This is a genomic window from Herminiimonas sp., from assembly GCF_030655415.1.
Genome location: NZ_JAURVN010000015.1, coordinates 171190 through 227446, shown reverse-complemented (window position 1 = coordinate 227446; position 56257 = coordinate 171190). Strand labels below are relative to the sequence as shown.

Below are 56257 nucleotides of genomic sequence, written 5' to 3'. Positions count from 1 at the left end.
TTTGTCTGCCTGCTCACGCGTGACATCGCCTATCAATGCGACCACTGCACGGTTCGCCACGTAATGCGCAGTATGGAAAGCCAGCAAATCGTCACGCGTAATTGCCGTCACCGATTCCACTGTCAGTTGCTGTCCGTACGGATGAGCGCCATACAACAAGCGCGAAAATGCTTTGTCGGCAATCGCTTCCGGCTGCGTCAAACTTTCTTTGATCGAAGCAATCGTGCGCGCCTTATCGCGCGTCAAAAATTCTTGCGGAAAGCTGGGCTCAGCCAGTAAACGTCCCACCAATGGCACCGCAACTTCACGTTCCGACACCAGCGTTCGCAAGGTCACACCAGAACGATCGTCGTCAAGTCTGGCGCCACGGATAGCTGCCGTATCAGCAAACGCATCGGAGATTTGCGCCTCGCTCAGCGCTAACTCATTCGACGTTTGTGCTGCACGAATGCCGCGTGCCAGCATCGCATTCGTCAACGCGGCAACGCCTGATTTTCCAGTTGGGTCACGACGCGCACCGGCATCGAAATCAACACTCAGATCGAGAATCGGAATCGTGTGATTTTCGACAAACAACACGCGCGCGCCATTCGGTAAGGTCCACGATTGAATCTGTAATGCAGCGTGAGAAATACTGCATGCGGCACATAAGGCCAAGCCTGTAATTATTTTAAACATGGGACTCCAGAAATACTTGTTTAGTTTTGAACGCAGCTAAAAGCGATACCACCGCTATCAACGTAGCGGACCGCTTGCTGCTGGCGCGACAGGTTTTTTATCCGCCATCGGCAAAGGCACCAAGGTCGCCACCGTCAACGCCTCATCGCCAAAATACTTCTGCGCCACTGCCTGCACTTGTTGCGGCGTCACCGCACGCAAGCGCTCAATAATTAAATCGATATCCTTGTACGACAGACCCGACATTTCCATCGCGCCAATTTCCATCGCCTGACCAAATACTGAATCGCGTTTGTAAACCTGGCCTGCAATCAACTGCGTTTTCACCCGCTTCAATTCAGCTTCCGATACGCCATCGGTGGCGATACGTGTCACTTCAGCACGCAATTGTTTTTCCAGTTGTTCAGTTGTATTGCCAGCCGCCGGCGAGCCATCCAGCAAAAACATCACTGGCCCACGGGCGATACCAGAATACGAAGCGCCAACTTCATTCGCAACACGATCTGTACGAACCAGCTTGGCGGTCAGACGTGCATTGTCGTAACCATCCAGCACGGCTGCCAACACATCGAGCGCGAAGGCGTCGTCATCTTTTTTGACATCCTTCAAAGCAGGCACTTTGAATGCCAATACGACATAGGGATTTTCTGCTGGAGCTTTAACGGTCACGCGTTTGATACCGAATTGCGGCGGCTCGTTTTGCGGACGGGTACGCGTCAAGGTTCTGCCCGCATAGTTGCCAAAGTATTTTTCTGCGAGTTTAAAAACCTGTTTCGCATCGACATCGCCGGACACAACCATCGTCGCGTTGTTCGGCACATACCAAGCGTCATGCCAGGCTTTTACATCGGCGACGGTCATGTTTTCCAAATCATCCATCCAGCCTATGACCGGATTGCGATATGGATGCGCGGCGTAGGCAGTCGCGGTCAATGCTTCCTGCACCATTGCGATAGGCTGGTCGTCGGTACGCAGGCGGCGCTCTTCCATCACGACGCGGATTTCTTTGGCGAATTCATTTTTGTCGAATTGCAGATTGACCATGCGGTCGGCTTCCAGCGCCATCACGGCCTCGAGCTTGGATTTCTCGATTTGCTGGAAATAAGCGGTGTAATCCTTGCTGGTAAATGCGTTTTCACGGCCGCCTAGTTCGGCAACACGCTTGCTGAATTCCCCTACTTTCAGCTTCTTGGTGCCTTTAAACATCATGTGTTCCAGCGCATGTGCGACGCCCGTCGTACCGTTGCGCTCATCCACTGCGCCGACGCGATACCAGATCATGTGCGCCACTGTTGGTGCACGATGATCTTCGTTGACGATAATCTTCATGCCGTTTTTCAAAGTGAATTCTTCAGTCTGTGCGGCATGCGCAAATGACGTCGCCAAAATAATTGATCCTGCCAACAGCATTGTTTTCATTGTTCTAATACGCAATTTGATAGCCTTCGCTCTGATAGAATACGTCGATTGTATCCGCTTGCCTGCAACACACCGGCAAGCGCCTGTGACCGCTGTTCTGACCCCATTCCCGATGTTTAGTTTCTTCAAGAAAAAACCGCAAGAACCTGCACCGCTGGCGAACGCGCCTGTAACGCCGGCGCCAATTCCCGAACCAGCTGTGTCTGCCGCAGTTGTAACGCCAACGGAAATCGTTGCCGCCGTTACGCCGGTAGAGCAAAAGCAATCATGGGTAGAGCGACTGAAAGTCGGGCTTTCCAAAACATCATCCCATTTGACGACATTATTTGTCGGCGCAAAAATCGGCGATGAATTATATGAAGAGCTGGAATCCGCATTATTGATGTCCGATGCGGGCGTCGATGCCACGCAATTCCTGCTCGATGAATTGAAGCGCAAGGTCAAGAATGAAAAACTGACCGAAGCCACACAAGTCAAAACGGCCTTACGCAGCTTGCTACTCGACATGCTGACGCCGCTGCAAAAGCCGTTGGTGCTAGGGCAACATCAACCTTTGGTCATCATGATCACCGGCGTCAATGGCGCGGGCAAAACCACGACTATCGGCAAGCTCGCTAAACATCTGCAGGCGCACGGCCAATCTGTTTTGCTGGCAGCGGGCGATACCTTCCGTGCTGCCGCACGCGAGCAATTGACGGTATGGGGCGAGCGTAATAACGTGGCAGTAATCGCGCAAGAGTCTGGAGATCCGGCCGCAGTCGCTTTCGATGCGGTTCATTCTGCGCAAGCACGCGGCACGAATGTCGTGATGGTCGACACCGCCGGACGCCTGCCTACGCAATTGCATTTGATGGAAGAATTAAAGAAAATCAAACGCGTCACAGCCAAAGGCATGGCGTCCGCGCCGCATGAGATTTTGCTGGTGATAGACGGCAACACCGGACAAAACGCGCTGACGCAAGTCAAAGCCTTTGACGATGCATTGGGCCTCACCGGCTTGGTCGTCACCAAGCTCGACGGCACGGCCAAAGGTGGCGTACTTGCAGCGATTGCACGCGCACGACCGATACCGGTTTACTTTATCGGCGTCGGCGAACAAATCGAAGATCTGCAGCCATTCAATGCGCAGGAATTTGTAGAAGCTCTCTTGGGATAAAGCGACATCGATGATTGAATTTCGCCAGGTTTCAAAAAAATATACGCAAAACGTCACCGCGCTGTCCGACATCACACTGTCGGTCAACAAAGGCGAACTGGTCTTTCTGGCCGGCCCTTCCGGCGCTGGCAAATCCACGCTATTGAAAATGATAGCCGCGATGGAAAGACCAACTGAAGGTACCGTCATCGTCAGCGGCCATGATATCGGTCGCATCAAAAATTCCGGCCTGCCTTATCTGCGTCGCAATCTCGGTTTGATTTTTCAGCAACAACGCTTGCTGTCGGATCGTAATGTACTGGCGAATGTGATGTTGCCGTTAGTCGTCTGCGGTGCGTCACGCTCCGATGCAGAACGCCGCGCACGCGCTGCGCTGGATAAAGTCGGCCTGCTCGACAAAGCCAGCTCCGCACCGCAAACCTTATCCGGCGGCGAACAACAACGCGTGTCGATTGCACGCGCCATCGTTAATCGTCCTCAAATTATTCTGGCAGATGAGCCGACCGCAAATCTGGATCGCGAGAGCGCCAACAAGGTACTGGACGCGTTAAAAGCTTTTAACGCAGTCGGCGTTACTTGCCTGATTTCTACCCACGACGAACAATTTCTCGATACGGCAACGCGCGTGATTTATCTCGATCGCGGCAAGATTATCGAAAGCTGGCGCAGAACGACTCCGCAGGTGATGGCATGAATAGCTGGTTCAGACAACATCGTTTCGCGCTAGGCGATGCGTTTCGCCACTTGTTCAAAACACCGGGCAATTTTTTACTCAACGTATTGGTCGTGTCGATTGCATTAGCATTGCCATTTGCTGGTTTGACACTGATTGAAAACGTCAGACCCGTATCCGAACAGTTAGCGGTTGAACCGGAAATCAGCATCTTCATGCAGATGGATGCATCGCGTGAACGCGCTACGGCGCTCGCACCGGAAATCAAACGCATCGCGCAAGAAGCCAAACATCCGGTCAAGCTGGAATTCATTCCGCGCGAAAAAGCGCTCAGCACGCTGAAAGATAAAACCGGACTGGAAGACGCCATCAGCACGCTAGGCGCGAATCCTTTGCCAGATGCCTACGTCGTCAAAATGACGGGCTTCCAGAACGATGACGACGCCAAGAAGATCAAGCAAATTACTGAAAAACTGCAGGCCTTGAATGGCGTTGAATACGTGCAAATTGATTCGGCATGGGTGGAGCGTTTGGCAGCGCTGCTGCAAGTGATGCGCTTGGTGTTGCTATTCCTCGCTGCGACTTTGGGCGTGGTGGTGGTTGCCGTCGTGTTCAACACGATCCGTTTGCAAGTCATGACGCAGCGCGAAGAAATCGAAGTCTCGCGTCTGGTCGGCGCCACCGACTCTTTCATCTGCAGGCCGTTTTATTACACAGGCGCCCTGCTCGGTCTGATCGCTGGCGGCGTTGCGTTGATCGCGGTTGCGATTGCCTTGAATCCGCTCAACGCAGCTATCGCAGACTTTGCGCGGCTGTATGCGTCCGAATTCCGATTGGTTCCGCTTGATGTCAGCGCAACCTTGATCATGTTGGCGGCCAGTGCTTTCCTCGGTTTGCTGGGAGCACTGTTATCGGTGCAGCGGCATTTGGCGCGACTGGCTTAAAAATACAAATAGCGCTTATCTTCATGAGCGCTATTTCAAATATGCCAAATTATTAATGTAAGCGCACACTAGCCTTTCAGGCGTCTGATGCGGCGACTTCCACGCAATAAAGTACTTTCCGCTCGGAAGTAAAAAGCACTTAAAAATCCTGCGAAAAAACATCCCTCACACGCAACTTCATAGCAGAAGTTCGCTCTAATTCTAGTAAGCCAAGATTTATTGTGATCAAAAATGCAATAGCATTTTAGCTATCGGTCTAGTATAAAACGCTCATTAGCAGTCATTCGTAGAGAGTGCTAATATAGCCGTTCTAAACGATTTCGCAGCAGCAAGGCGAGTCGATTCTGAATAAAAGTGAGCAAGGAGAAAGTATGAAAGCAGCATCTGCATCAACCGCAATGATTCCAGCCAGCAATATCATGGCACTGGGGTTTTCTGGCGCGCTGGGCAATATTGACGCTTACATCTCGGCGGTCAATCGCCTGCCTATGCTGACGCATGAAGAAGAAATGTCACTGGCTCGTCGTCTGCGCGACGATAACGATTTGGGCGCTGCGCAAAAGCTGGTGCTTTCGCATCTGCGTCTGGTTGTCTCAATTGCCCGCGGCTACTTGGGTTATGGCTTGCCACATGCGGATTTGATTCAAGAAGGCAATATCGGTTTGATGAAAGCCGTGAAACGTTTTGATCCCGATCAAGGCGTGCGTCTTGTTTCGTATTCGATGCATTGGATCAAGGCAGAAATGCATGAGTACATCCTGAAAAACTGGCGCTTGGTAAAAGTTGCGACGACCAAAGCACAACGCAAGTTGTTCTTTAATCTGCGCAGCCATAAAACCGGCCTCGATTCGATGACGCCTGATCAAGTAGATGCTTTGGCAAAAACGCTGAACGTCAAACGCGAAGAAGTCATCGAGATGGAAATGCGTTTATCCGGTCGCGACATTGCGCTGGAAGCGCCAACTGATGATGAAGACGACAAATTTGCACCTATCGCTTATTTGTCTTCGGATATGCAAGAGCCGACCAAAGTTTTGGAAGCACAGAACTACGACAAACTGCAAACCGAAGGTTTGTCGACAGCGTTGGGCAAACTGGATCCGCGTTCACGTCGCATCGTGGAAGCGCGCTGGTTGGCCAACGATGATGGCTCAGGCGCAACCTTGCATGAACTGGCTGATGAGTTCGGTGTTTCTGCAGAACGCATACGTCAGATCGAAGCAGTTGCATTGAAAAAAATGAAAGGTTCGCTGGCTGCTTACGCATAATCAAATATGTGTAGTTAAGCAAGCTGCAGTGAACAAAAAAGGCGCTCAATTGAGCGCCTTTTTTTATGTCGGATTTACTGAACTGATCAAGCAGGTTCGGCCAACAGAATCTTCAAGTCGTGCACGATAGGTTCTACACCTTGACCGTGGCGTATGAATAAACGTATGCGCCCTTGCGGATCAAATACATAGCTGCCAGCCGTGTGATCGACGGTATAACTACCCGGCGTTTTGCCCGGCACTTTTTGATAAAAAACTTTGAATTCCTTGGCGGTCTTTTCAGTCTCTGCCAAATCACCACGCAAACCCAGGAAGCGAGGATCAAATGCGGGCACGTATTGCGACAACAGAGTTGCCGTATCGCGCTCAGGATCAACCGTGATAAACAATACCTGCACCTTGTCAGCATCCGGACCCAAAGCCTTCATCACGTTTGCCATTTCCAACATCGTCGTCGGGCAAACATCAGGACATTGCGTAAAGCCGAAGAACACCACTACAGCCTTGCCTTTGAAATCGGCCAAGGTACGTGGCTTGCCATTATGGTCATGCAGGGAAAAATCCTTGCCATATGCCAGCCCGGTCACGTCCGTATTATTGAAAGCCACAGGCGCAGCCTTCTCGCCACATGCGCTTAACGCAAACAAAGCAGTACAGATCAACAGCAAGGAACGTAGACGCATCTTTTTAAAACCTTAAATAGTGGTCGACCAATAATGCGGCGAACAGCAGCGACAAATAAATGATCGAATACGTAAACATCTTGCGCGCGATCATGTCGGTGTAATGCCGATAAACCTGCCACGCATACCAGACAAAAATTGCATCGAGCACAGCCGCTGAAGCCAGATAAATCAAGCCGCTCATACCAACTGCAAACGGCAACATAGTAGTCGCCACCAAGGCGATCGTGTACAACCAGATATGGAATTGCGTGAACGCCGTACCGTGTGTAATCGGCAGCATAGGCAAACCGGATTTTGCATATTCATCGCGACGATACAAAGCCAGCGCCCAGAAATGCGGCGGCGTCCAGATGAAAATAATCAGGACCAAAATCCACGCTTGCATAGGTAAATCATTCGCGACCGCAGCCCAACCAAGTGCTGGTGGCATCGCACCGGACAAACCGCCGATGACGATATTTTGCGGCGTCGCTGGTTTCAGGATGATGGTGTAAATCACGGCGTAACCAACGAAGGTTGCGAAGGTCAGCCACATCGTCAACGGATTGACGAAGTTATAAAGTATCCACATCCCCGCGCCGCCAAGCACGCCCGAAAAAATCAGCGTCTGCGGCACAGTGATTTCGCCGCGCGCCATCGGACGACGCGCAGTACGCGCCATGCGTGAATCGATCTCACGTTCGACCAGACAGTTAATCGCGAAAGCAGCACCGGCCAACAGCCAGATGCCGACAGTTGCAGCAACGACGATCTTCCAGCTTGGCAGTTCAGGTGTTGCCAAAAACATGCCGATCACGGCGCAAAAAACTGCAAGCTGCGTCACACGCGGCTTGGTCAGTGCCCAGTATTGGGCGATGCGATTGGGAGAGGCGGTCAGGGTTGTCATGCGTTATCTTTTGATGCGGCGGGTGAACAGATCAATACAAATACATCTGCAAAAACTATTTGATCTGACTCACGATTTCCCGGGCTGACCCGAGATTCTAGTCTTGTAGTTTAACATGACCAGCAGCAGCACAAGCAGCGCGGCACAACCGTTGTGCGCTACTGCAAGTGCGAGCGGCCATTTCAATGACACGGTGGCAATACCAATCGTGATTTGCAAAGCCAGCGCGCCCAGCAAAGCACGCGCAATCGGCCGCATGCCTTCAAGCTTGAGCGCTTGATAACCCAGCCACGCAAGATAAGCGGCCAGCACAAATGCAAAAACTCTGTGCGTCCAATGGATCGCTGTCAGCGCATCGAACGGCAAATACTCACCGTCGGCAGTCATCCCCAGACTGCGCCACAAGGTAAAGCCATTATCGAAATCCATCTGCGGGATCAATGCGCCATGACACAGAGGGAAATCAGTACAAGCCAGCGCTGCATAGTTGGTACTAACCCAGCCGCCCAACGCAATTTGTACGGTCAGCAATAGCAAACCTATCAATGCAGGAAGTCGCAATGCTGATGCTTGCTCTGCGACGTACGCATGATCTTTTTGGTAAGCGCCCACCCAGGTCAACATGCCGAGTAAAAGCATGCCTAGCAATAAATGGATGGTCACGATGATGGGTTGCAACTTCATCGTGACAGTCCACGCGCCAAACGCACCTTGTATGCAGACGAAGACAAACAGCAGCATCGGGTAGCGCGGCGAGAAGCGTTGGTTAGTACGGCCGCTCTGTAACCAGAAGCGCCATGCAATCACCATAATCGCGATGATCAATACACCGATGCCCATCGCAAGATAGCGATGAATCATTTCCACCCATGCCTTCATCACGGTCACCGGACCATCGGGCATCAAGGCTTCAGCGGCGCGTATATGTTCCATCGCCTGCAAAGGATTGGCATGGCCGTAACAACCTGGCCAATCAGGGCAACCAAGGCCGGAATCGGTTAGCCGCGTGAATGCGCCGAACATGATCACGTCAAAGGTGAGGAACACCGTCACCCATACCAGCTTGCGATACTTGTCTGGATCTTTCGACGACCAGACAATCACACATGCCAGCATCGCGACAAAAAGTCCTTTGCTGGCTAGCTGGAACAGAGTATTGGAATCAACCAATTGAAGAAGCTTTCAAAAGTTTGGTGACGTCTTTTTTAATCTTGTTCGGGTCTGCATCTTTAGGGAAGCGCATCATCAAATTGCCCAGAGGATCGATCATGAAAATATGATCAGATATCGTCGTGCCCTCTTCCACTGGCAACCATCCACGCACGACATCTGCCTTTGCACGCAGCATGTTTGTGCCGTCAAATTCACGGATCAAAATCGTGTCTAGCGGCTTGTTATCGGTGATCAACCAGACGCGCTCTATGCGTTCCATCTCCTTGCCTTGCGCCAGACGTAGCTGGCGTATGTCATGCAGTTTTTTCTCACAGACGGCAGGACATTCTCCGCCGTCAACCTGCAGCATGATCCACTTGCCTTTATAAGCATCCAGTGCGATTGGTTTGCCATCCAGCGTCGTGGTTCCCAGCGCAGGAATCGGATGATCACGCGGATCGATAAACGCGCCGTAATTAGTACGGCTTTGCGGCTTGATCACGTAGTACGTCAGATACGACAAAATAATCGGCGATGCACACACCAGAATCACGGCGAGTAATTTCCAGCGTCCCTTGTTTTTACTTTTTTCCACGGCGAATTCCTGTCACAACAAAAAAGATAAAAGCCATTGCCGCCAATGCGTACCACTGGAAGGCGTAACCGCGATGTTTTTCCACCCCGGTAGATGGCAAGGGCCAGTCGCGCACCAAGCCATCGTGGGTATCGGATAGCTGTTCAAGAAAAATCGGCTGCATCGTCAATTTACTCGATGCTGCAAAGCTGGGGATATCCAGATTTTGCACAATCGCATGCGGCTGTGGCGCATCAACCGCGCCTAATTGCATGACTTGACCGATAGACTGCCGCGCCACACCTTCAATTTCAATCGTGCCATCAGGTGTGACAACGGCTGGTACTTTAATCCGATCAGATGGATTGCGCGGAATCCAGCCACGCGCGACCAACACATATTGATTGGTCGCAACAATCTTGAACGGCATCAACAGATAAAAACCGGCAACACCATTATGCGGACGATTGTCCAGATACACAGGCCAGTCGCGCAAGAACTCGCCTTTGGCAAGCACCCGTCTAAACTCAAGATCCTCGGCATTAGGCAAGCTTGCATCCAGTCGAATCGCCGGTGCAGACTGGCGTGCCTGCAGCTTCTCTGCCAGTTCAATCTTCTCGACCGCACGATGAGTCTGCCATTGCGCCAGCGACAATCCTATTGCCACTGCAATCGCTGCAGCGATAAATGGAATGAGCCTAAATCGAAAGGTGATTCGCATTACAATACCAATTCACTCTAAGCATTCTGCGTTGCGTACCCATGCCATACGGTAGACAGACACAATCATGAAAATCTTCGTCGCCATCGCTTTTATCCTGATCCTCGGCAGCCTTGGCTCCGCACTGTTTTTCCTGATGAAGGATAAAGGCAAAAGCGACCGTACGGTCAAGGCACTCGCGATGCGCGTCGGCTTCTCGATCACACTATTTCTTTTAGTCCTGTTGGCGTATCGCCTCGGTTATATACAACCAACCGGCATACGCTGAAATCAAGATTTGCATCTAGTACAACATCCGACTTGCTCGTAAAAAAGCCGCACCGAAGTGCGGCTTTTTTATGTCTTGCTGATTACTGATTACAACCAGTAAACAACAACGTACAAACCAAGCCAGACCACGTCAACAAAGTGCCAGTACCAGGCTGCGCCTTCAAACGCGAAATGATTTTCCGCTGTGAAATGGCCCTTCAGCACACGATACAAAACCACACTCAACATGATCGCGCCCAAGGTCACATGGAAACCATGGAAGCCGGTCAGCAAAAAGAAGGTAGAACCATAGACACCAGATGTCAACTTCAGGTTCAGCTCGCTGTATGCGTGCATGTATTCATAAACCTGGAAGCCCATGAAAATCGCGCCCAACAAAATTGTCGCCGCCAGCCAGATCGCTGTTTGGGTACGATGATTTGCACGAATCGCATGATGCGAAATTGTCAGCGTGACGCCAGACAGCAAAAGCAACGCGGTGTTGATGGTCGGGATCCAGAACGGGCCCATCGTCGTGAATGATTCAACGGTGCCAGCAGGACCAACATTGCCCCAATGCGCTGCAAAATCAGGCCACAAGATTTTGTGATCCAGATCGCCAAGCCAAGGCATAGAGATGCTGCGCGCATAAAACAAGGCGCCGAAGAACGCTGCAAAGAACATGACTTCAGAGAAGATGAACCAGCTCATGCTCCAGCGGAAAGAGGCATCAACACGCTGGTTGTACATGCCACCTTCAGATTCGCCTATCGCATCGCCAAACCACTTGTACAGTACGACGAGAAAGCCGAGCAGGCCTGCGAAAGTCGCATACGGCCCCCAGGCTGCATCATTAACCCAACCCGACGCGCCAAGCATCATCGTCAGCAGGGAAATACCCGCGGCCACCGGCCAGCTGGACGGACCCGGCACGAAATAATAAGGCGCATTTGCGTATGTTGCACTCATCTCAATCTCCCAATACAAAATTCAAATAGTTACGGTGCAAGGGCAACTTCAAGCCATGAGCACCGCAATTCAATTCCATTTAAACCTGGCGACATGATCGCCGTCGTATTCCGTATTTATTATTCTTATCCTGCTACTGCCGGTTTTAACTCAACCGTTTTTTCAGGCTTGGCTATCTCGAAGAAGGTATAAGACAAAGTAATCGTCTTTACATCCTTGGGCAAAGCCGGATCCAGATAAAACACCACAGGCATTTGCTTGGCTTGATTTGCTTCCAGCGTCTGCTGCTGGAAACAGAAACATTCCACTTTCTTGAAATGCGCTGCAGCTTGTTGCGGCGCATAGCTTGGAATTGCCTGTGCTTCTACACTACGCTTTTGCGTATTCACCACCTCATAAAGCACTTGGGTCATTTCACCCGGATGCACTTGCATGCTGCTGACGGTTGGTCGAAACCGAAACGGGCCCTGCGCATTCGCATCAAACTCAACCGTAATCGTCCTGCTCTTGTCGATTTGCGAATTATCGATAGGCTTTACCTTCATCTCTTGCGAGGTCAGGATATTGACGCCAGTCAATTCACAAATTTGTTTGTAAAGCGGCACCAGCAGATAACCAAAACCAAACATCATTACGGCAATCACGATAAGTTTGCCGAACATCCGGGCATTCAATCTGCCTGTTGGTTCTGTCTGGTTATCCATCTCGCCCTAACTAAACCAAATACGTTTGACAACCACGCTCAGCATGAAAGCTATTGCGACCGCTGCTAGTAGCAATCCTGTACGCAGATTACGCTTTTTTTGATCCGTCATATGAAGGCAGCCTCATTCAACATGAGGCCGCCGCTCCATTTACTTAACAGTCGGTGGTGTTTCAAATGTATGGAAAGGCGCTGGACTAGGCACTGTCCATTCGAGGCCTTCTGCACCTTCCCAAGGTTTGTCAGCAGCAGGTACACCACCACGTATCGATGGAATGACCACCGCAAACAGGAAGTACAACTGCATCAAGCCAAAGCCCAAACCACCGATCGATGCGATAACATTAAAGTCAGTGAACTGCGCTGGATAATCTGCGTAACGACGCGGCATGCCGGCCAGTCCCAGGAAGTGCATAGGGAAGAAAGTCACATTGAACAGAATCAGCGAACCCCAGAAGTGAATCTTGCCGCGGGTTTCGTTGTACATAAAACCTGTCCACTTTGGTCCCCAGTAATAGAAGCCAGCGAACAGCGCGAACAAGGAACCTGCCACCAACACATAGTGGAAGTGAGCAACCACGTAATAGGTATCTTGCAACTGAATATCGATAGGCGTTACCGCCAGAATCAGACCGGTAAAACCACCAATCGTGAACACGAAGATGAAACCAATCGCGAACAACATCGGTGTTTCGAAAGTCATCGAGCCGCGCCACATGGTCGCGATCCAGTTGAAAATCTTTACGCCGGTCGGGACTGCAATCAACATCGTCGCGTACATGAAGAACAACTGCGCAGTCACCGGCATACCGGTGGTGAACATGTGATGCGCCCACACCATGAACGACAGAATCGCGATCGAAGCCGTTGCATACACCATCGATGCATAACCGAACAACTGCTTGCGTGCGAAGGTTGGGATGATGTGCGACACGATACCGAAGGCCGGCAAAATCATGATGTACACCTCTGGATGTCCGAAGAACCAGAAGATGTGTTGGTACATGACAGGATCGCCGCCACCAGCCGCGTTAAAGAATGATGTACCGAAATGACGGTCGGTCAGTGTCATCGTGATCGCGCCAGCCAATACCGGCATCACAGCGATCAGCAGGTAAGCAGTAATCAACCAGGTCCAGCAAAACATCGGCAACTTCATCAATGTCATGCCAGGCGCGCGCATGTTCAAGATGGTGACAATGATGTTGATCGAACCCATGATCGACGAAGCACCCATGATATGCAGCGCGAAAATCGCCATATCCATGCCTGGTCCCATTTGGGTCGACAGTGGCGCATACAAAGTCCAGCCAGCAGCAGTTGCGCCACCAGGAACCAGGAACGAAACCGCCAACAGAATCGCAGCAGGTGGCAACAACCAGAACGAGAAGTTGTTCATCCGCGCAAACGCCATGTCGGATGCGCCGATTTGCAGCGGCACCATCCAGTTGGCGAAACCAACGAAGGCCGGCATGATCGCGCCGAACACCATCATGATGCCGTGCATTGTGGTCAACTGATTGAAGAACTCAGGTTGCATCAATTGCAAACCAGGCTGGAACAGTTCGGCGCGAATCAACATCGCCAAGAAACCGCCAGACAGCAGCATGGTGAAAGAGAACCACAGATACAGCGTACCGATATCTTTATGGTTGGTTGCATAGACCCAGCGGCGCCAGCCTTCTGGCACGCCGTGATGATCGTCGTGCGAATGATCGTGGGCTGCGTCGTGTGAGTGATCGACTGCGGTTGTACTCATCTCAATCTCCTGATTCGATTACTTGCGCGCAGCCAGCACTTCAGCTGGTTGAACAATATTTTCCGCAGCCTTGTTGGACCAGTGATTGCGGGTATAGGTAATTACCGCGGCAATTTCGGTGTCCGACAGAACAGGCTTCCATGCAGGCATAGCGCCCTTGCCTTCCAGCAAGATATGAATGTTTGCAGGTTTTGGACCAGTGACGATAGGCGAACCGTCCAATGCAGGGAAGCTGCCTGGTACGCCCTTGCCGTTTGCTTGATGGCAAGCGATACAGTTTGATGTATAGACTTTTTCGCCGCGTTGCACGAGTTCATCCACAGTCCAGGTCTTGTTAGGATCGTCTGCATTCGCAGCCATTTCCTTTTTCTTGCCGTCAACCCAGGCTTTGTAATCTTCTTCGCTAACCACGTTCACGACGATAGGCATGAAGGCGTGGTCCTTGCCGCACAACTCGGCGCACTGACCGCGGTAGGTGCCGATTTTTTCAGCCTTGAACCATGTATCGCGCACAAAACCAGGAATCGCATCCTGCTTGACGCCGAATGCAGGAACCATCCATGCGTGAATCACGTCATTGGCGGTCAAAACGATACGGATTTTTTTGTTGACTGGGACGACAACTGGATTGTCGACTTCGATCAGGTAGTTTTGGTTTTTAGCGATGGAGGAATCGACGATCTGTTCACGCGGCGTTGCCAGGTTCGACAGAAAGTTGATGCCTTGGCCTTCGCCATTCAGGTAGTCGTAACCCCATTTCCACTGCATGCCAGTGGCTTTGATGGTGATGTCGGCATTCGAGGTGTCCTTCATTGCCACCACCGTTTTGGTAGCGGGCAGCGCCATACCAATAACGATCAGGAATGGAACAACCGTCCATGCGATCTCAACTAATGTACTTTCGTGGAATTTGGCCGACTTGTGGCCGAGCGACTTGCGATGCTTCAGTATCGAATAAAACATCACACCGAACACGGCGAAAAAAATCACCAGACAGATAATCAGCATCAATGTATGCAGCGAATAGATCTGTTCGGCGATCTGCGTCACAGGCGGCTGAAAATTGAGCTGACGTACTGCAGGTCCGCCTGGACTATCGGTCACCGCCCACGACGGCAAAACTGCCGTCAGGAGCGACGCACCAAGCATCAAAGATTGAAGGCGCTTCGCAAGTTCCATGATTTCCTCAAATGCCCAAATTAAGAATTCTGAATTAAGAATTCAGTTCACCGCCGGGCAAGACTGCCAGCCCCAGCCTGTAGCGCATTCTTTTGGGAATGCTCCTCTTGATCCATCTGAAATCAACTACACATCTGATTGTGTGCTTGCGATTCCGGTACTACTTATTAATTGCGCCGCACTGACCGGGCAATTCCTGCACTCGCCTCAGTCTAACCGCATACTTGCGTGCGACCGAGCGTGCGCGCAAAGTCACGCCCACGCAAAACCGTCGAAGTATAAGTCGGAAATGACAGTGTTATCAAGTGCACAGGAATTTAGCCCGCTTTATTCGAATTAAATGCTGAAAGTACGCAACACTTAATCGCACATCATCAAAAATTACTGTAGCGCTAGAACGATTATTCTGCCTATTAAATCATGTCACTTCAGCAAGTGCACTGGCTTTTCTTCTTGTCGTATTTCTTATTTTTTTGGCAAATCAAATCGAACAATAGACTCACCGCTGGCAGTAGTGCGAGGAGCCGGCCGAAATGCGTGACCATAAATAATTTCGAATGTCAGCGGGATCTTGCCATCGGCGCCGCGGCTTTGTTCCAGTACATCCACTACCCGCTGCCACGCTTGCTTGCCGAGCAAAGATCGGCGGCGAGTATCCAGCGGATTGCCGCCGCAAGCGCGCACATCGGCCATTAGTTTTTCAACCGAGCCATAGGTGACGGTCAAGGTTTCCATATCCATCACGGGCGTCGAGAAGCCTGCATTCACCAACATATCGCCAAAATCATGCATGTCGACAAACGGCAACGCATGCGGCTCATTATCTGCCGCGGCAAACGCCGCGCGCAGTTCCTTGAAGGTATCGGGGCCAAAGCAGGAAAACATCAACAAGCCATCTTGCCGCAATACGCGACGCCATTCGGCAAACACACGATCCGGTTGCGGATGCCAGTGCAAAGCCAGATTCGACCACACCAGATCGACCGCATTAATCCCAAACGGAAGTTGGGAGAAATTACCGCATAACAAATTGGCGCTCGATTCCCGGCCCATCCCGGCTGGCAACCATTGTTGCAGCAAGCGGTTCATCGAGGACAAAGCCGCGGTTTGAGCCGATTGCGCCTCGACCAGCATCGCCTGCGATGCATCCAGGCCCAGCATCGCCGCTTTCGGAAAGCGTTTTTGCAAAGTCGTCAGATCGGCGCCTTCGCCGCAACCAGCGTCGAGCACGCGCTCAGGAGCAATACGTACCAGCGCCAAACGTTCATGCATCCGGGTCGCGACTTCACGACGCAGAAAATTCGATTCGGCCAAACGTGCCGGTTCATCGAACAAAGTACGCACCCGGTTTAAGTCAATCGGTGCGCTAAGGCTGGAGTCAGGAGTGGAAGACACGAATAGGGCAAAGGTTCAGTGAGATAATGCCGCAAGTTTACACGTATGAAGGCTGGGTTGCGCGATGCTTTATCGTTTTCTCGACTGGACTCGGCATTTCATACGGCAACTGCCTGCGGCGCTGCCGTCGTCATGCGCATTGTGCGGCGTCAGCGGCGCAGACTCACTCTGCGGCGACTGCAACACCCGATTCTTCAATCAGCATCCACATCGCTGCGCACAATGCGCGTCTCCGCTGGCCTTCGCTAGCGACAAAGCTGAGCGATGCGGTAATTGTCTAAGTAATCCACCGGCGTTTGACGCCACCATCGTCGCCAGCGATTACATCGCGCCTATAGATCAACTGGTACTTGCCCTCAAATTCGGCAATCGACTGGCCTTGGCGCCTTTATTTGCGCACAAGTTGCGAGACGCGATCTTGCGTGAGGCGGCTTTCACCATGCCGACTTTGCTGGCTGCAGTGCCTTTAGGCGAAAAGAGGCTAGCCGAGCGCGGCTTTAATCAGGCACTGGAAATCGCCAAGCCCTTATCGCGGGCGATCGCCATCCCGCTCGCTCCGCAATTAATAGAGCGCACCCGAGATACCTTGATGCAGGCAATGTTGCCTACCGCTGAGCGACATCGGAATATTCGCCACGCATTTGCGCTGCCGGCCAACGCCGTAAAATTCGTACGAGGGCAACATGTAGGTCTTGTGGATGATGTCATGACCACTGGGGAAACCATGAATGAAATTGCCGCCACGCTAAAACGTCATGGCGCCATCCGCGTGACCAATCTGGTATTTGCGCGCACACCACATAAGTAATTGGCTGCACATCAGATTAAAATGCGCCATCCGATCCCTGCAGTAAGCCGAGGAGAATTGTTTTGTTTCATGTAGTACTGGTAGAACCCGAAATCCCGCCGAACACCGGCAACATCATCCGCCTGTGTGCCAATACCGGCGCGCAATTGCATTTGATTGAGCCGCTCGGCTTTCCGCTGGACGACGCCAAGATGCGCCGCGCCGGACTTGATTACCATGACTATGCCGAGATGAAAGTGCATAAAGACTGGGCGGCGTTTCTCGCCTCATTCCCTGCCGAACAGCCTTTGAATCCGGCGCGCATGTTTGCGATGACGACGCATGGCTCGACGCCATTTGCCAACCTGGCTTTTCAAGCTGGCGATATTTTTGTATTCGGTTCGGAGACCAAAGGACTTGATCCCGCATTGCGTAATTCTTTCCCTGGCGAACAGCGTATCCGCTTGCCTATGCGGCCGGATAATCGCAGCCTGAATCTGTCGAACACGGTTGCGGTCGTCGTGTACGAAGCGTGGCGGCAAAACGGTTTTGCTGGCGGAAATTAAGTCTAGTTTTGCGCTACGATGCTCACCTGCACTTGGCCTTGCATAACAATTAAAATTTTCATTCAAAGGATAGTATGAAATTCAATTCGCGCTCCTTCGTTTCCGCCAGCTCTCTGGTCGGATTATTAGTCGGTTTATCCATCAGTGGCGCTGCGCTGGCGCATGAATATCGCGTAGGCGACATACAGATCAATCACCCATATGCACGCGCAACCGTACCCGGACAAACCAGCGGTGGTGCTTACCTGACGATGGAAAATAAAGGCAAGCAAGCCGACACATTAATATCAGCGCAATCGCCGGCAGCTCAGTCAGCAGAAATCCACTCCATGACGATGACCGCAGATCACGTGATGCGCATGCGCGAAGTAGGCAGCATCGAACTCAAACCGCAGGAAAAAATCGTCATGCAACCCGGTGACGGCTATCACATCATGTTGCTGGGTTTGAAAGCGCCACTCAAGGCTGGCGATAAACTGCCGCTGACGCTGACATTCAAGAAAGCCGGGAAAATCGAAACAGTTATTTCTGTTGAAGAAAACAAAGCTAAAAATACCGATGCCAAGAAAGATGAACATCAGCATCACTAATTGATAGCGTGCCGTATTGAGAACGTGCCGCACAGCGAGCTTCGAATAACGCTGATCGGCAAGCAGAACAAATAAAAATGGACCTTGAAATAAGGTCCCTTTTTATTTAAATCTCGAAATTACTTGGCAGCGTAATGTCTATAAACCGTCGTTTTTCCATCCGCCTGAAACAACAATACATCATAGGCATCAGCTGGCTCACCCGGCACTTCCATTCCTGGCGATCCCATCGGCATACCGGGCACCGCCAAACCTTTTGCTTTCGGCTTTTCAGCCAACAAGCGTTTGATGTCCGCCGCTGGCACATGGCCTTCCAGCGCATAACCACCTATGGTTCCGGTATGGCAGCTACCCAATGCAGGCGGCACGCCTAACTTGGTACGATATGCGGCGGTGTTCGGCACATTCTGCGCATTCACCTTGAAACCATTCGCTTGCAAATGCTCTATCCACTGCGTACAGCAACCGCAAGTCGCGCTCTTGTAAACCTCAATCACCGGCTTATCAGTTTTGGCTAAAGCCAGCGTCGGCATTGCGCCTACCAACAGTGCCGCGCGTAGAAAAATACGTCTTTGCATTATTTTCTCCTGATGAATCTGTGTGCTCACGAAAAGCTGTAGCGGATGCACTTCCAGCTATTTCAGACAAACAAAAAGCCGCAAAGATTCTGCGGCTTTTTATATAAAGGTATGAAAGCGGAATCGTCTATTAGACCGCTTGCACAGCCGCCAAACGCGTGACAACTTCCTTGCGATAGCGATTCAATTCCTGCACGGAACCAAAGGTACGCTCAAACAACAGCGACATATTGTGCAGAATCCGATCGACGACTTTCTTTTCCCACTCGCCGTCAAACTTGATCTGACCATCGAGCCAACGTTCCAGCCATTCCGGATCAGGCAAACGTGATTGCACGGTGTCATTCGGGAACAGCGATTGATTCACGTGCAGATTGGTTGGGTGCAAAGGCTTTTCGGTACGACGCGCCGAAGCCATCAATACACCGATTTTTGCAAATGCAGCGCGAGCGGTATCACCTACTTCGTTCAACGCTTTTTTCATGTAGCGCAGATAAGCACCGCCGTGGCGAGCTTCGTCCTGGCTGATGATTTTGTAGATTTGTTTGATGACAGGTTCGGTGTGCCAATCTGACGCACAGCGATACCAGTGATTCAAACGGATCTCTCCGCAGAAGTGCATCATCAAGGTTTCCAGCGCAGGCGCAGGATCGAATTCGAAACGCACGTTGTGCAGCTCTTCTTCTGTTGGCACGAACTCTGGTTTGAAGCGGCGCAGATATTCCATCAACACCAGCGAATGCTTTTGTTCTTCAAAAAACCATACCGACATGAATGCAGAGAAATCACTATCGCCGCGATTGTCACGCAAGAACATTTCAGTTGCAGGCAAGGCTGACCATTCCGTAATCGCATTCATGCGTATGGTTTGCGCCTGCTCATCAGTGAGTTTGGAGCCGTCGAACTGATCCCATGGAATATCTTTTTCCATGTTCCAGCGAACTTGCTCTAAGGATTTAAACAATTCTGGGTACAACATATGCGCCTTAAAAATTGAGTTAAGTGCTTGATTCTACCAAGAAATTCGCGAATTACCCAGCAACAGCCCCGCAATTCGCTTATATATGGCCTTATTTTCAGTGTGGATTTTCATTTTTCTTGCGTCGCAAAAAACCTGAAACGACATACTTGTAAAGTGTTGGACGCCAATTTGAACCATCTCGTTCCATACAAAAAAGCGAAACTTGATGCGGCGAATTCAATTCATTTTTGCGCAGCATCTTTTACCGAAATGCAGCTTATGCCAAATAACTTCTGACGCGGCCAACATGACAAACCCGGCATCTTGATGCAAGATGCATCCATCCAAATCCGACAATCACACTCATCATGAAAAAAATCATTTCCACGATCCTGCGCTGCGCCCTGCTATCGAGTTTTTTCATAGGTGCGCACGCGTCGGCACAAACCCCAGCCAACGCCGCATGCCCTGCGACCTTGAGCCATACCGTTCAACGTCTGCAAGATGAAGCGCCGCAAAATCTTTGCCAATATGCAGGCAAAGTTATTTTGGTCGTCAACACCGCCAGCTATTGCGGTTACACCGTGCAGTACGAAGGTTTGGAAAAACTGTATGCCAAATACAAGGATCAAGGCCTGGTCGTATTGGGCTTTGCATCGAATGACTTCGGCCAGCAAGAGCCAGGCGCGAACAAGGAAATCGCAGAGTTTTGCAATAACACCTACGGCGTCAAATTCCCGATGTTTGCCAAAACATCTGTCATCGGACCGAACAGCAATGCGTTTTACCAATCATTGATGAAGGCTGGCGCAACGCCGCCAAAATGGAATTTCCACAAGATCCTGCTGGATCGCGAAGGCAAGGTCGTACAAAGCTATCCGTCAAAAATCACGCCAGATAATAAATCGCTAGTTGCTGATATCGAAAAGGCCTTGGCAAAAACAAAATAAAATGCGCCACGATTGTTCGCGGCAATTCAAAGAGCTAGGCGCCGTATCAACGACAGTGCATCAGGTATCGCTGCGCCTTCCGCCGTGTTATCAAAAATGCAGAAGATGCGATCAGCCTGATCGCGTGCCTTCATTATTTTGGCGGCAACGGCGTCCAGAAAATCATCGTTATACGCTGAACGATATATCTCCGGCGCGCCGTGCAAACGGATGTACAAAGTGCGCGGCTCAGCACTGCGTGATATGTCGACTACTGGCGGCGGATCAGCATGCACAAAGCTGACGGCATATTCAAGCATCAGCTCTTCAGCCTCGTGGGAAAACCAACTCGCATGACGCGGTTCACATGCAACGGCCATCCTGGTTCGTCCACGCAATAGCGCAAAAAAATCCGCCGCTTCTTCGGTTGAAAATTTCAAGCTGGGCGGCAATTGAAGTAACAGGCATTCGAGCTTTTCTTCCAGCTGCCCTGCTTCCAGCAAAAACTGATCAAGTAAATGTTCGGTCTCGCGCAAGCGATGCTCATGCGTAATAGTGCGGGGAATCTTTACCGAAAAGCGAAAATCTTCCGGCACACTATTCCGCCAGCGCGCATATGTCTTGGCTTGATGTGAACGATAAAAAGACGAGTTGATTTCTACTGTGGAAAAAACTGCAGCATAGCGCTCGAGATGCGTACCTACCGCTGGAAATTCAGCCGCGACCTTGGACGAAAGGCTCCAGCCGGCGCAGCCAATCAGGACGGAAGAAAGATGCCTGGTCATTTGTGACTCCGACCAAAAGGCCGACTCAAAAACCGTGAGCCAGCGAGGCCAAAGCGCCAAGGTATGTCCACGGCTTTTGATATTCCTATGCGCGCGCCAGCCACAATATCCGCTTCGGCTACAGGCTGATCAGGCAACAACAACTCAAACGGCGCGGTGTTCAGACGCATGCCGTCATGCTCTCGGGTTACGCCCAAAGCCTGGCACAAGCGACCCGGCCCGGCGCACAGCAAACGCAAGGTTTCCATACCACGGCGTTTTTGCATAAGCTCAATGCCGGTGTTCGGTTCCAAGGCTCGAATCAAAACACCGGCACCATGCCCTTCTTCGCGGCAGACGAAATTCAGGCACCAATGGATGCCATACGAACGATAGACATAGGCGTGGCCGCAAGCGCCGAACATCGTGATATTTCTGGATGTTGGCCCGGCAAAACTATGCGATGCAGGATCTTCTCGATCATAAGCTTCGGTTTCCACAATGCGGCCACCGACGCCATTGACCAACACTGTCACGCCGATCAAACGTCGAGCGACTTCCACAGACGAAACGGAAAAATCAAAGTTGACCGGAACGGTATTCATGTGGCCAAATTATCAGAAATTAATGCTTCCTTTTGTGCGTTTTCCCGCTGAGCGATATCATTCTGTGCAATTCCACAGCCATAGCAGTTTTTGAATGCCCGAGCCAAAAATACGACGAAAAACTGCGAAAGCCAAGATAGCCAAGACTCACGCAGGCATAATGGCGGACTTGACCAGATCCATGCATAAATCTGCAGGCAGATACCAAGCGCCGACGATTATTCATGGTCCAAACCGAAACTGAAAGTGATGACAGGCGAACACCGCCTCCCTACCATGCGTATTTTGATTATTGAAGACAACGCCGATATCGTCGCGAATCTGTATGCGTTTCTGGAGCCGCGTGGCTACGTGCTCGATTGCGCAGCCAACGGCTATGCAGGATTCGCACTGGCGGCGCAACATGAATACGATGCCGTTATCCTCGACATCAAGATTCCAGGCATTGATGGCCTGACACTGTGCCGCAAGATGCGCGACGAATTGCAAAACGACACACCGGTATTAATGCTGACCGCGCGTGACACGCTGGACGACAAAGTTGCAGGCTTCGACAGTGGCGCCGATGACTATCTGGTCAAACCGTTTTCGCTGCTGGAAGTAGAAGTCCGCCTGAAAGCATTGATACGTCGTGCACGTGGCAAAAATCAGGGCACCAACTTCTTGAGCGTAGGCGATCTGGTATTCGACACCTCGACTTATCAAGTTAAACGCGGTGGCATGCCCGTGACCTTGACCAAAACAGGTTTCAAGATCCTTGGCTGCCTGATGAAAGAAGCACCTAAAGTCGTCTCGCGCGAAACGTTGGAACTGGAAGTCTGGGGCGATCATCCGCCAGACAGCGATGCACTACGCACGCATATCCACGCTCTGCGTCAGGCCTTGGATAAGGCACATCCATTTGCGATGTTGCGCACCGTTCAGGGCATAGGCTACCGCTTGGTAGGCTCGGATGAAACGACGTAGTTCATTACGGCGACGGATAGTCGTTGCCTACCTTCTTTTCGCACTCGCGATTTGTACTTTCTTTGGCGCGGTAGTCGCCGTTGCCATTGAAGGTACTGAAGATTTACTGGTCGATGAACATTTGCGCAGCATCGCTGCCTGGGCTTCGCCGCGTCACGCGGTTGGCATGCCGACCGAAATGCCATCCGATGTCAGTTTTTATCATGGCGAAGATATTCCCGAACCGTTGCGCGGCATGCCGCTCGGCGTCGCCAAGGAAAGCTTCGAAGGAAAAGTCGTCCATCTGCTAGTCGGCCAAGACGATGCTGGCACTTATGTGGTCGTCGATCGCGCCAGCGAATACAAAAATATCGAACACGTTATTTACGCGATGATCATGGCCGGCTTTCTCGGCTTCGTCGCGTTGTCGCTGTTTCTGGGCAGCTTTATCGCGCGCGGCTTTGTCGATCCGATTATCGAGCTTGCCGCGGCCGTCAAAGACAATAGCCATCCATCAGAATTCCCGCTGCTTAATAGCAAGGATGAACTCGGCATATTGGCGCGCGCATTTGCCGCCCACACCACTGAGCTAAAACAATTCCTCGCGCGTGAACGCTTCTTCACCGGCGACGTCAGCCACGAGTTGCGCACGCCACTCACGATTATTACCGGCGCAGCCGAGTTACTACTCGATCAGACCGCCCAGCAACCCGCATTGCACGCACCGGCTGAACGCATCCTGCGCGCCGCAAAAGAAGCCAATGAGTGCGTTGAAGTACTGCTGCAGCTGGCGCGCGCACCAGATCAAATCAATCGGCCGGAAACCTCGATCGCAGATGTCATTCATGCTGAAATCGCCCGATGCCAGCATTTCATCGCAAACAAACCCGTCACACTGACGTTTATAGAGGGCGAAGATTTCCAAGTGGCGGCACGCGAAGAATTATTGACGGCAGCCATTGGCAATTTGATCCGCAATGCCTGCCAATACACCGAACAAGGCTCGGTCACCGTCAAGATGATTGGCCACTCGGTCATCATCGAAGATACCGGTCCCGGCTTGCCAGAATCGATACAAGCACGCCTGCAAAATAATCCTTCCGCAAAACCACTTGTAGGTTCCGCCGGCACCGGACTGGGTCTCGCGCTAGTCGTGCGCATCTGCGAATACCTAGGCTCTACACTACATGTCGAAAATAATCCAAAAAATGGCAGTAATTTCCGAATTGTTTTTAAGGCAATTTTAACGGAAAACTAACACTTTTCTCACGGCTAATTAAGTTCCTCGGCGCTAATCTGCGCCTGTGCACTGAAGCAGTCTTGCCTAGGCAATTCAACTTCTCCCACGGTTTTTGTGTAGTTTTACCCTGAACCGCAGGCATTCCGCTTAAAACGAAATGTCGCGCACGCGAATACGTAGTGGCAAAAAAAGATTTTTCGGATTTTCCTGACAATCGACAACTACATGGTCGTACGTCGACCGCCACTTTTACTTAATAAACCTTGAGGAAGACATGGAATTTATAGGAACCGCGGCATTCTGGGCCGCACTCGGCAACATCATCCTGATCAACATCGTGCTGTCTGGCGATAACGCCGTTGTGATCGCGCTGGCCGCGAAATCGCTGCCACCGAAACAAAAGAAAATGGCCGTCATCTGGGGTAGCGCAGCAGCGATTATCCTGCGTATCGTTTTGACCATCTTCGCATTGCAATTGCTGACTCTGCCGTACCTGAAATTGATCGGTGCAGTTCTGTTGTTCTACATCGGCGTGCAATTGTTGGCCGAAGGTGACGGCGAAGAAAATATCGAAGGCCACTCCAACCTGTGGGGCGCAATCAAAACCATTCTGGTTGCCGATCTGGTCATGAGTCTCGATAACGTGCTCGGCGTTGCTGCAGCTGCAAATGGCAATGTCACTCTGTTGGTGATCGGCCTGGCAATCAGCGTTCCGCTGATCGTGTTCGGTAGCGCAATCGTGCTGAAGTTGATGGAAAAATTCCCTATCATCATCACCTTGGGCGCTGCACTGCTGGGTTATCTGGCTGGTGAAATGTTGTTCTCCGATCCTATCGTCACACCATGGATCGCAGCGAACATTCCACACCACGAAGTCGCCTTGTTCGGCCATAGCCACCTGAGCATTCCAGGTCTGGTATTGGCAATTGGCGTCGTGATTGTTGGTACTTACTTGAGCAAACGTCACAGTCACGCGGCAGCAGCGTAATGTAATTCGGCTTAAGGCGAGCGCCCAACGGCGGTCGTCTTAAAGCTAACAAAAAGGGCGAACTAATAATACTGGTTCGCCCTTTTTTCATATGCATTCGACTATGTGATCAGATCGAGAAATTCTGAGTTTCGAGAAAATTTCCATCCAAAAATCTAATACCGTTTCTTTATATTGAAGTTATGTTCACCCACCAAGCGGGTCGTCGCAATCAGGCTGCTCAAGCCAAACACCAGTTGCGTCAATCTATCACCGGGCAAGGCCCATATCTGCCCCGCAGGTATCTCGACTTCAGTCGCGGCAGAGATCAATGGCGCGACCCATTCGGCTTCAGGCGTAACGTCTAGCAGCACATCGCCTTCCGACGTCGTATGCAAAAAAATTTCTCCGCCCTCACTCAAACCGAAGCAAATACCCCAGCCGCTTGCTTTATTGCTATTGATTAATTGCTGGATCGCGCGATTTTGATGATCTATCCATGCTTCCACGTCATAAGTGGTTTTTAAAACAATCCAGGGACGCTCTATCGGCTCGTCGTAAGTTTTTTCGTCATCGTCGTACATCATTGCATCTCGTCGTCTGCTGAATAATTCGTGCGCACACTGTACACGTTGCGATAACTTCCGTCGTCTTGCGCTCAGATAAAAACACACAACTGCAGGAAATCAGCCGCTAGCATGATATCCTGCGCACCCAAGCTCACCATTGCTCGACTGTTTCATGACGACTACCGAACCAACGCCTAATCCGTTTCAATCCGCCCGTGTTCTGCTTAAAGAGCTTCAGGAAAAATTCACCGTCTTCGGCGAATTTCAGCCTTTAGCCATCGGCATCGACAAACAATTGTTTGCTCAAATCCCTGATGTCAGCCGCAAAACCTTGCGTACGGCAATGGGCATACATACCAATTCCCTGCGGTATTTAAAGGGCATGGAAAAAGCCACGGTGCGTTTTAACCTTGATGGTTCGCAAGCGGATGAAGTCACAGACGTGCACCGCAGCCATGCGACCACTACCTTGAAGGAACGCTTCAAGAAGAATGCGGATCAACGCAAGGCGCAACGTCAAGCTGAAGAAACCCAACGCAAAGCGGAAGCAGCCAAAAAACAAGCCGAAGAAGCAGATCGTCTGCGCGCTGATAAACTCAGCCAACTGGCAGAGAAATTCTCTCGTAAAAACTGATCATTGTTTGTGATCGATCTTGATCACAGACTGATTTTATTGGCCAGCTCGACCCACGTCGCGCTGGCCAATTTCATTTAATCCCTACCAATAAGTCCACAGCATTTTGGCGGCCAGCACATACAGCAGGCAGGCAAAAATGCGTTTCAATACTGGCACCGGCAAGCGGTGCGCCAACCGTGCGCCGAATGGGGCGGTGACCACACTGCCGCAGACAATTCCGACCAGCGCAATCGTTGAAATAAAGCCCACTGCATCAGATGGCAAATCCGGCACGTTCCAGCCAGAGATGATGTAGCCTATAGTCCCCACCACCGCCAGCGGAATGCCCATCATCGCGCCCGTGCCTATGGTTTTCTTCATAGGCACACCGCACCACAGCATGAATGGAATAGTCAAGAATGCGCCGCCAGCAGACACCAGCCCGGCGATGATACCGATCACCAAACCGACGAAGAACAAAGGCCATGCAGAAGGAAGTGTGCGAGAAGGTTTCGGCTTTTTATTCAACAGAATTTGTGTCGCACCAAAGAACACAATCACGGAAAAACTCAGCGCCAAATGACGTTGTGGAATCCAGGCTGACACAGAAGTCGCCAGCAAACTGCCGAGCACCAAACCCGGCGTCATACGTTTCACGATATTGAAATCAACGCCATCAAATTTAAGATGCTCACGCACACTGGAGCCGGACGTGAATGCAATCGAAGCCATACAGGTGGCTAGTGCCATGTGCACGATATGATCCGGCGCAAAATGCTGCGCGGCGAACAGTGCAGCCATGACAGGCACCAAGGTCATGCCACCACCAATGCCAAGCAGGCCGGCCAGCACGCCGACAAATGCACCAGCGAGTACGTAGGCGGCGAACCACATCATGAGAGCACCTCTGTACCTGTGTCCGCTTTGACCAAACTACTCATCATATTTTGCATATGTTCTGCCTCGATGTACCTACATGAATATTCGCCCGACCGATGCAATCGCTTCCAGCACAAGCGACACTATACGATAGCCACCATTAAATTTCTCCTGATTAATTGTCACCTTAATCGGCCAGCAAGCATGCTGCAAACCGGCTAGACTAGTGCGCATAAAATCCCGTTTGATCGAATGCAGATACTGAATTTTCAACAATAAATTTTCAGCAATCGATCAAGCCCGATACGTCCTTAAAATCTTAACCGGCAGACCCTCTTTGCAAGCAGCACCACCAAACCCCTTAGTCAAAAATGAACGGTTCTTTTTGTTCACGATTGCCGGCATACAGTTCACGCACATTCTCGATTTCATGATCATGATGCCGCTCGGCCCGCAGCTGATCCGAGTCTTGCAGATTGACACCCATCAATTTGGTTTGTTGCTGTCGTCATACACGTTGACCGCTGCTGCTTCGAGCTTGCTGGCTGCTACTTATATCGATCGTTTTGACAGACGCAAGCTGATGCTGACGCTGTATGCCTTGTTCATCATTGCGACCTTGTGCTGCGGCCTTGCCCCCAATTACACCGCGCTGCTGATTGCGCGCGCATTGGCTGGTGCATTCGGCGGCATTTTAGGTGCGTTGGTACAAACGATGGTGGCTGACGTGATTCCATTTGAGCGTCGCGGCAAAGCAATGGGCACGGTGATGACGGCCTTCTCAATGTCGACAGTCGCAGGCGTGCCGCTCGGCTTGTTATTAGCATCAACCTTCACTGACCTCGGTTGGCGCGCGCCGTTCTTTTTCATCGTCTTGCTGGCGTCGACTTTCTGGCTGATCGGCTATAAATTATTGCCACATCTGACTGCACATTTACAAAACAAACGAGTTGGAAATGTTTTCCAGCAGTTGTTTGCCGTGGCCAAAGAACCTAGCCATTTAACTGCGTTCGCGTTCATCGCATTGATCATGATGGCGGGCTTTACGGTGATCCCGTATATCCCGATTTATTTGACCAGCAATGTCGGCATGACGGAATCGTTCATCACCGTGATTTATCTATGCGGCGGTGCTGCGACCTTCTTCACTTCGCAATTGATAGGCAGAATGTCGGACAAGCACGGCAAGCTGAAAATGTTCCGCTGGGTGGCGTTGGCATCGTTTATTCCCTTGCTGATCACCACGCATTTATTCCCGGTCGCATGGTGGCTGGTACTGATTAACTCAACGCTGTTCTTCATCCTCGTGCCTGGCCGCATGGTGCCGGGCATGGCGATGGTGAGCGCCGTGCCGGCAGCTCAAGTGCGCGGCACATTCATGAGTCTGGTGTCGTCGGTACAGATGTTGTCGTCAGGACTGGCGACGCTGGTGGCAGGCTTGATCATCACGCGTACACCCAGCGGACAAATCGACCATTACGATACGGTCGGCTATATTGCCGTCGCGTGCGGTGTACTCACGATATGGATTGCGCAACATCTACGTGTAGCCGGAACAGCTATCAAGGTCGCCGACAAACCTTAGTTGAAAGCAGCTTCAGGATTTGCCAGAAGGCTTGCGTTTTTTAACTGCTGTTTTTGCTGCAGTTTTGGTCGCGACTTTGGTTTTTTTCTGAGCGGCACCAGCTCCTGACTTTGCTGCGGATTTTTGAGCCGCAGTGGTGGCGGCTTTAGGAACTGGCTTGGTTGAAGCACCCTTCTGTTTCGCAGACGCTTCGTCAGCCATCACACTACTCACCGCTTGATTAAACTGCGTCTGTAACGCAGACCACCATGCTGTCGTTGCATCTGCAGCGGCATTCGCGTGCATGGGATTGGCGTCAGCGGCAGGCGTAGATTTTTGCGTATGTGCATAGTCAGGCTGAGCACTGCCCGCGGCGTTCTGAGCAGTATTGGATGTGCTGCCTGGTGAAACATTCGGCTTCATCTCAGCACCAAATGCCGCGCCCATTGCATTCAGCGTAGCGATCGTCGCACTTTGTACTTCCAGCGCTTGTATCGTCCCGCGCAGCATAGTCATGTTGACGTTGAGCCACGACTCGACCGCTTTCAAATCCGCTATCTGTTTATTGATTTCTTCCAGCGATAAAGTAGGCATGGCCATGCCTGGAATTCCTGTAGGGGTTTGCATGCCGCCCCACATGTTTTTAACGAACTCGAAGGTATCGGCCATCGCATCGAACCCTGGAAGGTTAGGCATATTGGGATTGTTGGATTGACTCATGCGACACCTCCGTAAAGACACGATGAAAAACCTGTGCTGCGAATTCAGCTTAGCAGAGAAAGATCCATACTAGCGCGCTGGCCTTTGCATGCGACAACTAGTCGGTAACGCCGTACTGGCGGCCGGTAGATACAGCTCTGTCTTGAAGCCGTAACCGCTGCCTTCGTTATCGAAGCGCGCACCATCCGCCGATTTTTTTCGCATCACCGATACGTACAAAGGCTGTATCAATTGATGATCGGCAGCACGCATGGTCGCATCATGAAATGCGTTGTGATAACGTGCGCCTTCCAGCGCTTTCGCCACTGCATTCGCTTCTGTCGTACCGGCTTTTTCAATCGCGGCAGCCAGCATCTCTATCATCACATGCATGCGCAATAATACGTAATCGTCCTTGGGCTGCGTGTAGCGCTGCAAAAAGCCTTGATAAAAGCGATCGCTAGGTGATTGTGCGACGCCAGCACCCGCATTCGGATGCCACTCTGCGACTGCCCGTACTTTATCCACGCCGGCATCGCCGATCGCGGCTGGCGCGCCCAAACTGTTGCCGTAAAAAGTATAGAACTTGGCGTTCAAGCCAAATTCTTTCGCGGCTTTTACCAACAAGGTCAGGTCGTTGCCCCAGTTGCCGGTGATTACGGCATCCGCGCCACTAGCTTTGATCTTGGCTATGTAAGGTGCGAAATCCTTGATCTTGCCTATTGGATGTAACTCATCACCGACGATTGCACTATCCGGGCGCTTGACGGCCAATTGACTGCGCGCGGTTTGCGCAACCATGCGGCCAAAGCTGTAATCCTGACCAATCAGATAAATACGTTTGGCGCGCAGGTCGCCTTTAATCACCTCAGTCAACGCATGCATCCGCATGTCGGCATTGGCATCGAAGCGAAAATGCCAGTAGCTGCATTTATCATTCGTCAAAGCCGGATCGACTGCGGAATAGTTGAGAAACAGCACACGATTATCGGGTGTGCGCTGATTGTGTTTATCGACCGCTTCGACCAATGCGCTGGCAATCGCAGAGCTATTGCCTTGCGCGACGAAGGCGATGTGTTTATCGGTCAACCGTTTGAATTCGATCAGCGATTCTTCAACACCTTGCTTGTTGTCGAAAATCTCCAGCGCGAGTGGGTGCCGACCATCCGGCAATTTGACGCCGCCGCGCGCATTGACGGCGGCTATCGCAAACTGCAAATTACGCGCAACCGCCTCACCTGCATTGGCAAATGGGCCGGACATACCTTCTATCATGCCGATACGGACAGGTTCTGCAGCACGCGCCGCAGTGACGGCGAAGCACATCAGGGCTGCGGCCAGAATTCTTTTACTTTGCATAATCAAGGAACACTTTCAAAGAACGCATTTTACGCGGCGCCCCTTGTCCTCGCTTGTGCACCGAATTGATGGTCTTGCGTTTACACTGCTGACATGACGATGGACCACCCCTTAGCCTCAGCACAAAACAAACGCGCATCGACACGCTTGCGCCGTTTGTCAGTATTGGTCGCGGCAGTCGTCTTGCATTTGATCACCATTAGCTGGTTCAGTGGTGCGCTTGTTTTTCCCAAACCATCAGCACCTGAAAACACAATGGTGATTGCAGCAACCTTGGAAGCACCGCCAGCAAAGCCGGTGATCAAGGCTGCAACACAAGCTGCCAGGCCTAAGCTTGCAGCACGCAAGACAACACCGCGCGTCGCGAAATCAGCTGTAATGCAGCCCGCGAATTCCGAATCCACAGCCGCTAAGGAGATCGTGCCTGCGCAAGCCGAGATCTCGCTCGCAGACCAACTCGCGGCACAAGAATATGAAGCGCAACCAGAGCCAGCATCAGATACAAAAGCCGTCGGCTACCAAATTGATTTACCACCTTCAGCCGACTTGAAATACGACGTACAAAAAATTTCAAAAGAAAGCCCGCCCATGTATGGCAGTGGCACCATCAGCTGGCATACCGACGGCAGCAAGTACACAGTGAACGGCGACTTTGGCGTACTGTTCATTACTGCACTGCGCTTTCAAAGTACCGGCGTGATTGAAGACATAGGTATCGCGCCCGAGCTCTATAGCGAAAAACGTTTTCGCAAGGCCGAAACCAATACGCACTTCCATCGTGAGCGCAACACAATCAGCTTTTCGTCTTCCACCTTGTCCTACCCGCGCACCGGCGGCGAACAGGATAGAGCCAGCATTGTTTGGCAACTGGCCGGCATAGGACGCGGCGATAGCGCTAAATTTATTGCGGGCAGCAGCATCGATCTATTTGTCGCCGGCACTCGCAATGCAGAAACCTGGCAAATTCTGATCATAGGTCAGGAAGACATTACGATAGACGGCGTCACCACACGCACCTGGCACATCGCGCGCGCGCCACGCGTTGGTTCGCACGAACAAAAGCTGGATATCTGGCTGGCGCCCGAGCAAAACTGGTATCCGGTACGCTTACGCTATACCGAAACTAACGGCGATTACCTCGACATGACGCTGACCAGCCTGAACGTTTCCGCAATACACTAGTCTGATCTTTTCAACCACTTGATATTTGGTGATTCAATGAACCAATTTGCTTCCAGATCTTTCCTTTCCCGCACTCTTTTAAGCGCGCTGTTTTTCTGCGCAGCAAGCGCCTCGCATGTTGGCACTTTTGCTCAAACCACAGCCAAGGCCGCGCTCAATCCGCCGCCATCCGCCGATCTTGAGTACAGCATCAATGCCAACCAAAAAGGCTTGCCACTGAATGGTTCTGCGGTGCTGCACTGGACCAACAGCAAAGATAAATACGCGATCAGTACTGAAACCCGCGCCATGCTGCTCGGCAAAATCCTCGAAGCAAAAAGCGAAGGTGCGATCGATGCATCCGGTTTGGCGCCGGCGACATCCACGGAGAAACGCTATCGCAAGGATGCGACCACCACCACGTTTAATCGCGAAACACGCAGCATTACCTTCAGCGCATCGGGCTCCAATTATCCGATCAAAGGTGGCGAGCAAGATCGCAATAGCGTGGTGTGGCAACTCGCAACCATTGCGCGCAGCATGCCAGCCAAATTCAAGTCAGGTGCCAGCATCCCTGTAGTAGTGGCAGGACAAAAAGATGCGGATGCCTGGACCTTTAAAGTGGGCAAAGCAGAAACCATCAAAACCCCATTTGGCGATTTGAAAACCATCAAAGTCAGCAAGGTCATCAAGGAAGATGACAAGGATCAGAAAATCGATATCTGGTTTGCATCCAGCAAGGAATGGTACCCAGTGCGGATCCGCTTTACCGAGCCATCTGGCGACTTTATCGAACAAACTATTTCCAAGATCACACCGCAATCCTGATCATCAAAAGATAGCCGCATCTTACGCGCCACCTTTACGCGCCTATAATTCGGCTATCGCTTTTCGATCAGCAAGGGAAACATGAATTCAGCAGATAGCGCACTGGTACTTTTCAGCGGCGGCCAAGACTCAACCACCTGTTTGGCATGGGCACTCGAACGCTACAGCAGAGTGGAAACCATAGGTTTCGACTACGGACAGCGCCATGCAATAGAGTTGACTGTACGTCCCACCGTTTTGCAAAAGTTGCGCGGCTTTTCTACTGAATGGGATAGCCGACTCGGCGAAGATCACATGATCGATCTGTCGCTGATTTCTAAAATATCCGATACCGCAATGACCAGCAATGTCGAGATAAAGATGATGGAGAACGGCTTGCCCAATACCTTCGTCCCTGGCCGCAATCTGCTGTTCATGACCGTTGCAGCCACCGTCACTTACCGACGCGGCTTGAACGTCTTGGTGGGTGGCATGTGCGAAACGGATTTCTCCGGCTACCCAGACTGCCGCGACGACACGATGAAAGCCTTGCAGGTCGCACTGAATCTCGGCATGGCTACTAATCTGCAGGTGGAAACGCCGTTGATGTGGATAGATAAGGCAAAGACATGGAAGATGGCGCAGGATTTAGGCGGCACCAACTTGGTCGATCTGATCCGCTCTGAAACACATACCTGTTATCTAGGTGAGCGCGGTGAATTGCATGATTGGGGCTATGGCTGCGGCACTTGTCCGGCGTGCGCCCTGCGCGCGCGCGGCTATGCTGAATTTGCTCTGAAATAATTCGGCGGCAAGCTTAGAAATTTGACGCTACCAATTTTTGTAGCCGTCCAATTACCTGACTGCAAAATTAATTCCCATCATTTTCACCACATCAAAAAAAGCCGCCTGGCGACGCATGTCGCCAGGCGGCTTTTTAATACCGATTTTTAGTATTGAGGGCGCATTACAGGCGCTGGCTGATATTCCGTTCCAGCAGGTTGAGGTGCCGGCACGATCGTTCGCGTTTCACGCAGGACACCACCACCATCGACACTGCCCGATACGGAGCCATCGCCCTGGATGCGACGTATGCAATCATCACGATCGGCTGGTGGCAAAACATTGCAGCGCTCTTGCGCGTTCTGCGACGAAATTGGACTGTCAGTCAGGTTGCCGCGCTTGGCTTCACCACGCGCCGCGCCAACTTCTCTCAGGCAAGTAGCACGATCCTGCTGGGTCTTTCCATTCATGCAAGCCGCACGCTCCTGCTGCGGATTGCCGCTCGCGTCAGCTGCGATGGCCGCTGTTGAAGCGAGGCCCATGCCGCCGACAAACATGGATATTGCCAATGCATATTTACTCGCATTGCATGCTTTATTTTGAAAAAATAACATGTCAGTCTCCCACTAGGAAAAACATCAGACTAGGTGCAAGCATCGCCCTTGTATGTGCGGTAACCGGCTTATCTTGAATCGAAATTGCGTGATGATGAGTAACAGATCAAATCAAAAGAACAAAACGCTAGTGTTCAGATTTCTAATGGAAATTATTTCAATGCACAATCATTTCATTCAATGACATACTTGCCACCTGACCTACCGACTACTTCACACGCACGCATCTTTTCGGCACACTGATGGCAATATTTTATTCAAAGAGACGCGATGAATTCACCTAAACCGCCACGTAAGCATTTTTCCATGTTGCGTGGCTTTCACCTCGCTGATTTCTTCACGCTCGGCAATGCGGCTTGCGGTGTCGCTGCGGTATTTTTCGCCATGCTGTACATGAACAGTCAGTCGCTCACGCATTTCTATTTGGCAGCAGCCATGGCGCCGGCAGCATTTATCTTCGATGTACTGGATGGAAAAATTGCGCGCTGGCGTCGCCAGCATTCTGCGATGGGGCGCGAACTGGATTCGCTTGCCGATGTGATTTCATTCGGCCTCGCGCCAGTAACCTTGGGTTTCGCAGCCGGCTTGACGGGCGTTTGGGATTGGGTCGCGATGATCTATTTCGTATGCTGCGGCGTCAGTCGTCTTGCACGCTACAACGTCACTGCGGAAGAATTGTCCGAGGGCGCAGATAAAGTCGCTTATTTTGAAGGAACGCCGATTCCAACCAGCGTTGTCATCACAGGTATTTTGGCGTGGTTGGCATCGCAAGGTCGTATTGGCAGCGAAATTTACGGCAACATCATCATGCTCGGTCCTTGGGAGTTTCATCCCTTCGCATTGTTGTTTGTGTTATCGGGCAGCTTGATGATCAGCAAAACGCTGCACATACCGAAATTCTAGAGCGCTTTAAAATTTACAACCGATAGATCAGCGCCGCAATGACTACTGCAGCGGCTGACGCTGCAGTGATCGTATCCAGCAAGTCCATAAGGCATCTCCATCGTTTGATTGCGCTGTGAATCTGTATTCAGTCTGCACCACACAGAATCAGATTCATGACGCTTCAGCTTACGCATGGAGCGCATCATTTCAAACGAAGGCTTTCTTCCTTGCTTATGAAGAAAAGAAATATCAAGTAGAAATGTAACAAGGCGTAAATGAATTGGCGTATCAGGCGGAATAACTTTTCAATACGCTTTGCAATCACGCTTCGTGCTTGCAAAGGGGAGCCACCATGAATACAAAATTAATCGCAATCGCCGCCGTTTTATTCTGCAATGTTGCATTTTCGCAACCAGCTGCAGGAACAGACGTGCGCCGTGCCGCAGCCGAAAATACAGCAGCCCGTAATACAGCAGCGGCGCAGAAAAGCATTACTAAATCACAAGCCAAAGCAGCGAAATTGGTGCGTGTCGTGGAAAATTTTGAAAGAATCGACACCAACAAGGATGGCCTCGTAAGCCGCCAGGAATTACGCCTATACGCGCTCTCCACCCGTCGTCATGTGCCGATGACCTGATTCAGGTCTGCTTTAACGTCTTTGCTTGCTGCTTGTTTGGCGGCAAGGCCGCTTATTCCATAAGCCGCTGGTTTTACCCTCGCTTACGCGAAAATCTTCTATACGCAAGCCTCCCCGATTATCAAAAATACATGCTGCACCCCAGCATCACTGATTGAAAAATCAGTTGCTGTAACTCGTCTATGGCATTCTTAGGCACGATCACAAAACGAGCCAGAAACGCATCACTGCGTAAATGTGGCCACCTAGGGGAGACAACATGTTTGGTTCTTTGCGTGTATTAATTGTCGGTCTGATTTCTGCAGGTTTTTTCTGCCAGGTTTATGCAGAAGATGGCGTGACCGATACCAAAATTTTGATCGGTCAAACGATAGGTCTGACCGGCACCATTGCAGCGCCGGTTAAAGAAATGAATGAAGGCGCAAACGCCTACATCACCAGCGTGAATAGTCGCGGTGGCGTTAATGGTCGAAAGATCGAGTTACTCACACTTGACGACAAATTCGACGCCAAACTGGCGGCCACCAATGCTGAAACCCTGGTGAAGAAGGAGCATGTATTTGCTCTATTCCAGAATCGCGGCACACCACTGACAGAAGCGATGCTGCCTATACTCGCCGCAAACAGAGTGCCACTGATTGCGCCCAGTACCGGCGCGACGATTTTTCATTTCCCGGTAAATCCTTTGATTTTCAACGTGCGCGCAAAGTATCAGGATGAAGTGAAAAAAGGCGTCGAACATTTCACTACTATCGGAGCCACCAAAATCGGCTTGTTGCATGTCGATGATTCGTTTGGTAAAGACGGATTGGCAGGCTTTGTCAGCGCAATGAATGATCGCAGCTTGATTCCCGCCGTCATTACCTCGTTCCCGCGTGTCAAACCAGATTTCGCAGCGACCGTAGATGCCATCGTCAAGGCAAATCCAAATGCCTTGATCATCGTTAGCTCATCCGCTCACACAGTTGAACTCATCAAGGCCATCCGCGCAAAAGGCAGCATGGTGCAGATCATGACCTTGTCGAATAACTCTTCACAATCATTCGTGCAGGATTTGGGGCCAGCCGGTACCGGCGTGATCGTCTCGCAAATTACACCGGCACCAAATTCGTCCACAACAGGGCTGGGTAAAGAATTCATGGCGCTTGCCAAAGCCAGCAACATCACCATGTCGTACGCAGCGATGGAAGGCTTCGTGGCCGCCAAGGTGTTGGTGGAAGGATTGAAACGCGCTGGCCGAAATCTGACACGCGACGGCTTCGTACGTGCAATGGAATCGATGCAGAAATTTGATCTGGGTGGTTTGATGATCAGCTACACCGCTACCGATCACACGGGTAGCGAGTTCGTCGAGATGACGATGATCACCAAAGACGGTCGCTTCATCCGCTAAAAATGAGCTCGCTGCGCGATTAGATCGAGGTCTTTATTTCATCGATCGCGGCAGCCACTGCCTTCACCCGCGCCTCACGAATCGCTTCGGGAATACGACCGGCTTGATCCGGATAACGCTGCTGCGTCAGCGCGGCAACCTCACCGCCATTGACCGTTTGCGCAGCGCTTAATGCCTTTTGCAAATAAGCATTTTGTGGAAACGGTTTTTCTTCAAAGCCTGTGCGGCCACGATGGTCGCATTCAGATGCCTGCAACATATCAATGAATCGTTGCGGCTTGCGGAAAGCATCGCAACGTTCGAACAGCGTCACGATGGTCGCAGCGCGCAGTTCTAAAGCTCGGCCGATATTGCCATGTTCACGCGCAGTCATCAGCGCCAGATCGCGACAATCATTCGGAATTTTCAAACGCTGGCAAACTGCATCGACCAGCTTTGCGCTATGCATTTCGTGGGCATGATGCTTGGGCCACAGCTCCGGCGGAGTCACACCCTTTCCCAGATCATGCAGTAACGCAGCACACCGTATTGGCAACGATAGATTTTGTCGTGCGGCGTAATCGACCACCATCATCACATGCACGCCAGTATCGATTTCAGGATGATGCAATGCTGGTTGCGGTACGCCCCACAAGATATCCAGCTCCGGCAAGATACGCTTCAAAGCTCCGCAATCACGCAATACCGCAAACATGCGCGAAGGCTGTTGCTCCATCAAACCGCGCGCCAGTTCTTGCCATACGCGCTCGGGCACCAAGGCATCAACCTCGCCGGCGGCAACCATTTCCTGCATCAAGGTATTGGTTTCCGCTGCAACCGAAAACTGTGGAAAGCGCGCCGCAAAACGGGCCACGCGAAGTATGCGCACAGGGTCTTCTGCAAACGCCGGCGATACATGCCGGAAAATATGTTGCGCAAGATCCTGCTTGCCGTTGAAGGGATCAACAATGACGCCATCTGCATCTTTGGCCATCGCATTAACGGTCAGATCGCGACGGATTAAATCTTCTTCCAGCGTGACCTCAGCATCGGTATGAAATACGAAGCCGTTGTAGCCAGGTGCCGTCTTGCGTTCGGTGCGCGCCAGTGCATATTCTGCGTGCGTAACAGGATGAAGAAATACGGGGAAATCCTTGCCGACTGGCGTGTAGCCTTGCGCGATCATCTGCTCCGGCGTAGCGCCGACCACCACGTAATCGCGATCCTTGACGGCGACGCCAAGCAACTCATCCCGCACTGCGCCGCCAACGATATAGGTTTTCATTTCAGGGCTATGCGATTCGAATGGGATTAGTCGGGATAGACGTCGTATTTTTCAATATGCGCCGTTTCTGCCAGCGCACCGCTTATCCATTGCGCGACGGCCGGATGCGCAGCAACGCGTTCAACATAGGCGTCGAGTGCAGGGCCGAGTACGACTTCATAAGTACGGAAGCGCATGACTACCGGTGCAAAGTAAGCGTCAGCTATCGAGAACTCGCCGAACAAAAATTCGCTAGGGCCGGACAAGGCAAGACAGGTTTCCCAGATCTCGCTGATGCGCCCGATATCGGCTTGCGCATCGATCGTGCGACCTTTGCCAGGAAACTTGGCTCGTATATTCATCCACATCGCCGAACGCACACCGGTAAAACCAGAATGCATTTCCGCACAAATCGAACGTGCCAACGCGCGCGCCGCGACATCCTCTGGCCACATTTTCTTTTCAGGAAATTGCTCCGCCAGATATTCGCAAATCGCCAGCGAATCCCAAATCGTGGTTTCACCCGCCAGCAAAATTGGTACGCGACCAGCGGATGAATAATGTGCAATCTGTGCTGTCGTATCAGAACGATCCAGCAGCAGAGAAATTTCCTGGAATGGAATATTGAATGCAGTCATCGCGACCCATGGGCGCATGGACCACGACGAATAATTTTTATTCGCGATCACGAGCTTGAGGCCACTCTTTTCGGCATTGCCAAGCGTTTGCGAAAGCGTAGGATCAAGTTCTGTGGTTTGCATAAATGTGGGCGAGAAAAATATTCGTGATCGGATGATGTATGTTCCGGCATCCAAGATGCCGGAACAGGTAATTCGCTTTTACGGCAAATCGGTTGGCACAAAAGAAGCCGGTGCCACAGTACCTAAGCGCGCTTTCAATGACTGCGGTTTGCCTTCGAACATCGCCGCATAATAAGTCGCATTCGATAAAACTTTTTTCACATAGTCGCGCGTTTCAGAAAACGGAATCGACTCGGCAAAAATTGCACCCTCGACTTGGCGCGGCAGAGTCGAACGCCATGAACGTGGACGTCCAGGACCTGCGTTATAGGCCGCTGTTGCCATGGTTTGCGAACCCTCAAGATCGGTCAGCACCATATTCAGATAGCTAGTACCGAGCAAAATATTCGTTTCGATTTCATTCACTTGAGTATGTGCAAAATCTGTCATGCCGATTTTTTTTGCGACATACTTTGCGGTGGCTGGCATCAGTTGCATCAAACCCGAAGCGCCTACATGCGAGCGCGCATTCATGATGAAACGCGACTCTTGCCGAATCAGGCCGTAGACCCAAGCCATTTCCATCCCTTGACGTTGCGTATTGGCACGCATGATGTCGCGATACGGTGTTGGGAAACGTTGCGTGAAATCGAACTCGGCCTTGGTGCGGTCTGAGGTGTTGACCATACGATCCAGCACATCGCTGCGACGCGCGAATTCTGCCGCGGCCAAGAGCTGTCTATCATTCATCTTGCGCAGTTCCCAGTTCCACTCGCGATAGCCTTCGAAACGCAAATCCAGGTCGAAGAACTTAAGTGCGCGACGAAAGCCCGCATTGGTCACCATAGGTGCGATCTCTTCATCTGTAACCGGTAATGCGCGTGGTGGCACCGTGATTTTTTGACCCAGTTCTTCCAATGACAACTGACCATAAAAATTGGTTTGTGGTGCTAGCAACTGAAAGCGCGCATTTGCCGCTTCGATCTTGCCATCCTCGCGCAAGGCACGCGCCAGCCAATAAGTCCACGCTGCATCATCACGCAAAGATGCAGGCATCGCTTCGATACCAGATTGCACCAACTTCCAGTCACCGGCCCGTAAGGCTGCGCGGATTTTCCATTGATGCGCTTCCAGCGATAGCGGTGCGTTGCCAGCCTTGCGCCAGTATTGAACTGCTTCCGGCGCCAGCTTCATCGATGCTTGATAAGCAATTTGCGCCCATGCAAATGCTTCCTGCTTTTTGCTCAACAACAAAGTATTGTTCGACAATACATCGGCAGCTTGTGCCGGATTGTTTCTGGCGATACGCCCCAAAGCAACGACATACACTTCATGGCGTACACGACGGAATCCAACGCCACGTGCAACGATGGATGCAGGTTTATCCATAGCGGCGACCAGTGAGCCGTCTTCAATGCCGGTCAATGGTACAAAGCGGCGCACATAATCAGTGGAACCGGTATCGGATGCGAGGCGGATCTGCGCCCACAAATCATCTTCATCAAACTGTTTGGTTTCCATCAAGGTTGTAATCAATGCGATACAGCCTTCGCCAAAATCCTTGGGAACGTTCAGCAAGGCGCGCGCTTCATCGGCGACTTTAATGCCCTTTAATGCTTTCGACATCAAGGCATAGCATTTCACTTGCGTATCGTCATTCAACTGAAATTGCGGATACTGTTCATCGAAAGTGACCCAGTCGCGCTTTCTGCCGAGATCAAGCAACCAGTCATTGCGCAAACGATCAGCAATCGCGCTACCGTTATAGCGCGCCAAATAAGCTTGCAACTCGGCTGGTGAAGCATCCTTGAGACGCGCTTTCAGTTGATAATAATCAACGTAGGATGGAATCGGATAATTGCCCAGATTGGCTGCAATATCAGCAGCACGACCGGCATCATTACGGCGAGAAGCATCGCGCAATGCCAGAAAAGCATCGTCATCACTGGCAAAACCTGCTGAGCGTTTTTGCGCATGCGCAGCCGGCAAAAGACATGCCGCCGACATCGCGACCATCACAATACGAGAAAATAATTTATTCGAAAGCATCAATTTCATAACCCTTTTTTTGACCCGCTTATACTGTGCATAGCTGCTAGCAGCGCGATACACATCAACGATAACTAGAATAGCACGCGATTCCTTCAAATCCTTAGCCTATCCCATGCAAAACAAGAGCGAATTACGACAACTTTTACTCACAGCGCGCAATGCAATCTCTGCCGAGCAAAAACTGCTTTGGGATAAGCAACTAGGTGAAAAAATCATGGCATGGTGGTCTATACACCGGGTGCACAGCCTCGGCGTGTATTGGCCTATGCGCGGCGAACCTGATCTGAATGCGGCTTATGCAATGCTCACCGAACTAGGCGTGCAACTCGCATTGCCCGTAGTTGTGAGTGACAATGCACCGTTAAAGTTCTATCCATGGACGCCGGGCGATGCTGTGATCAAGGATAGATATGGCGCGGCGGTACCGACAGAGCTGCATACGGAACTGTTGCCGCAAGCCTTGCTCATCCCTTGCGTGGGCTTCAATCCGCAACGCTTTCGTCTGGGTTACGGCGGCGGTTTTTATGATCGGACCTTGGCCACACTACCGCGACCACAGACGATAGGCGTCGCCTACGCAAATGCGGAAACCACGTTTGCAGCGGATCCATATGACGTTGCGCTGGATATGGTGATGACGCCATCGACAACGTTTTAAAATAATCAGATATAAAAAAAGCCGCATACGCGGCTTTTTCTTTTTGCATCTATACGTTCAAATTATTTCTGTGACAAGTTCAAACGACTCCAGATCGCGTGCGTAGCGGCAGCCTGATTCAAGGTGTAGAAATGCAAACCTGGCGCACCACCAGCTAACAAACGCTCGCACAAATCCGTCACGACATCCAAACCAAATGCCTTGATCGAATCGGTGTCGTCGTTGTAACTAGCCAGCTTCAAACGTATCCAGCGTGGGATTTCTGCGCCGCACATATCCGAGAAACGCATCAGTTGCGTGTAATTGGTAATCGGCATAATGCCAGCCGTTACCGGTATGTCGGCACCTGCTTTACGCGCATCCTCAACAAAACGGAAGTAAGCATCCGCATTGTAGAAATATTGCGTGATCGCAGAGTTGGCACCGGCCTTGACCTTGCGCGCAAAGCTGGCGATATCGTCACTTGGCGACTTGGCCTGCGGATGCATTTCCGGATAAGCGCCTACTTCGATATGGAACCAATCGCCAGTTTCAGCGCGTATGAATTCGACCAGTTCATTCGCGTAATGAAATTCGCTGGAAGATGCATCCATCGCGCCATAACCACTAGGCAAATCTCCACGCAAGGCAACGATGCGCTTGATGTCATGCGATTTGTATTCCTGCAAAATCGAGCGCAGGCTTTCACGCGAACTACCGAGGCAGGAAAGATGCGGTGCGGCGTCGTGACCTGCGCCACGAATTTCCAATACCGTATCAAGCGTACCGTGTTGCGTCGAACCACCAGCACCGAAGGTGACCGAAAAATACTTGGGATTCAGTTCGGCCAGCTTGGCGCACGTGACGCGCAATTTTTCCACGCCGACCGGAGTCTTGGGCGGAAAAAATTCTATGCTGAAATTCTGTTGTTTCATTTTTCTTTAAGTATGAGCGCGGACAATATCCACGAGATGACGCTATACAAAATCGCTCCGCCCACCGCCGACCAAAAACCGGCAACGTGGAAGCCGCCCACCATTTGCGAGACTGCCCAGAACATCAAACCATTGATGACGAAGATAAACAAACCCAGCGTCAAAAAGGTGACCGGCAAAGTCAGCAAAACAAGTATGGGACGTATCAGTGCGTTCACCAATCCCAGCACCAGCGCAGCAATAATCGCCGTGCCTACGCTGTCGACCGTGATCGACGACATCAGATAAGGGAGCGCAAACAGCGCCGCTGCATTGATTGCCCAGATTAACAATAAGCGCATGTGATTTCTCCTCAAATATTATTCAGGGAATGGCCGCGCCATCATCAAGATGATGAATGGAACGACACGACAACACCTATCAAACATTTGCTCTAAAGCAGCGATGCTTACACAGCAAGCCTGACGCAATTAGTCAGGCTGCTGTGATTTTCTATTACAGTTTCTTAGTAACGATAGTGCTCTGGCTTGTACGGACCAACTTGCGCAACGCCAATGTAATCAGCTTGCTCAGTGGTCAGTGTCGTCAATTGTGCATTGAGTTTTTTCAATTGCAAACGGGCGACTTTTTCATCCAGATGTTTAGGCAAAGTGTAGACGCCGACTGGATAATTCTTGGTGTTGGCATACAACTCGATTTGCGCGATCGTTTGATTAGCGAACGACGAGCTCATCACGTACGAAGGATGGCCAGTACCGCAACCCAGATTTACCAAACGGCCTTCAGCCAGCAAGATGATGCGTTTGCCGTCAGGGAAAATCACGTGATCAACTTGCGGCTTGATGTTATCCCATGTGTATTGTTTCAACGCAGCGACTTCGATTTCATTGTCGAAGTGACCGATGTTGCAGACAATCGCCTGGTCTTTCATCTTCTTCATGTGATCGTGTGTGATGACATGATAGTTGCCGGTGCAAGTAACGAAGATGTCGCCGTGCTCAACCGCGTAATCCATCGTCACAACGCGATAACCTTCCATCGCTGCCTGCAATGCGCAGATAGGATCGATTTCGGTCACCCAGACTTGTGCCGACAATGCGCGCATCGCTTGAGCTGAACCTTTGCCGACGTCACCGTAACCGGCGATGACTGCAACTTTACCGGCGATCATGACGTCGGTCGCGCGTTTGATACCGTCGACCAGCGATTCACGGCAGCCGTACAGATTGTCGAACTTGGATTTGGTAACTGAATCGTTGACATTGATCGCTGGGAAAGCCAATTTGCCGTCTTTATGCATTTGATACAAACGATGCACACCGGTGGTGGTTTCTTCAGTCACGCCGAGGATTTCTGGCAGACGTTTCGAATACCAGCTTGCATCGATGGCCAGATGTTTTTTGATCGAATTGAACAGGCAGATTTCTTCTTCCGAACCTGGGTTGTTCAAAACAGATATATCTTTTTCAGCACGGGTACCGAGATGCAACAACAAGGTTGCATCGCCGCCATCATCCAGAATCATGTTCGAATAAACCGGTGCGCCTTTAGCGTCGTTCGGCCATTCAAAAATGCGGTGCGTATATTCCCAGTAGTCATCTAGCGTTTCGCCTTTGACAGCGAATACAGCTGTGCCGGCAGCAGCGATTGCAGCAGCTGCATGATCTTGTGTCGAATAGATATTGCACGATGCCCAACGCACTTGTGCGCCCAGTGCTTCCAGCGTCTGGATCAACACGGCGGTTTGAATCGTCATGTGGATAGAACCGGTGATGCGTGCGCCTTTCAAAGGCTGTGCAGCGGCGAATTCTTCGCGAATTGCCATCAAACCAGGCATTTCGGTTTCGGCGATTTTGATTTCCTTGTCACCCCAAACAGACAGGGACAAGTCGGCGATAACGTAATCGGTGAATTTAGTAGAGGTAGTCATTGGCTGCGGCGTTTATCACGCCCTCCTTTCGTTAGAAAAAAAGAAACGTGAGCGCAGTTGCTGGTGTTGACCGCATCAAGCCTGGTAGATCGAGAGATCTATCGCAACGCTCCTTGATGCGGCTGCTATTTTAAACGAAAAATTGATTCGCGACCATGCTCGACTCCGGGAATTTACTTTTTGGGCGCAGTCGTGTCAGGTAGCGAAACCGAGTGCACGCCGGGCGCAGTTGACTGGGATTCAACATTTTCCTTGATCCAGCCCAGCATATCTATCCAGATACGCCTGACCTCAGCTTCAGGCGGCATTTTTTGTGCATTCGGCAATTCTATCGTGATCACCGGCACGTTCTTGTGCACGCCGCTGTAATTGCCCAACGATCCGGGATAAACACCAACGCGATTCAGTAACAAGCGGCCGAACTTGCGTGGCGGCTGCGCCGGACCATCGAAATCCAGTACGCCAAAAGGCGCATGCACCGAGATAATTACATCCGGTTTGAAGGCGTGCATTTCATCCTCAACCCAACGACTTTCCGGCTCTGACAAAGGTGAATTGCCGGGAAAACGACGCGGATCAGCACGCGTGCGTGCTTGCCAATATTTAGGCGCTTCCTTGTCCCAATCAGGTGTTGGGAAATTGCGATTCAGATCGACGCCGTTGGCGTTCATACGCATGGCTTTTTTCGCCAGCAGACCATCAGGATTCACCACCGGCATAATGCGCCAATCTATGCGCTGCGCCGCCGGGCCGTTCATGCTATCTACCCAGCGATACACGATCGCTGCCGACGTTAGTTCATCGCCGTGTATGCCTCCCATCAGCAGCACGCGCAAAGGCGGTTTCTTTTTATTGCGATTGAGTGCAGGCACATCTTTGGCGAGCAAGGGAAAACCTTGTAGCGAATAACGTCCAGTCGGGACGAAGCCGCCTTTCACACACATGGCTTTGTTGACAGTCGGCATGCGTGTAATCAAGCGATCGCACAATTCGCCAGACTTCGAGGCAACTGCGTTTTCAGCATGCGTGGAAAACGGCAAGGCCAGCGTGCATACCGTCGCCATGAAAATAGTCCACTTACCAATCAAGCTTGAAACGCGCATCGAGAAACCTTGAAAAGAAAAAAAGCCGGCCAACCCGACAGGGTTGATCCGGCTACGCACAATTAAAGACTGAAATTAAAGTCCTGCTGCTGCGCGCAATGCTGCTGCCTTGTCGGTACGTTCCCAGGTGAACTCTGGTTCTTCGCGACCGAAGTGACCGTAGGCTGCAGTTTTTTGATAAATCGGACGCAACAGATCCAGCATTTGCACGATGCCTTTTGGACGCAGGTCGAAATGCTCGAGCACCAATTGCGCGATTTTTTCATCGCTGATTTTGCCTGTACCAAATGTTGTGACCATCACCGAGGTTGGTTTAGCCACGCCAATTGCGTACGAAATCTGAATCTGCGCGCGCTCTGCCAAACCAGCTGCGACAATATTTTTCGCAACATAACGGCCAGCGTAAGCAGCGGAACGATCGACCTTCGATGGATCCTTGCCGGAGAACGCGCCGCCACCGTGTGGAGCTGCGCCGCCGTAGGTGTCAACGATGATTTTACGACCGGTCAAACCGCAATCGCCTTGCGGACCGCCGATGACGAAACGACCTGTTGGATTGACCAGGAAACGTGTGTCTTTCAACCATTCAGCCGGTACGACAGGTTTGATGATGCTTTCAATGACAGCTTCTTCGATGTCTTTGTGTTGCATTTCTGGAGCGTGCTGCGTCGACAATACGATGGTGTCAATCGACACTGGACGGCCATCAACATAACGCAAGGTGACTTGCGATTTTGCATCCGGACGCAGCCATGGCAAACGACCATCTTTGCGCAATTCTGATTGGCGCTCAACGATGCGGTGCGCATAGTGAATCGCGGCCGGCATCAATTCTGCCGTTTCGTCGCAAGCATAACCAAACATCAAGCCTTGATCGCCAGCGCCTTGATCGAGATCAATACCTGCGCCTTCATCGACACCTTGTGCGATGTCTGGCGATTGCTTGTCGTATGCGACCAAAACTGCGCAGCTTTTGTAATCGATACCGTAATCAGCGTTGTCGTAACCGATACGCTTGATGGTTTGACGCGCGACTTCGATGTAATCGACGTTGGCAAACGTGGTGATTTCACCAGCCAAAACAACCAGGCCAGTGTTGCAAAGAGTTTCAGCCGCTACGCGCGCTTTTGGGTCTTGCTGGAAAATTGCATCGAGGATCGCGTCGGAGATTTGATCGGCAACCTTATCAGGGTGGCCTTCAGAGACGGATTCGGAGGTGAACAAAAAATCATTAGCCATCGCAGGGTCTTTCTATAGTTGGTTGGATGTCGCGGTCAACTAAGTGAGCCTGCGACGCTTTAGCGAAATTTATATACCGTCTCGCAAGTTGTCATTAACTCGGCGGTTGCTGCTTTGTGCTATTTTACGCCTCTTGAAATAAATCGGCAAAGTCTCTTGTGAGATAGGGTCGAATCCTCCAAAAAATCGCATGCTCGTCCTCACTTTCCGCCTGTTATCTTTTTTGCCTTTGCCACTTTTGCATGCAATTGGCAGCGCGCTCGGTTGGGCTGTTTATCTTTCCTCATCAAAATACCGTAGCCGCCTGCAAGAAAATATTCAACAAGCGGGTTTTGGCGAGCATTTATCGGCTGCCGTTGCCGAAGCCGGCAAGAACATGCTGGAGTTGCCCTTCGTCTGGTGCGCATCCCCACAGCGCGTACTCAAGTCTATTCAAGTCGACAATTGGAATGTGGTCGAAGCCGCACAAGAGGCCAAGCGCGGCATTATATTTTTGACGCCACATCTAGGTTGCTTTGAAATATCAGCCCAGGTTGCTGCCGCTAAATTGCCACTGACTGTTTTATATCGCCCGCCTAAGCAGGAAGCATTAAAGCCGCTGATCGAAGATGCGCGCACGCGCCACAATCTGTCTTTGGCTCCTGCAAATTTGAGCGGCGTACGCAGCCTGTTCAAAGTATTGAAACGTAACGGCGCCATCGGCTTGCTGCCGGACCAGGTCCCGCAAAATGGTGAAGGCGTGTGGGCTGATTTCTTTGGCAAACCTGCGTACACCATGACCTTGCCAGCCAAGATGCTGGAAATGACAGGCGCCGCGATGATATTGGCATTCGCCGAACGTCTGCCACGCGGCCAAGGTTATCGCTTGCATCTGCAGTCATTCACGATGAAAGCAGACCTCAGCCCTGAACAACAAGTACGCGCCATCAATGCCGCAATGGAAAAACTAATCGCGCTCTGCCCTGCACAATATTTCTGGAGCTATAACCATTACAAAGTGCCAGCTGGCGTTGCAGCTCCAAGTGAATCGCAAACCGCCAATCCAGACAAGGACCTCGCATGAGATTGATGGTCATCTTGATGTGGCTACTGCATTGGTTTCCCTTACCAGTGATTGCCCGTTTGGGCGAAGCCATCGGCAGTCTGCTGTTTGTTTACAAGAAAAAACGGCGCCGCATTACGCTGATTAATCTCGAATTATGTTTTCCTGAATGGACTGCAGAAGAACGCCAGCGCATTGCGAAAAAACATTTCCAGTATTACGCGCGCAGCGTGCTGGAACGCGGCATTTTGTGGTGGGGATCTGAAGCACGTTTGCGCAGATTGATCATAGTTGAACCCTCCGTACCGCTGGCTGAAATCAATGCCAGCCCGACTATTCTTTTGTGCCCGCATTTCGTCAGCCTGGATGTCGCCGGCGTCGCGGTGATGCTGGAATCTTCGTTGTGCTCTATCTATACACAACAATTGAATCCGGTCTTCGATGAAGTATTGCGCAAGGGCCGTTCGCGCTTTCGTCCGGTCAAATTATTTTCGCGCAGCGATGGCGTCAAACCCATTATCCGCGCCATGCGCGAACATCTGCCTTTCTTCATGTTGCCGGATATGGATTTTGGCGAGAAGGATGCAGAGTTCGTTCCTTTCTTCGGGATTCCCGCAGCTACGTTGACCGCTCCCGCGCGCATCGCGGCAGCAACTAATGCCAAAGTAATTCCGGTGGTCGCCACTTATTTGCCGAATTACCGCGGCTGGACTATCAAGTTTTACCCGGCTTGGGAAAACTTCCCGGGCGATGACGTCACCGCAGCGACGCGCACGATGAACGCATTCATCGAAGACCGCGCGCGTGAAGCGCCAGCCGAATATTTCTGGACACACAAGCGCTTCAAAACGCGTCCAGCAGGAGAAACCAGCTTCTACGAATCCATTACATCGGATGAAGTGCCTCCTGCTTACTAAGCAATGCATGAATGCGAATACGTGCAGGCATTTTTACCATGCACGGTCAGCGGCTTTATAATCGAAAAATGAAAATCAAATTCACAAAAATGCATGGCGCCGGCAACGATTTCGTTGTCATCGATGCCATCAATCAAGCCATCGATTTCACGCCAACGCAATGGCAATATCTGGCAGACCGTCGCTTTGGCGTCGGTGCCGATCAAATGCTGGTGGTCGAAAAACCGCAGGCAGCGGGCGTTGATTTTCGCTATCGGATCTATAACGCCGATGGCGGCGAAGTCGAGCAATGCGGTAACGGCGCGCGCGCTTTCGTCAAGTTTGTCACCGACAAAAAACTGACGAACAAACATGCGATCAAGGTAGAAACCATGTCCGGCATTATCGAGCCGCGGCTGGAAGCGAATGGTCAGATCACGGTTGATATGGGCCCGCCGATTTTGACGCCGGAAGACGTACCTTTCAACACCACCGATTTGCTCTGCAAAGCAGATGGCGACGAAACCTTGTGGCCGCTGGATATCAAAGGTGAGACCTACTGGATCGCTGCATTGTCTATGGGCAATCCGCATGCAGTGCAAGTTGTGGCCGATGTCGAAACCGCGCCGGTGCGCGAAGACGGCGTCTTGATCGAGCATCACCCGCGCTTTCCAAAACGCGTCAACGTAGGCTTCATGCAAGTCATCGACACCCATCAAATCAAATTGCGCGTGTTTGAACGTGGCGCCGGCGAAACATTGGCTTGCGGCACCGGCGCTTGTGCGGCGGTGGTTTCCGGCATTCGACGTGGCTTGTTGACATCACCAGTCAAGGTACAAACCCGCGGCGGTGAATTATCGATAGCATGGGCTGGCAGCTCATCGCCGGTCTTGCTGACCGGCCCGGCCGTCACGGTATTCGAAGGCGAAATCGAACTTTAGAATTCAACCTTAATCGACATCAGCAGAATTGCTTGCCAAGCGCCGATGTCGGTTAAAATCATCGCAAATTAGCCGAACATCGATCGCAAATCCGCACGATGTCGATTTGGCGCTTTTGCCCACAGTTTTCTCTATTCAAACAAGACACATGACATCTCCACTGGACTCCAACGCCGTTGCCGACTACTTGCTGAACACTCCGCATTTTTTTGAAGAACATGCTGAAGTATTGGCACAGGTAAAACTGTCTAGCCCACTCGGCGGCCGCACCTTGTCTTTGCAAGAACGACAAATGGATGTGATGCGCGAAAAGTTCAAGATCATGGAAATGCGCATGGCTGATTTGATCCGCATCGGCCAAGAGAACGATCAAATTTCACACAAGTTTCATGCATGGACGCGCTCGCTGTTATTAGCACGCAACGATGTCGATCTGCCGCACACATTGACGACCGGTTTGCAAAACGCGTTCTCTGTGCCGCACGTCACTTTACGTTTGTGGGGCGTGTCCGAAGAATTCGCACACACATGGTTTGCGGCGCCGGTTTCTGCAGATTCACGTTTGTTCTCGAACGGCTTGACCGTGCCTTTCTGCGGCAGCAACAACGATTTTGAAGCGGCTTCATGGTTGGAAGATGCGCCGTCAATTCAATCGCTGGCCTTGCTGCCTTTGCGTTTGGATGATGCGACTGAAGCCTTCGGTTTGCTGGTGCTCGGCTCATCCGATCCACATCGTTTCACTTCGGATATGGCGACTGACTTTTTGACCAACATTGGTCAAACCGCCAGCGCTGCGCTGTCGAGTTTGCTCGACTAAATCCCATCGTGAGCGTTGCAGGCAATCAGGCTTATCTGGATGGTTATCTCGATAACCTGATCAGCCAGCGACAATTGTCGCCGCTCACCGTCACCAGCTATAGACGCGATTTGCTTGAATTGCTCGCGCTGGCGACCGCAACTGACGGCACCGCATCTCTCTCAGCTGTCACTCATTTCCAGGTCAGAAAATTCGCCGCTCAATTACATGCGCATGGTTTGAACGCGCGCTCGATTGCACGCAAGCTTTCTGCATGGCGCGGCTTCTTCAACTGGCTATCTGAACAAAACGCGATTACGTCGAATCCGGTCGATGGCATCAAGGCACCGAAGCGCACCAAACCCTTGCCGAAAGCGTTGGCAGCCGACGATGCGGTGCGCCTGGTAGCAGAAACCAGTCCAGGGAAAAATGCAGACTCCGCGATGCAGCAATGCAATCACGCGATGTTTGAATTACTGTATTCCAGCGGCTTGCGCGTTTCAGAACTGGTCGGACTAGACTTTAGATATGCCAAGGAAAAAAACTACGTTTCCGCAGGCTGGATAGATTTCGATGCACACGAAGTCATGGTTACCGGCAAAGGTAACAAGATGCGCAGCGTGCCTATCGGGCAAGCGGCGATAGACGCACTCAAGTCATGGCTGGCGATACGCGACACCTTGGTAAAACTCGATCCACATCCGCTGTTCTTGAGTGAGCGTGGCACACGTGTGTCAGCGCGCGTGGTTCAACTGCGTCTGAAAGCGCATGCTCAGGCGGTTGGCTTACCTATGGATGTGCATCCGCATGTGCTGCGGCACTCTTTTGCTTCGCATGTTTTGCAATCATCCGGCGACTTGCGCGCTGTGCAGGAAATGCTAGGTCATGCGTCCATTTCAGCTACACAAATTTATACCTCGCTGGATTTTCAAAGACTGGCGCAGGTCTACGACGCGGCGCATCCACGCGCCAAGAAAAAGATCTAGCAAACATTCTGACAGGCCGGCGATACCGGCAACCCACCAAAGCCAGACTTTACAAGAAACAGGTATATTGCAACTCAATTGCAAATTGCGGCATAATCTGCGCATCACTTCATCACTGCATCATCATGAAAAAATCCACCGCTCCAGATTTGCTGGCATTGGCTGAAAGCCAGTTACGTACCACCTCAGTGCGCGCCACCGATGCACGCATCAAGGTGCTGGCCGCATTGCTGGGCGCGCGTTATGCTTTTTCGCATCAGGACATACAAGACACGCTGCTCGAGATGGACAGAGTCACGCTGTACCGCGCCCTGGATAGCCTGACCGACGCGGGATTGGCGCACAAGATCGCTGGCGATGATCGCGTGTTCCGCTATAACGCCGGCATGGAAGAAATCGCACACGGCAAACATCCGACGCAACAACATCAGCACGGTCACTTCAAATGTACGCGTTGCGCCAAGGTGTTTTGCATCGATAACGTCGATGAACAATTGCTGGCACCGGACGCTAAACAGAACATCAACCCATCGGCTGCAACCTTGCGCCAGCAATTACAAAAGGTTTTGCAAAGCACGCTGGGTAAAGGCTTTCAAAGCCACGAGATAGAACTGACCATCAAGGGGTTTTGCGCCGACTGCGCCGCACATTAAATACACAGTGGTAATTCAGCTCACGATTCAATAGCTCATTTGAACCAACGCTTTTAACGCAAGAATTAAAACTCATGGCACTCATTCCTACTACCATCCTGACCGGCTTTCTGGGCGCAGGCAAAACCACGCTGCTCAATCGCATTCTGCAAGAGCCACACGGCTTCAAGATTGCGGTGATTGAAAACGAATTCGGCCAGGAAAATATCGACAACGAAATCCTGGTGCAGGATGGCACCGAGCAAATCGTCGAGATGAACAATGGTTGCATTTGCTGCACCGTGCGTGGCGACTTGATCGTCGCACTGACTGCATTGGCGCAACGTCGTCGTGATGGTGAGCTGCAATTCGATCACGTCGTCATCGAAACCACAGGGCTCGCCAATCCCGGCCCGGTCGCGCAAACTTTTTTCATCGATGAAGAAGTAGCAGCCGACTATCTGGTCGATGCCATCATCACCGTGGTCGATGCCAAGCATGCGATGCACCAACTCGACACCTATGAAGAAGCACAACGCCAGGTAGGTTTCGCCGACAAATTGCTGTTATCCAAAACAGATCTGGTGAGCGCAGACGAATTAAAGATGTTGACCGAACGCATCAAACGCATCAATCCGCGTGCACCGATCAGCACTATCGATTTCGGCAAAGTAGTAATCGCTGACGTGCTGGACCTGCGCGGCTTCAACCTGAACGACAAACTGGAAATCGATCCCGACTTCATCGCGGCCGAAGAACATGCACACGATCACGAGCATCACGACCACTCCTGCGATGCCGCCTGCACTCACGATGGCGACGATGCGCACCATCATCATGACCACCATCACGGCCATCACAGCGATAACATCGCCGCTTTCGTATTCAAGAGCGACAGACCATTCAATACCGAGAAGCTGGATGAATTCCTCGGCGGTATCGTGCAGGTTTTCGGGCCGCGCATGTTGCGCTATAAAGGTGTCTTGTGGATGGATGGCGCTGACCGCAAAGTGGTCTTCCAAGGCGTGCACCAGATCATGGGCACCGACATAGGCGGCAAGTGGGGCGAGGATGAAATCCGCTCTAACAAAATGGTATTTATCGGACAGAATCTGCCAAAAGAAACTTTTATTTACGGATTGGAACAATGTTTGGTATAAACTAGCCCAGTTTTTAGCTCAGGATAGAGCGGCCGGGGCGATGCGAAAGGCATTAAATCGCACGCAGAGCACGATGGATCCGAGTGTGGGAAAGTTCATTGAGGATAAGGGACTATGAACGCAACCGTCACAAAATCTGCAAAAAGCGCAAAAAAAACTGCCACTAAAAAGGCCGTTACACCTGCTCGTTCCAAACCGGCAGCCAAAACGACCGCGGCGAAGTCAACTGCAAAGTCAGCGACAAAAACGCTCGCAGGGAAAATCGTCAAGGCACTGAAAAAGGCAGTCAAACCGGCGACCAAGCCTGCTGTTAAATCGGCAGCCAAGGCAGCAAAAAAAGCGCCAGCGAAGAGTGCGGTAAAATCCACCAAGGTCGCTGCAAAAACAAAAGTGGTGGCCAAGAAAACCGCCGCGGCAAAGAATGTGAAACCTGTAGCGAAACCTGCAGTCAAAGCAAAAGCTCCTGTTAAGGCAGTAGCGCAACCAATTAAGAAAGTTACTGCAAGCGCGACCAAGGCAATTGCGGTAACCGTAAAAAAAGACGCATCTCGGTCTGGAGCAGACAGCAGCAAAAAGGTCCTCTCCGCACCAGTAGATAAAATTGAACAACCTGTAGTTTCGAAAGTACGCGAAGTGGCAACTAAATCAAAAGCAACCCCTACCGCCGATAATGACGGCACCTTGTTATCCGAAGCGCAAATCATGAAGATGGGCGAAAAGGATTACATGAATGCTGCACAACTCGCATTCTTCAAAAATCGCCTCCAGCAACTTGAAAAAGATTTACTGAAAAACGCTGACGAAACCACTGAACATTTGCGTGAAACCGTACTCGTTCCGGATCCAGCTGATCGCGCAACGATTGAAGAAGAACACGCTTTGGAATTGCGTACGCGTGACCGCGAACGCAAGCTGCTGAAAAAAGTACAGCAATCGATCGCCAGTATCGACAGCGGCGACTATGGCTGGTGCGAAGAAACTGGCGAGCCTATCGGCGTCCCACGTTTGCTCGCACGTCCTACAGCAACTTTGTCGCTGGAAGCACAGCAACGTCGCGAATTGAAACAAAAATTGTATGGTGACTAATTCCAGCTGGAATTAATCGCGATTCATTTACAAACAAAGCGCGCGGCCCTCTATCCGCGCGCTTTGTTTTTTTGTAGAATGCAATTGTGTTGCAATATACGATTCACTGCATAGACGGTGAGGCATTAATCTTTGCCCGCCCTCGACTCGGTGCAAAGCTATGCTCTACTCTTCAGCGTATTTAGTCTGATGCAAACGTCCCGTAAATAAACGAGTGATTTTTTGAAACCTGCTTTTTCCTCCCGCACGCCAACAGCCACACGACTCTGCTTCGCTGCATTGTTGGTGATCGCTGTATTGTTCGCGCAATGGATGGGATTGCAGCATCGTATAGCACATGCGGACAGAGTAGATAATCACCACGCCTTGCAAACCGCCGTTCAAACATCGTCCGACTCAACGTCGGATTCAAGCACTGAATACGCAGGTGACAAGTCGCATTCCTGTACCTTGTTTGACGGCATGGCGCTGGCCGATAGCGCACCTGCACTTCCATTTATTCCTCTACTACAAACCAGCGTGCAAGTTCTGGCGCTGTGGGCTGCCCATGCTTCATGGGACGCGCCCTTCCTCTGTCATTTCTCTTCCCGCGCACCGCCAAACGCGTAACTGATTTTTTCCTGCTTGTAGCACCTGCCTGATCGCATCGCGATTCAGTGCGGCTGCTTTTAATCGATTCATATCGATTTCTATTCGATTTTTCAAGGAAGTATCATGATCGCCCAACGCACCCTGTTGGCCAGCGCCGTTCTGTCTGCGCTCGCTACATTGTCACACTCTGCTTTTGCGCAAACGCAAGAACAAACCCTGCCTGCTGTCGTCGTCACCTCTACTCCATTCAACAGCGATGAAGGCGCGCAAGTGCTAACTCAAGCCAAAGTTCTATACGGTGATGAGCTGCGCGAAAAACTTGGTAACTCACTCGGCGACACCTTGTCACAAGAACTCGGCGTCTCTGCCTCCGCATTTGGCGCAGGCGCGTCGCGCCCTATTATTCGCGGCATGGAAGGCCCACGCGTCAAAATTCTGCAAAATGGCATGTCGATCCTGGATGCATCCAGTCTTTCTAACGATCATGCGGTCGGCGGCGAAGCATCAACCGCGCGCCAGATTGAAATCCTGCGCGGCCCTGCCGCATTGCTATACGGCTCAGGTGCGATTGGCGGCGTGGTCAACATCATCAATGACCGCATTCCAACCGTCTTGAATGCCAAACCAACCGGCGACGCCGAAGTCCGTTACGGCACAGTAGATCGCACTAAGAATATGTCCTTGTCGGTTGATGGCGCAGCCGGTGATATCGGCTTGCACGTCGATGGCAATCTGCGGGATGCCGACGATTATAAAATTCCTGGCGATGTCAGCCTCAGCGATCCGAGCTTGGGCTCAGGCCGTTTGCCGAACTCGTTTGCACGTACCAATAGTCTTGGATTCGGTGCTTCCTACATCCAAAGCTGGGGTCACATCGGTGCTTCGGTCGGCGTTAATGACGATCGCTACGGCATTCCAACTGAAGAAAGATCCTTCATC

At 51.4% G+C, this 56257-nt stretch carries 62 protein-coding genes and 1 riboswitch (2 of these 63 running past the window's edge); of the genes, 31 read left to right on the top strand and 31 right to left on the bottom strand.

Annotation, left to right across the window (positions count from 1 at the left end; all coding sequences use genetic code 11):
- Both Q7T66_RS14280 and Q7T66_RS14285 read right to left on the bottom strand, forming a co-directional pair.
- A protein-coding gene (locus Q7T66_RS14280; RefSeq protein ID WP_304933979.1) for a pitrilysin family protein crosses the window boundary here: on the bottom strand, positions 1-678 show its 5' portion. 645 nt of this gene lie to the left of the window's left edge; only the first 678 of its 1323 coding nucleotides appear in the window; the start codon lies at positions 676-678; its stop codon lies off the left edge, out of view.
- 57 nt (positions 679-735) lie between these two features.
- Entirely contained in the window at positions 736-2088 is a 1353-nt protein-coding gene (locus tag Q7T66_RS14285) for a pitrilysin family protein (protein WP_304933999.1), read from the bottom strand.
- A gap of 121 nt (positions 2089-2209) precedes the next feature.
- Between Q7T66_RS14285 and ftsY the strand changes: the two genes are divergently transcribed.
- From ftsY to rpoH, 4 genes are all read left to right on the top strand, one after another.
- Positions 2210-3253, top strand: coding sequence for a signal recognition particle-docking protein FtsY (ftsY, locus tag Q7T66_RS14290; RefSeq protein WP_304933998.1), 1044 nt, complete (start codon positions 2210-2212; stop codon positions 3251-3253).
- A 10-nt stretch (positions 3254-3263) separates the two neighbouring features.
- Positions 3264-3947 (top strand): cell division ATP-binding protein FtsE, encoded by a 684-nt coding sequence (locus Q7T66_RS14295; RefSeq protein WP_304933978.1) that lies wholly within the window; start codon positions 3264-3266, stop codon positions 3945-3947.
- Positions 3944-4870: a permease-like cell division protein FtsX gene (gene ftsX, locus Q7T66_RS14300; RefSeq protein WP_304933977.1), complete on the top strand. Its 927-nt coding sequence runs from the start codon at positions 3944-3946 to the stop codon at positions 4868-4870. Before Q7T66_RS14295 ends, ftsX begins: the two co-directional genes overlap by 4 nt.
- A 371-nt stretch (positions 4871-5241) precedes the next feature.
- Positions 5242-6138: an RNA polymerase sigma factor RpoH gene (gene rpoH, locus Q7T66_RS14305; protein ID WP_304933976.1), complete on the top strand. Its 897-nt coding sequence runs from the start codon at positions 5242-5244 to the stop codon at positions 6136-6138.
- 86 nt (positions 6139-6224) lie between these two features.
- Here rpoH and Q7T66_RS14310 read toward each other — a convergent pair whose 3' ends face one another.
- The 5 genes from Q7T66_RS14310 to Q7T66_RS14330 all read right to left on the bottom strand — a co-directional run bounded on the left by Q7T66_RS14310 (position 6225) and on the right by Q7T66_RS14330 (position 10157).
- Positions 6225-6821, bottom strand: coding sequence for an SCO family protein (locus tag Q7T66_RS14310; protein WP_304933975.1), 597 nt, complete (start codon positions 6819-6821; stop codon positions 6225-6227).
- A gap of 4 nt (positions 6822-6825) precedes the next feature.
- Positions 6826-7710, bottom strand: a complete 885-nt coding sequence (gene cyoE, locus Q7T66_RS14315) for a heme o synthase (RefSeq protein WP_304933974.1) — start codon at positions 7708-7710, stop codon at positions 6826-6828.
- A 69-nt stretch (positions 7711-7779) separates the two neighbouring features.
- Positions 7780-8826, bottom strand: a complete 1047-nt coding sequence (locus Q7T66_RS14320; RefSeq protein WP_304933997.1) for a heme A synthase — start codon at positions 8824-8826, stop codon at positions 7780-7782.
- Positions 8827-8872: 46 nt separating this feature from the next.
- Positions 8873-9457 (bottom strand): cytochrome C oxidase subunit I, encoded by a 585-nt coding sequence (locus Q7T66_RS14325; RefSeq protein ID WP_304933973.1) that lies wholly within the window; start codon positions 9455-9457, stop codon positions 8873-8875.
- A complete protein-coding gene (locus Q7T66_RS14330) occupies positions 9444-10157 on the bottom strand; it encodes an SURF1 family protein (protein WP_304933972.1) in 714 nt (237 codons plus the stop codon). The genes Q7T66_RS14325 and Q7T66_RS14330 overlap by 14 nt, the downstream gene beginning before the upstream one ends.
- Positions 10158-10224: 67 nt before the next feature.
- On the opposite strand from Q7T66_RS14330, the gene Q7T66_RS14335 reads away from it, so the two are divergent.
- The gene (locus Q7T66_RS14335) at positions 10225-10425 is read left to right on the top strand and encodes a twin transmembrane helix small protein (protein ID WP_304933971.1); all 201 of its coding nucleotides are present in this window, start codon (positions 10225-10227) and stop codon (positions 10423-10425) included.
- 89 nt (positions 10426-10514) lie between these two features.
- Here the strand turns inward: Q7T66_RS14335 and Q7T66_RS14340 are convergent, their stop codons facing one another.
- From Q7T66_RS14340 to Q7T66_RS14365, 6 genes are all read right to left on the bottom strand, one after another.
- A complete protein-coding gene (locus Q7T66_RS14340) occupies positions 10515-11375 on the bottom strand; it encodes a cytochrome c oxidase subunit 3 (protein ID WP_304933970.1) in 861 nt (286 codons plus the stop codon).
- A gap of 125 nt (positions 11376-11500) precedes the next feature.
- Positions 11501-12079 (bottom strand): cytochrome c oxidase assembly protein, encoded by a 579-nt coding sequence (locus Q7T66_RS14345; RefSeq protein WP_304933969.1) that lies wholly within the window; start codon positions 12077-12079, stop codon positions 11501-11503.
- A gap of 6 nt (positions 12080-12085) precedes the next feature.
- Positions 12086-12190, bottom strand: a complete 105-nt coding sequence (locus Q7T66_RS14350) for a cytochrome oxidase small assembly protein (protein WP_304933968.1) — start codon at positions 12188-12190, stop codon at positions 12086-12088.
- A 39-nt stretch (positions 12191-12229) separates the two neighbouring features.
- Positions 12230-13837, bottom strand: coding sequence for a cytochrome c oxidase subunit I (gene ctaD / locus Q7T66_RS14355; protein WP_304933967.1), 1608 nt, complete (start codon positions 13835-13837; stop codon positions 12230-12232).
- Between the two features lie 18 nt (positions 13838-13855).
- On the bottom strand, positions 13856-15016 hold the full coding sequence (coxB, locus tag Q7T66_RS14360; protein ID WP_304933966.1) for a cytochrome c oxidase subunit II: 1161 nt from the start codon (positions 15014-15016) through the stop codon (positions 13856-13858).
- A gap of 465 nt (positions 15017-15481) precedes the next feature.
- The gene (locus Q7T66_RS14365) at positions 15482-16411 is read right to left on the bottom strand and encodes a methyltransferase domain-containing protein (protein ID WP_304933965.1); all 930 of its coding nucleotides are present in this window, start codon (positions 16409-16411) and stop codon (positions 15482-15484) included.
- A gap of 64 nt (positions 16412-16475) precedes the next feature.
- Between Q7T66_RS14365 and Q7T66_RS14370 the strand changes: the two genes are divergently transcribed.
- From Q7T66_RS14370 to Q7T66_RS14380, 3 genes are all read left to right on the top strand, one after another.
- Positions 16476-17219, top strand: coding sequence for a ComF family protein (locus tag Q7T66_RS14370; RefSeq protein WP_304933964.1), 744 nt, complete (start codon positions 16476-16478; stop codon positions 17217-17219).
- A 62-nt stretch (positions 17220-17281) separates the two neighbouring features.
- Positions 17282-17764, top strand: coding sequence for a tRNA (uridine(34)/cytosine(34)/5-carboxymethylaminomethyluridine(34)-2'-O)-methyltransferase TrmL (gene trmL / locus Q7T66_RS14375; RefSeq protein WP_304933963.1), 483 nt, complete (start codon positions 17282-17284; stop codon positions 17762-17764).
- Positions 17765-17838: 74 nt separating this feature from the next.
- Positions 17839-18354, top strand: a complete 516-nt coding sequence (locus Q7T66_RS14380) for a copper chaperone PCu(A)C (protein WP_304933962.1) — start codon at positions 17839-17841, stop codon at positions 18352-18354.
- A 119-nt stretch (positions 18355-18473) separates the two neighbouring features.
- Here Q7T66_RS14380 and Q7T66_RS14385 read toward each other — a convergent pair whose 3' ends face one another.
- Positions 18474-18932 (bottom strand): DUF411 domain-containing protein, encoded by a 459-nt coding sequence (locus Q7T66_RS14385; RefSeq protein WP_304933961.1) that lies wholly within the window; start codon positions 18930-18932, stop codon positions 18474-18476.
- A gap of 130 nt (positions 18933-19062) precedes the next feature.
- Positions 19063-19911: a diiron oxygenase gene (locus Q7T66_RS14390; RefSeq protein WP_304933960.1), complete on the bottom strand. Its 849-nt coding sequence runs from the start codon at positions 19909-19911 to the stop codon at positions 19063-19065.
- Between the two features lie 350 nt (positions 19912-20261).
- On the opposite strand from Q7T66_RS14390, the gene Q7T66_RS14395 reads away from it, so the two are divergent.
- Positions 20262-20843, top strand: a complete 582-nt coding sequence (locus tag Q7T66_RS14395; protein WP_304933959.1) for a glutathione peroxidase — start codon at positions 20262-20264, stop codon at positions 20841-20843.
- Positions 20844-20869: 26 nt separating this feature from the next.
- On the opposite strand, the gene Q7T66_RS14400 is transcribed toward Q7T66_RS14395, so the two are convergent.
- Both Q7T66_RS14400 and Q7T66_RS14405 read right to left on the bottom strand, forming a co-directional pair.
- A complete protein-coding gene (locus Q7T66_RS14400) occupies positions 20870-21607 on the bottom strand; it encodes a DUF72 domain-containing protein (RefSeq protein ID WP_304933958.1) in 738 nt (245 codons plus the stop codon).
- On the bottom strand, positions 21604-22191 hold the full coding sequence (locus Q7T66_RS14405) for a DNA-3-methyladenine glycosylase (RefSeq protein WP_304933957.1): 588 nt from the start codon (positions 22189-22191) through the stop codon (positions 21604-21606). Before Q7T66_RS14405 ends, Q7T66_RS14400 begins: the two co-directional genes overlap by 4 nt.
- 276 nt (positions 22192-22467) lie before the next feature.
- Here Q7T66_RS14405 and Q7T66_RS14410 point away from each other — a divergent pair, with 276 nt between their 5' ends.
- The 3 genes from Q7T66_RS14410 to Q7T66_RS14420 all read left to right on the top strand — a co-directional run bounded on the left by Q7T66_RS14410 (position 22468) and on the right by Q7T66_RS14420 (position 25364).
- Positions 22468-23157, top strand: a complete 690-nt coding sequence (locus Q7T66_RS14410; protein WP_112990773.1) for a response regulator transcription factor — start codon at positions 22468-22470, stop codon at positions 23155-23157.
- Positions 23144-24394, top strand: a complete 1251-nt coding sequence (locus Q7T66_RS14415) for a HAMP domain-containing sensor histidine kinase (RefSeq protein ID WP_304933956.1) — start codon at positions 23144-23146, stop codon at positions 24392-24394. The genes Q7T66_RS14410 and Q7T66_RS14415 overlap by 14 nt, the downstream gene beginning before the upstream one ends.
- A 256-nt stretch (positions 24395-24650) precedes the next feature.
- Complete coding sequence (locus Q7T66_RS14420) at positions 24651-25364, top strand: TerC family protein (protein WP_304933955.1); 714 nt, start codon at positions 24651-24653, stop codon at positions 25362-25364.
- Between the two features lie 155 nt (positions 25365-25519).
- Here Q7T66_RS14420 and Q7T66_RS14425 read toward each other — a convergent pair whose 3' ends face one another.
- Entirely contained in the window at positions 25520-25930 is a 411-nt protein-coding gene (locus Q7T66_RS14425) for a hypothetical protein (RefSeq protein ID WP_304933954.1), read from the bottom strand.
- 154 nt (positions 25931-26084) lie between these two features.
- Here Q7T66_RS14425 and Q7T66_RS14430 point away from each other — a divergent pair, with 154 nt between their 5' ends.
- Entirely contained in the window at positions 26085-26546 is a 462-nt protein-coding gene (locus Q7T66_RS14430) for a ProQ/FINO family protein (RefSeq protein WP_304933953.1), read from the top strand.
- An 84-nt stretch (positions 26547-26630) separates the two neighbouring features.
- On the opposite strand, the gene Q7T66_RS14435 is transcribed toward Q7T66_RS14430, so the two are convergent.
- A complete protein-coding gene (locus tag Q7T66_RS14435; protein ID WP_304933952.1) occupies positions 26631-27425 on the bottom strand; it encodes a sulfite exporter TauE/SafE family protein in 795 nt (264 codons plus the stop codon).
- Positions 27426-27792: 367 nt separating this feature from the next.
- Here Q7T66_RS14435 and Q7T66_RS14440 point away from each other — a divergent pair, with 367 nt between their 5' ends.
- A complete protein-coding gene (locus Q7T66_RS14440; RefSeq protein WP_304933951.1) occupies positions 27793-28992 on the top strand; it encodes an MFS transporter in 1200 nt (399 codons plus the stop codon).
- A 12-nt stretch (positions 28993-29004) separates the two neighbouring features.
- On the opposite strand, the gene Q7T66_RS14445 is transcribed toward Q7T66_RS14440, so the two are convergent.
- Both Q7T66_RS14445 and Q7T66_RS14450 read right to left on the bottom strand, forming a co-directional pair.
- A complete protein-coding gene (locus Q7T66_RS14445) occupies positions 29005-29691 on the bottom strand; it encodes a PhaM family polyhydroxyalkanoate granule multifunctional regulatory protein (protein WP_304933950.1) in 687 nt (228 codons plus the stop codon).
- Positions 29692-29760: 69 nt separating this feature from the next.
- A complete protein-coding gene (locus Q7T66_RS14450; RefSeq protein WP_304933949.1) occupies positions 29761-31029 on the bottom strand; it encodes a branched-chain amino acid ABC transporter substrate-binding protein in 1269 nt (422 codons plus the stop codon).
- A gap of 93 nt (positions 31030-31122) precedes the next feature.
- On the opposite strand from Q7T66_RS14450, the gene Q7T66_RS14455 reads away from it, so the two are divergent.
- The 3 genes from Q7T66_RS14455 (at position 31123) to queC (ending at position 33801) form a co-directional block, all read left to right on the top strand.
- Positions 31123-32211 carry a DUF3108 domain-containing protein gene (locus Q7T66_RS14455; RefSeq protein ID WP_304933948.1) on the top strand — a complete coding sequence of 363 codons (1089 nt, stop codon included), beginning with the start codon at positions 31123-31125 and terminating at the stop codon, positions 32209-32211.
- A gap of 36 nt (positions 32212-32247) precedes the next feature.
- A complete protein-coding gene (locus Q7T66_RS14460) occupies positions 32248-33018 on the top strand; it encodes a DUF3108 domain-containing protein (RefSeq protein ID WP_304933947.1) in 771 nt (256 codons plus the stop codon).
- A gap of 81 nt (positions 33019-33099) precedes the next feature.
- Positions 33100-33801, top strand: coding sequence for a 7-cyano-7-deazaguanine synthase QueC (gene queC, locus Q7T66_RS14465; protein ID WP_304933946.1), 702 nt, complete (start codon positions 33100-33102; stop codon positions 33799-33801).
- 146 nt (positions 33802-33947) lie between these two features.
- Here the strand turns inward: queC and Q7T66_RS14470 are convergent, their stop codons facing one another.
- The gene (locus Q7T66_RS14470) at positions 33948-34394 is read right to left on the bottom strand and encodes a hypothetical protein (RefSeq protein ID WP_304933945.1); all 447 of its coding nucleotides are present in this window, start codon (positions 34392-34394) and stop codon (positions 33948-33950) included.
- 270 nt (positions 34395-34664) lie between these two features.
- Between Q7T66_RS14470 and Q7T66_RS14475 the strand changes: the two genes are divergently transcribed.
- The 3 genes from Q7T66_RS14475 (at position 34665) to Q7T66_RS14485 (ending at position 37309) form a co-directional block, all read left to right on the top strand.
- Positions 34665-35297: a phosphatidylcholine/phosphatidylserine synthase gene (locus Q7T66_RS14475; protein ID WP_304933944.1), complete on the top strand. Its 633-nt coding sequence runs from the start codon at positions 34665-34667 to the stop codon at positions 35295-35297.
- A 334-nt stretch (positions 35298-35631) separates the two neighbouring features.
- Positions 35632-35916, top strand: coding sequence for an EF-hand domain-containing protein (locus Q7T66_RS14480; RefSeq protein WP_304933943.1), 285 nt, complete (start codon positions 35632-35634; stop codon positions 35914-35916).
- Between the two features lie 259 nt (positions 35917-36175).
- Positions 36176-37309, top strand: coding sequence for an ABC transporter substrate-binding protein (locus Q7T66_RS14485; RefSeq protein WP_304933942.1), 1134 nt, complete (start codon positions 36176-36178; stop codon positions 37307-37309).
- Between the two features lie 19 nt (positions 37310-37328).
- Here Q7T66_RS14485 and Q7T66_RS14490 read toward each other — a convergent pair whose 3' ends face one another.
- The 3 genes from Q7T66_RS14490 to Q7T66_RS14500 form a co-directional block, all read right to left on the bottom strand.
- Positions 37329-38573 (bottom strand): multifunctional CCA addition/repair protein, encoded by a 1245-nt coding sequence (locus Q7T66_RS14490; RefSeq protein ID WP_304933941.1) that lies wholly within the window; start codon positions 38571-38573, stop codon positions 37329-37331.
- 26 nt (positions 38574-38599) lie between these two features.
- Positions 38600-39313, bottom strand: a complete 714-nt coding sequence (locus Q7T66_RS14495) for a glutathione S-transferase family protein (protein WP_304933940.1) — start codon at positions 39311-39313, stop codon at positions 38600-38602.
- A gap of 78 nt (positions 39314-39391) precedes the next feature.
- Positions 39392-41341 carry a lytic transglycosylase domain-containing protein gene (locus Q7T66_RS14500; RefSeq protein ID WP_304933996.1) on the bottom strand — a complete coding sequence of 650 codons (1950 nt, stop codon included), beginning with the start codon at positions 41339-41341 and terminating at the stop codon, positions 39392-39394.
- Positions 41342-41456: 115 nt separating this feature from the next.
- Between Q7T66_RS14500 and Q7T66_RS14505 the strand changes: the two genes are divergently transcribed.
- Positions 41457-42002: a 5-formyltetrahydrofolate cyclo-ligase gene (locus Q7T66_RS14505; protein ID WP_304933939.1), complete on the top strand. Its 546-nt coding sequence runs from the start codon at positions 41457-41459 to the stop codon at positions 42000-42002.
- A 62-nt stretch (positions 42003-42064) separates the two neighbouring features.
- Here Q7T66_RS14505 and metF read toward each other — a convergent pair whose 3' ends face one another.
- The 5 genes from metF to metK all read right to left on the bottom strand — a co-directional run bounded on the left by metF (position 42065) and on the right by metK (position 47188).
- The gene (gene metF / locus Q7T66_RS14510; RefSeq protein WP_304933938.1) at positions 42065-42916 is read right to left on the bottom strand and encodes a methylenetetrahydrofolate reductase [NAD(P)H]; all 852 of its coding nucleotides are present in this window, start codon (positions 42914-42916) and stop codon (positions 42065-42067) included.
- Positions 42913-43257 carry a phage holin family protein gene (locus Q7T66_RS14515; protein WP_304933937.1) on the bottom strand — a complete coding sequence of 115 codons (345 nt, stop codon included), beginning with the start codon at positions 43255-43257 and terminating at the stop codon, positions 42913-42915. The genes metF and Q7T66_RS14515 overlap by 4 nt, the downstream gene beginning before the upstream one ends.
- Before the next feature lie 164 nt (positions 43258-43421).
- The gene (ahcY, locus tag Q7T66_RS14520; protein WP_304933936.1) at positions 43422-44846 is read right to left on the bottom strand and encodes an adenosylhomocysteinase; all 1425 of its coding nucleotides are present in this window, start codon (positions 44844-44846) and stop codon (positions 43422-43424) included.
- 42 nt (positions 44847-44888) lie between these two features.
- Positions 44889-44967, bottom strand: a riboswitch (S-adenosyl-L-homocysteine riboswitch).
- Positions 44968-45019: 52 nt separating this feature from the next.
- A complete protein-coding gene (locus Q7T66_RS14525) occupies positions 45020-45949 on the bottom strand; it encodes a M14 family zinc carboxypeptidase (RefSeq protein WP_304933935.1) in 930 nt (309 codons plus the stop codon).
- Positions 45950-46024: 75 nt separating this feature from the next.
- Positions 46025-47188, bottom strand: coding sequence for a methionine adenosyltransferase (gene metK, locus Q7T66_RS14530; RefSeq protein ID WP_112990751.1), 1164 nt, complete (start codon positions 47186-47188; stop codon positions 46025-46027).
- 190 nt (positions 47189-47378) lie between these two features.
- Between metK and Q7T66_RS14535 the strand changes: the two genes are divergently transcribed.
- From Q7T66_RS14535 to Q7T66_RS14565, 7 genes are all read left to right on the top strand, one after another.
- Positions 47379-48251: a lysophospholipid acyltransferase family protein gene (locus Q7T66_RS14535; protein ID WP_304933934.1), complete on the top strand. Its 873-nt coding sequence runs from the start codon at positions 47379-47381 to the stop codon at positions 48249-48251.
- The gene (locus Q7T66_RS14540) at positions 48248-49147 is read left to right on the top strand and encodes a lipid A biosynthesis acyltransferase (RefSeq protein WP_304933933.1); all 900 of its coding nucleotides are present in this window, start codon (positions 48248-48250) and stop codon (positions 49145-49147) included. Before Q7T66_RS14535 ends, Q7T66_RS14540 begins: the two co-directional genes overlap by 4 nt.
- A gap of 68 nt (positions 49148-49215) precedes the next feature.
- On the top strand, positions 49216-50067 hold the full coding sequence (gene dapF, locus Q7T66_RS14545; RefSeq protein ID WP_304933932.1) for a diaminopimelate epimerase: 852 nt from the start codon (positions 49216-49218) through the stop codon (positions 50065-50067).
- A 148-nt stretch (positions 50068-50215) separates the two neighbouring features.
- Positions 50216-50884: a DUF484 family protein gene (locus tag Q7T66_RS14550; RefSeq protein WP_304933931.1), complete on the top strand. Its 669-nt coding sequence runs from the start codon at positions 50216-50218 to the stop codon at positions 50882-50884.
- 8 nt (positions 50885-50892) lie between these two features.
- The gene (gene xerC / locus Q7T66_RS14555) at positions 50893-51849 is read left to right on the top strand and encodes a tyrosine recombinase XerC (RefSeq protein ID WP_304933930.1); all 957 of its coding nucleotides are present in this window, start codon (positions 50893-50895) and stop codon (positions 51847-51849) included.
- A 125-nt stretch (positions 51850-51974) separates the two neighbouring features.
- Positions 51975-52502, top strand: a complete 528-nt coding sequence (locus Q7T66_RS14560; protein WP_304933929.1) for a Fur family transcriptional regulator — start codon at positions 51975-51977, stop codon at positions 52500-52502.
- Between the two features lie 74 nt (positions 52503-52576).
- Positions 52577-53641, top strand: a complete 1065-nt coding sequence (locus Q7T66_RS14565; RefSeq protein WP_304933928.1) for a GTP-binding protein — start codon at positions 52577-52579, stop codon at positions 53639-53641.
- Positions 53642-53736: 95 nt separating this feature from the next.
- Here Q7T66_RS14565 and Q7T66_RS18050 read toward each other — a convergent pair whose 3' ends face one another.
- The gene (locus Q7T66_RS18050; protein WP_370691655.1) at positions 53737-54213 is read right to left on the bottom strand and encodes a hypothetical protein; all 477 of its coding nucleotides are present in this window, start codon (positions 54211-54213) and stop codon (positions 53737-53739) included.
- A gap of 61 nt (positions 54214-54274) precedes the next feature.
- On the opposite strand from Q7T66_RS18050, the gene dksA reads away from it, so the two are divergent.
- From dksA to Q7T66_RS14580, 3 genes are all read left to right on the top strand, one after another.
- Entirely contained in the window at positions 54275-54727 is a 453-nt protein-coding gene (gene dksA, locus Q7T66_RS18045; protein ID WP_370691654.1) for an RNA polymerase-binding protein DksA, read from the top strand.
- A 222-nt stretch (positions 54728-54949) separates the two neighbouring features.
- Positions 54950-55336 carry a hypothetical protein gene (locus tag Q7T66_RS14575; protein ID WP_304933926.1) on the top strand — a complete coding sequence of 129 codons (387 nt, stop codon included), beginning with the start codon at positions 54950-54952 and terminating at the stop codon, positions 55334-55336.
- Positions 55337-55441: 105 nt separating this feature from the next.
- Positions 55442-56257, top strand: partial view of a TonB-dependent receptor gene (locus Q7T66_RS14580; RefSeq protein WP_304933925.1) — the 5' end (the start) only. It continues 1197 nt past the right edge of the window; 816 of the gene's 2013 nt are visible here — the first part of the coding sequence; it begins with the start codon at positions 55442-55444; the stop codon falls past the right edge of the window.

Bases quoted from the DNA above. Each gene is read 5' to 3' on its own strand.
- Q7T66_RS14285 (WP_304933999.1), bottom strand. From the start codon at position 2,088: ATGCTGTTGGCAGGATCAATTATTTTGGCGACGTCATTTGCGCATGCC.
- ftsY (WP_304933998.1), top strand. From the start codon at position 2,210: ATGTTTAGTTTCTTCAAGAAAAAACCGCAAGAACCTGCACCGCTGGCG.
- Q7T66_RS14295 (WP_304933978.1), top strand. From the start codon at position 3,264: ATGATTGAATTTCGCCAGGTTTCAAAAAAATATACGCAAAACGTCACC.
- ftsX (WP_304933977.1), top strand. From the start codon at position 3,944: ATGAATAGCTGGTTCAGACAACATCGTTTCGCGCTAGGCGATGCGTTT.
- rpoH (WP_304933976.1), top strand. From the start codon at position 5,242: ATGAAAGCAGCATCTGCATCAACCGCAATGATTCCAGCCAGCAATATC.
- Q7T66_RS14310 (WP_304933975.1), bottom strand. From the start codon at position 6,821: ATGCGTCTACGTTCCTTGCTGTTGATCTGTACTGCTTTGTTTGCGTTA.
- cyoE (WP_304933974.1), bottom strand. From the start codon at position 7,710: ATGACAACCCTGACCGCCTCTCCCAATCGCATCGCCCAATACTGGGCA.
- Q7T66_RS14320 (WP_304933997.1), bottom strand. From the start codon at position 8,826: ATGCTGGCATGTGTGATTGTCTGGTCGTCGAAAGATCCAGACAAGTAT.
- Q7T66_RS14330 (WP_304933972.1), bottom strand. From the start codon at position 10,157: ATGCGAATCACCTTTCGATTTAGGCTCATTCCATTTATCGCTGCAGCG.
- Q7T66_RS14335 (WP_304933971.1), top strand. From the start codon at position 10,225: ATGAAAATCTTCGTCGCCATCGCTTTTATCCTGATCCTCGGCAGCCTT.
- Q7T66_RS14340 (WP_304933970.1), bottom strand. From the start codon at position 11,375: ATGAGTGCAACATACGCAAATGCGCCTTATTATTTCGTGCCGGGTCCG.
- Q7T66_RS14345 (WP_304933969.1), bottom strand. From the start codon at position 12,079: ATGGATAACCAGACAGAACCAACAGGCAGATTGAATGCCCGGATGTTC.
- Q7T66_RS14350 (WP_304933968.1), bottom strand. From the start codon at position 12,190: ATGACGGATCAAAAAAAGCGTAATCTGCGTACAGGATTGCTACTAGCA.
- ctaD (WP_304933967.1), bottom strand. From the start codon at position 13,837: ATGAGTACAACCGCAGTCGATCACTCACACGACGCAGCCCACGATCAT.
- coxB (WP_304933966.1), bottom strand. From the start codon at position 15,016: ATGGAACTTGCGAAGCGCCTTCAATCTTTGATGCTTGGTGCGTCGCTC.
- Q7T66_RS14370 (WP_304933964.1), top strand. From the start codon at position 16,476: ATGCTTTATCGTTTTCTCGACTGGACTCGGCATTTCATACGGCAACTG.
- Q7T66_RS14380 (WP_304933962.1), top strand. From the start codon at position 17,839: ATGAAATTCAATTCGCGCTCCTTCGTTTCCGCCAGCTCTCTGGTCGGA.
- Q7T66_RS14385 (WP_304933961.1), bottom strand. From the start codon at position 18,932: ATGCAAAGACGTATTTTTCTACGCGCGGCACTGTTGGTAGGCGCAATG.
- Q7T66_RS14390 (WP_304933960.1), bottom strand. From the start codon at position 19,911: ATGTTGTACCCAGAATTGTTTAAATCCTTAGAGCAAGTTCGCTGGAAC.
- Q7T66_RS14395 (WP_304933959.1), top strand. From the start codon at position 20,262: ATGAAAAAAATCATTTCCACGATCCTGCGCTGCGCCCTGCTATCGAGT.
- Q7T66_RS14400 (WP_304933958.1), bottom strand. From the start codon at position 21,607: ATGACCAGGCATCTTTCTTCCGTCCTGATTGGCTGCGCCGGCTGGAGC.
- Q7T66_RS14405 (WP_304933957.1), bottom strand. From the start codon at position 22,191: ATGAATACCGTTCCGGTCAACTTTGATTTTTCCGTTTCGTCTGTGGAA.
- Q7T66_RS14410 (WP_112990773.1), top strand. From the start codon at position 22,468: ATGCGTATTTTGATTATTGAAGACAACGCCGATATCGTCGCGAATCTG.
- Q7T66_RS14415 (WP_304933956.1), top strand. From the start codon at position 23,144: ATGAAACGACGTAGTTCATTACGGCGACGGATAGTCGTTGCCTACCTT.
- Q7T66_RS14420 (WP_304933955.1), top strand. From the start codon at position 24,651: ATGGAATTTATAGGAACCGCGGCATTCTGGGCCGCACTCGGCAACATC.
- Q7T66_RS14425 (WP_304933954.1), bottom strand. From the start codon at position 25,930: ATGATGTACGACGATGACGAAAAAACTTACGACGAGCCGATAGAGCGT.
- Q7T66_RS14430 (WP_304933953.1), top strand. From the start codon at position 26,085: ATGACGACTACCGAACCAACGCCTAATCCGTTTCAATCCGCCCGTGTT.
- Q7T66_RS14435 (WP_304933952.1), bottom strand. From the start codon at position 27,425: ATGATGTGGTTCGCCGCCTACGTACTCGCTGGTGCATTTGTCGGCGTG.
- Q7T66_RS14445 (WP_304933950.1), bottom strand. From the start codon at position 29,691: ATGAGTCAATCCAACAATCCCAATATGCCTAACCTTCCAGGGTTCGAT.
- Q7T66_RS14450 (WP_304933949.1), bottom strand. From the start codon at position 31,029: ATGCAAAGTAAAAGAATTCTGGCCGCAGCCCTGATGTGCTTCGCCGTC.
- Q7T66_RS14455 (WP_304933948.1), top strand. From the start codon at position 31,123: ATGACGATGGACCACCCCTTAGCCTCAGCACAAAACAAACGCGCATCG.
- Q7T66_RS14460 (WP_304933947.1), top strand. From the start codon at position 32,248: ATGAACCAATTTGCTTCCAGATCTTTCCTTTCCCGCACTCTTTTAAGC.
- queC (WP_304933946.1), top strand. From the start codon at position 33,100: ATGAATTCAGCAGATAGCGCACTGGTACTTTTCAGCGGCGGCCAAGAC.
- Q7T66_RS14470 (WP_304933945.1), bottom strand. From the start codon at position 34,394: ATGTTATTTTTTCAAAATAAAGCATGCAATGCGAGTAAATATGCATTG.
- Q7T66_RS14475 (WP_304933944.1), top strand. From the start codon at position 34,665: ATGAATTCACCTAAACCGCCACGTAAGCATTTTTCCATGTTGCGTGGC.
- Q7T66_RS14480 (WP_304933943.1), top strand. From the start codon at position 35,632: ATGAATACAAAATTAATCGCAATCGCCGCCGTTTTATTCTGCAATGTT.
- Q7T66_RS14485 (WP_304933942.1), top strand. From the start codon at position 36,176: ATGTTTGGTTCTTTGCGTGTATTAATTGTCGGTCTGATTTCTGCAGGT.
- Q7T66_RS14490 (WP_304933941.1), bottom strand. From the start codon at position 38,573: ATGAAAACCTATATCGTTGGCGGCGCAGTGCGGGATGAGTTGCTTGGC.
- Q7T66_RS14495 (WP_304933940.1), bottom strand. From the start codon at position 39,313: ATGCAAACCACAGAACTTGATCCTACGCTTTCGCAAACGCTTGGCAAT.
- Q7T66_RS14500 (WP_304933996.1), bottom strand. From the start codon at position 41,341: ATGCTTTCGAATAAATTATTTTCTCGTATTGTGATGGTCGCGATGTCG.
- Q7T66_RS14505 (WP_304933939.1), top strand. From the start codon at position 41,457: ATGCAAAACAAGAGCGAATTACGACAACTTTTACTCACAGCGCGCAAT.
- metF (WP_304933938.1), bottom strand. From the start codon at position 42,916: ATGAAACAACAGAATTTCAGCATAGAATTTTTTCCGCCCAAGACTCCG.
- Q7T66_RS14515 (WP_304933937.1), bottom strand. From the start codon at position 43,257: ATGCGCTTATTGTTAATCTGGGCAATCAATGCAGCGGCGCTGTTTGCG.
- ahcY (WP_304933936.1), bottom strand. From the start codon at position 44,846: ATGACTACCTCTACTAAATTCACCGATTACGTTATCGCCGACTTGTCC.
- Q7T66_RS14525 (WP_304933935.1), bottom strand. From the start codon at position 45,949: ATGCGCGTTTCAAGCTTGATTGGTAAGTGGACTATTTTCATGGCGACG.
- metK (WP_112990751.1), bottom strand. From the start codon at position 47,188: ATGGCTAATGATTTTTTGTTCACCTCCGAATCCGTCTCTGAAGGCCAC.
- Q7T66_RS14535 (WP_304933934.1), top strand. From the start codon at position 47,379: ATGCTCGTCCTCACTTTCCGCCTGTTATCTTTTTTGCCTTTGCCACTT.
- Q7T66_RS14540 (WP_304933933.1), top strand. From the start codon at position 48,248: ATGAGATTGATGGTCATCTTGATGTGGCTACTGCATTGGTTTCCCTTA.
- dapF (WP_304933932.1), top strand. From the start codon at position 49,216: ATGAAAATCAAATTCACAAAAATGCATGGCGCCGGCAACGATTTCGTT.
- Q7T66_RS14550 (WP_304933931.1), top strand. From the start codon at position 50,216: ATGACATCTCCACTGGACTCCAACGCCGTTGCCGACTACTTGCTGAAC.
- Q7T66_RS14560 (WP_304933929.1), top strand. From the start codon at position 51,975: ATGAAAAAATCCACCGCTCCAGATTTGCTGGCATTGGCTGAAAGCCAG.
- Q7T66_RS14565 (WP_304933928.1), top strand. From the start codon at position 52,577: ATGGCACTCATTCCTACTACCATCCTGACCGGCTTTCTGGGCGCAGGC.